Source organism: Streptomyces sp. NPDC043996, assembly GCF_056435225.1.
The window spans coordinates 167,678-223,872 of the sequence record NZ_JBWKEY010000007.1 but is presented as its reverse complement, the minus strand read 5'-3'; the positions used below and the strand labels follow the sequence as shown (position 1 = coordinate 223,872).

Here is a 56,195-nt window from a genome sequence, read left to right as displayed (position 1 = left end):
ACCACACTTGTGCGCCACGTCACTTTCGACTGTGCCAACGCCTATGAACTGGCCACCTTCTGGGCGGGCGTCCTCGGCGGAACGCTCGCCGACGACGACTTCCCCGGCGACCCCGAAGCCCTGGTGAGCACGCCCGAGGGGCCCACCCTGCTGTTCGTCACCGTGCCGGACACCAAGACCGTGAAGAACCGCGTCCACTTCGACCTCCAGCCGCAGGACCGCTCCCGCGACGAGGAGGTGGAGCGCCTGCTGAAGCTGGGCGCCACCCTGTTCGCCGACCACCGCAGGGCGGACGGGCGCGGCTGGGTGACCCTGGCCGACATCGAGGGCAACGAGTTCTGCGTGGAGCGCAGCGCCGCCGAGCGGGCCGCGACCAGCGGCTAGACCCGGCGCCCTCCGCCCGAACGTGCAAGGCTGACCCGATGCGCAAGCCCAAGCCCAAGCCCCGCACCGTGTTCATATCCCTGGCCGCCGTCATCGTCGTCTCGGCCGCCGCCACGGCGATCGTCGAGTCAACGGCCTTTCCCGGTCGGGACGATCCGAAGGTCGAGGAGGCGTACGACCAGGGGTACGCGTGGGTGAAAGCTCGTACCGAAGGAGATCCGGAAGCAGATTCGGAAGCAGATTCGGAAGTGGATCCGGAGCCGGATCGCGGGCCGACATCCTCTTCCCTGCCCATGGGGACCGGTGTTCCGAGGGACACGGCCAAGGTCGAGCTCAAGGCGACCGCGACCTCGACCGCCACGTCCAGCGAGGCCGGCTACCTGGAAGTCTGCGGCAGTTACGCCTCGACACCGGAGTACACCGGCGGCCTCCCGGCCGCGTACCAGGACGACTGGGCACGCGGGTGCCAGGCCGCCCTGAGGGCGGCGTCGGCCGGGAGCGGAACGCCTCACCCCTGACGTGCGGCCCGCCGCAGCTCCCCCTTCAGCACCTTCCCGCTCGCGTTGCGCGGCAGTTCGGTGACGAAGGTGACCTCTCTCGGCACCTTGTAGTTCGCCATCTCGCGCCGGGACCAGGCGATCACGTCATCGGCGGTGAGCACCGCCCCCGGGCGGCGCACCACGTACGCGTGGCCCACCTCGCCGAGGCGGGCGTCCGGTACGCCGATGACGGCGACGTCCGCCACGTCGGGGTGGACGCCGAGGAGCCGCTCGATCTCGGCGGGGTACGCGTTGAAGCCGCCGACGATGTACATGTCCTTGATGCGGTCCGTGACGCGCAGGTTCCCCTCGGCGTCCAGGACTCCCACGTCGCCCGTGCGCAGCCAGCCGTCCCCCGTCAGGACCTGCTCCGTCTCGGACGGGTCCTCGTAGTAGCCGGACATGACGTTGTGGCCCCGGACGAGGATCTCCCCCGGGGCACCGGGGGGCAGCGGCTCGCCGGTCGGCGAGACCACCCGTACCTCCGTGTCCGGGATCGCGCGCCCGGACGTCTCCGCGATGACGTCAGGCGCGTCCCCCCTGCGGCACATCGTGACGATGCCGCTGGCCTCGGAGAGGCCGTACGCGGTCAGGACGGTGGCGATGCGGAGTTCGGCGCGCAGCCGCTCCACGAGCCGCAGCGGGACGACGGCCGCGCCGGTGACGACCAGGCGCAGCGCGGACAGGTCGTGTCTGTCGCGGGCGGGGTGGTCCAGGAGCGACTGGTGCAGGGTGGGCGGCCCGGGCAGCACGGAGACGCGCTCGGCGGCGATGTTGGCGAGGACCGTGTCCACGTTGAAGACGGGCTGGGGGATCATCGTGGCGCCCCGCATGAGGCAGGCGATCACCCCGGCCTTGTAGCCGAAGGTGTGGAAGAACGGGTTCACGATCAAGTAGCGGTCGCCCTCGCGGAGTCCGGCGAGCTCGCTCCAGATCGCGTAGCAGCGCAGGGTCTGGGCGTGGGTGATGACGGCGCCCTTGGGGCGGCCTGTGGTGCCGGAGGTGTAGACGACGTCCGAGGGCCAGTCGCCGGTGACCGCGTCCGCCCGCGCCCGCACCGCGTCGCCCGGCACCGCGTCGCCACCCGCGAGGAAGTCCTTCCAGGTGCGGAAGGCGTCGGGCGCGTCGTCGGCGAGGACGACGGCCTCCTGGAGGTGCGGCAGGCCCGGCAGGGGCCCTTCGCCGGGCCCGTCCCCGGCGGCCCTGCGCAGCGAGGCCACGTACGAGGTGCCGAGGAAGGTGCCGGTGACGAAGAGCAGCCGGGCGCGCGAGCGGCGCAGCACGTCGGCGGCCTCCGCGCCCTTGAAGCGGGTGTTGAGGGGGACGAGGACCGCGCCCGCGCCGACCGCGCCGAGCGCGCACACGATCCAGTCGAGGGTGTTGGGGGCCCACACGGCGACGCGGTCGCCGGGGCGCACGCCGCGGGCCAGGCAGGCCGCCGAGGCCCGCTCCACGCGCGCGCCGAGCTCGCGGTAGGTGACGCGGACGCGCCCTTCGACGACCGCATCGCGGTCGGCGTACCGCCGTGCCGCCGCCCGGACCAGGCCCGGGACGCTGCCCCACTCCAGGTCGCCGCGCATCGCCACCCCTCCCGTCGCGGCGCCCGCCCAGGGCCGGTGCGGGCCGCGGGACGCCGTAGCTGACTAACCGTCAGATTAGCTGTAGCCTGACGCGCTGTCAGCAGCGAGGTGCGCCCCGGCCCACGTGGAGGTGCCATGGCTTCACTCAAGGACGCGACGGCGGTCGTCGGCATCGGACAGACCCCCTTCGCCCGAAAACTCCCCGAGAGCGAGAAGACGTTGGCGTGCCGGGCGATCGTCGAAGCCCTCGCGGACGCGGGCATCGCGCCGTCCGAGGTCGACGGCTTCGCCTCGTACACCATGGAGGAGACCGACGAGGTGGAGGTGGCCAAGGCCATCGGCGCCGGGGACGTCACCTTCTTCAGCAAGGCCGGTTACGGGGGCGGCGGTTCCTGCGCCACGCTCGCCCACCTCGCCGCCGCCATCGCCACCGGGCAGGCCACCGTGGGCGTCGCCTGGCGGTCCCGCAAGCGCGGCAGCGGGCCCCGCCCCTGGAAGAACACCACCGCCCAGCTGCCCACCCCCGCCCAGTGGACCCGCCCCTTCGGTCTCCTGCGCCCCGCCGACGAGATCGCGATGCTCGCGCGGCGCTATATGCACGAGTACGGCGCGAGCCGCGACCACTTCTTCAACGTCGCCCTCGCCTGCCGCAACCGCGCCAACCAGAACCCCGCCGCGGTCATGTACGAACGGCCGCTGACCCGGGACATGTATATGACCTCGCGGTGGATCAGCGAGCCGCTGTGCCTGTTCGACAACTGCCTGGAGACCGACGGGGCGCTGGCCTGCGTCCTGGTCTCCGCCGAGCGCGCCCGCGACTGCCGGCGGCGGCCGGTGTACGTGCACTCCGTCGCCCAGGGCCTGCCCGCGCAGACCCACGGCATGGTCAACTACTGGAACGACGACCCGCTCGCGGGGCCCTCCTGGACCGCGGCCCGACAGCTGTGGAAACAGGCCGACTTCGGCCCCGACGACGTCGACGTCGCCCAGATCTACGACGCGTTCACCCCGCTGATACCGCTGTCCCTGGAGGGCTACGGCTTCTGCGGGCGCGGCGAGGGCGGCGCCTTCACCGAGGGCGGCGCCCTGGAGATCGGCGGCCGACTGCCCCTGAACACGGCGGGCGGCGGCCTGAGCGAGGCCTACGTCCACGGCTTCAACCTGATCACCGAGGGCGTACGGCAACTGCGCGGCACCAGCACGGCACAGGTGCCGGGGGCCGCGACCTGCCTGGTGACGGCCGGTGAGGGCGTGCCCACCTCCGCGGTGCTCCTGCGGAACTGACAAGGCCTGAGAGCGCCTGAGAGGAGCTGTGATGACCGTGAACGATCTCCTGACGCCCGTCGTCGACGACGACGGCGCGCCGTTCTGGAGCTACGCCGCCCGCGGCGAGCTGCGCGTGCAGGCCTGCGCCGCCGAAGGCTGCGGCGAACTCCGCTTCCCGCCCCGCCCCTGCTGCCCGCACTGCCAGTCCTTCGCGACGACCTGGCGCCGGATGTCCGGCAAGGGCCGCGTCTGGTCGTACGTCGTCCCGCACCCGCCGCTGCTGCCCGCCTACGCCGACCTCGTGCCCTTCCACCCCGTCCTCGTCGAGCTCGCCGACGCCCCGCGCGTCCGCCTCGTCGGCGACCTCGTCGCACGGGCCGGGGCCCCGCTGGACTCCGTGGCCCCCGGGCGGCTCCGGATCGGGGCCCGGGTGCAGGTCGTCTTCGCCGACCAGTGCGGGACCGTGGTGCCGCGCTGGGTCCTGGAGCGGCCGTGACCGGGCTGCGCGTCGAGCGCGACGAGGACACCGGCGTCGCCGTCCTCACCCTGGACCGGCCCGAGCGGCACAACGCCATCGACCTCGCCCTGGCCGCCGAACTCACCGCCGCCTGGCGGGAGCTGCGCTTCGACGACGCCGTGCGGGCGGTGGTGGTCACCGGCGCGGGCGACCAGGCGTTCTGCACCGGCCTCGACCGGTCGGCGCACGTGCCGCAGCCCGGCTCGCCGTACTCCGTCGACGACCCCCTCCTCACCGTCGGCCCCAAGGCCAACGACCTGTGGAAACCGGTCGTCGCCGCCGTCAACGGCATGGCCTGCGGCGGCGCCTTCTACCTCATCGGCGAGGCCGAGTTCGTGATCGCCGCCGACCACGCCACGTTCTTCGACCCGCACACGTCGTACGGGATGGTCAGCGCGTACGAGACCGTCCTCATGGCGCAGCGGATGCCGTTCGGGGAGGTGGCGCGGATGGCACTCATGGGTACGGCCGAGCGGGTGTCCGCGCGGCGGGCGTACGAGACGGGGCTCGTGTCGGAGGTGACGCCCGCTGCCGGGCTGCTCTCCGCGGCTGTGCGGGCGGCCGGGGTGGTGGCCTCCTATCCCGCCTCGGCCGTGCAGGGCACCGTGCGGGCCGTTTGGGCGGCCAAGGAGGCGGCCCGCGCGCACGCGCTCGCCCTCGCGCCCCACCTGATCACCCTGGGGAACCTGCCCCCCGCCGACCAGGCCCGCCTGTTCACCCACCGCCCCCGCGACCACCGCACCCGCTAGCCCTCGCGGGGCGCCCCAGACCCGCCCCTTCCCACTCCGGGTGCGGCTGCCCCCGTTCCCCCGCTCAAAGCAATTGGCGCTCCGCGCCTCGTCCTCAAACGCCGGACGGGCTGGAATCTGCCGGTTTCAGCCCGTCCGGCGTTTGAGGACGAGCGCGTCAGCGCGATGGAGGGGCGGGCGGGTGGGGAAAAAAGCCCGTCCGGCGCTTGAGGACCAGGGGCCGGCGGCCGTCAGCGGGCCGTCGCTGTGCCTCGTTCCGCGTCCAACGCGTAGACGCAGCGGTCCTTGCTGCAGGCGTAGACCACCCCGTCCCGCACCACCGGCGTCCCGGTGATCTCACCGCCGGTGGCGAGCTTCCAGCGCAGGCGGCCGTCGTCGGCCTTGAGGGTGTACAGGAGGTGGTCGGTGGCGCCGAAGTGGATGCGGCGGTCGGCGACGACGGGCGAGCCGACGACCTCGCCGCCCGCCTGGAAGCGCCACTTGGGCGTGCCGGTGACGGCGTCGAGGGTGTAGAGGCCCTTGCCGCTGCCGACGTGGACGTGGCCGTCGGCGACCAGGACCGGATCGATGGCGGAGCGGGCCTCGGTGGCGATGCGCCAGCGGTCGCGGCCGTCGGTGGCGTCGAGGGCGTACACGGTGCCGAGGTAGTCGGCGAGGTACACGCCGCCGCCGGTGACGGCGGGCCCGGGGGCGAAGGCGGGCGGCGAGAGGAAGGCGGCCGGGGCCTCGAAGTGCCAGCGCACGTGCCCGGTGGCCACGTCCAGGGCCAGGACGCGGGTGCCCGCGGCCACGTAGACGAAGCCGTCGGGGGCCTGCGTCACCCGGACGGGGACGCCGCCGCAGGAGGCCGCGTCACCGATGGGGTACGACCAGCGCTCGATGCCGGTGCGGGCCTCGACGGCGCGAAGCCGGGCGTCCTTCCAGACGTACACCGTGCCGTCGCGGATGACCGGCGCGGCCTCCGGCGCCTCGAAGTCGGTCTGGCAGCCGGTGAGCTCCCAGAGCTTCTCGCCGTTGGCGGCCTCCCAGCCCTGGACGCCGCCGCCGCGCGTGGCGGTGACAACGGTGCCCCGGTCGGCCTGCAGGGCGTACACCCAGGCGTCGGTGGAGAGCCGCCACAGGTCGCCGCCGTCGGCGCCGTCGAGGGCGTAGAGGGTGGGGCCGTCGGACGCGTGGACGCGGCCGTCGGCCACCGCCATGGACCAGGCGACGTCGCGGGTCTTGAAGCTGCGCCGCCCGGTGCTGACGTCGAGGGCGTGGACCTCGAAGGAGGTGACGTAGACGAGGTTCCCGGCGACGGCGGGCGTGCCCCACACGTCGTTGGACATGCGGAAGCGCCAGGGCCGCCAGGAGCCGGGGGCCGCGGCGCCCGTGGGCACCCCCGAGGTGTGCGCGGGCGAGGCGGAGGCGTCGGTGCTCCCGGCGCGCGGGCGCTCGGGGGCGGCGGAGCGCGACCAGCTGCCCGCGAGGCCGGAGGCCGGGGGCGCGGCGGCGGCGCGGGCCTCGGCGACGCGCGGCCCGGGGCCGATGGGCACCGGGGCGCCCGCGAGCTGCACGGGCCCGGGGTCGGGCGCGCCCGGGTAGGGGCCGGACGGCGCGGGGTGCGGGGGCGCGTGGGACGGCGCGAGGGAGGGGGCGTGCGGGGGCATCACGGGCGCCTGGCGGGGCGGCGGGGGCACCGGCGCGGAGACCGGCGCGGCCGCGGCACCGGCCCGGCTGTTGCGGCCCGCGGAAGCGGCGGCGGACGCGGCGCGCGCGGGCGGGCGGCCGCCGCGGCGGGCCTCGATGAGGGCGACGGCCCGCTCGGGCAGCCAGGCGGAGGCGGTGCCGCTGTCGTCGCCGGAGCTCTCGGAGGCGAACAGGTGCGGGGCGAGCTGGGCCTGGAGGTCGGCGGGGCTGGGCCGGAGCGTGGCGTCCATCTGCATGCAGGACTCGATCAGGGGGCGCAGCTCGTCGGGCAGGCCCTCCAGGTCGGGGCCCTCGCGCAGGAGCATGAAGACGGTCTCGACGGGGTTGGCGCCGTGGAACGGCGCGTGCCCGGTGGCGGCGAAGACGAGGGTGGAGCCGAGCGAGAAGACATCGCTGGCGCCGGTGACGCTGCGGGAGTCCTTCGCCTGCTCGGGCGACATGTAGGCGGGGGTGCCGACGGCGACGTTCGTCATGGTCAGACGGGTGTTGGAGACACCGGACGCGATGCCGAAGTCGATGACGCGGGGGCCGTCCTCGACGACGAGGACGTTGGACGGCTTCAGGTCGCGGTGGACGAGCCCGGCGCCGTGGATGGACTCCAGGGCCTCGGCGACACCGGCGGCGAGCCAGCGCACGGCCTGGGCGGGCAGCGGCCCGTGCTCGTTCACTATCTCCTCGAGGGAGGGCGCGGGCACATAGGCCGTGGCGAGCCAGGGCACGGCGGCGCGCGGGTCGGCGTCCACCACGGCGGCCGTGTAGAAGCCGGACACCGCGCGCGCGGCCTCGACCTCACGCGTGAAGCGGACGCGGAACAGCTGGTCCTCGGCGAGTTCGGTCCTGACCGTCTTGATCGCCACGCGCCGCCCGGAGGCGGAGCGCGCGAGATAGACGAGTCCCATGCCGCCGGCGCCGAGCCGTCCCAGGACCTCGAACGGGCCGATCCGCCGCGGATCGTGCTGCGTCAGCTGGTCCACCACTTGCCTGCCACCTCCCCGTACGCGGCCGCTGTCTGCGAAGCGGCCCGTGCAGCGTCTCACCACCGAGCCGCTACGGCGGCACGCACCCTGATTCTTCCTGTCCGGGGCTATGGTTGCGAACCCGGGGCAACATCGGGATGTTTCGTGACAAAGGTGACAGAGCGGGGTCTACTGGTGGCCGACCCCGCTCTGGCCTGCGCTTTCTTTCCTTCTGTACGACGGCGGGGCGCGGCCCGTTCAGTCCTGGAGCACTCCGAACGCGGCCCCTTGGTTGTCGACGAGGACGGCCACGCGCCCGTACTGGATGTCGAAGGGCTCGGTCCGCACCCGGCCGCCGAGGCTCCGGGCGGCGGCGGCCGTCGCGTCGCAGTCGGCCACGGTGAAGTAGCTGAGGAAGTGCGGGGGCATCTCGGCGGGGAAGGAGCCCTCGCCCATCACGCAGCGCCCGCCGACCGCACTCTCGGGCCCGGCCTCGGCGCCCGCCGGCGACCAGGTGCGGAAGTCGTCGCCGCCGACCTCGACGTCGAAGCCCTCGTAGCCGAAGACGGACTCGTAGAACGGGTCGACGACGTCCTTGTCGCGCGCGTACACCTCGGTCCAGCAGAAGGCGCCGGGCTCCCGGAGCCTGCCGAAGCCCCTGTGCGTACCGGCCTGCCAGAGCCCGAAGACCGCGCCCTCGGGGTCGGCGGCCAGGGCCGTCGTGCCGGAGGGGCCGACCGGGACGGGGTCAGTGATGACCCGTCCGCCCGCGCCCTTCACCCGGGCGGCGGCAGCGGCGGCGTCCCGCGTCGCCAGGTACACCGTCCAGGCGGTCGGCATGCGGCCGTCCCGCTTGGGGGTGAGGGCGGCGACGTACGCGCCGTCCAGCGTCGCGTGGACGTAGTCCCCGCCCCCCGTGCCCCCGCCCGCGCCGAAGGTCCACCCGAAGAGCTCGCCGTAGAAGCGCTTGCCGCCCTCGACGTCGGGGAGCGCCGCGTCCACCCAGCAGGGGACGCCTTCCGTGAATTCCATGAGACCGGTTCCCCTCGGTCAACCAGAGGGCCTTCCTGTGGCCTCCGTCACAGTCAAGCTAACCGGCCGGGCGCGGGCCCGCAGCCCACCCGCTCCCCGTAAATAGAACGCTCGATCTATTCTTTTCGGACGGCGCACACCGTCGCCCCCGGGCGCCCTCCGGCGCACCCCGGACCCCCTCCAGCACGCCTGTGCCACCGGTCCAACCCCATTTGCACTCGGCCGAATCGCGCTCCGATCACCCCTCGGTAAGCTGACGGCATGACAGGACAGGTACGAACCGTCGACGGCCGAGTGGCCGGTCGGCGCGGTCAGGCGACACGTCAGAAACTGCTCGACTGCCTGGGCGAGATGCTCAGCACCTCGCCCTACCGCGACGTGAAGGTCATCGACGTCGCCCGGAAGGCGGGCACGTCGCCCGCGACGTTCTACCAGTACTTCCCGGACGTCGAGGGCGCGGTCCTGGAGATCGCCGAGCAAATGGCCGCCGAGGGCGCGGAGTTGACGCAGCTGCTCGAAGGGCGCTCCTGGGTCGGCAAGGCGGGCTGGCAGACGGCGCAGGAGCTCGTCGACGGCTTCCTCGACTTCTGGCGCAGGAACGACGCGATCCTCCGGGTGGTCGACCTCGGTGCCGCCGAGGGCGATAAGCGCTTCTACAAAATCCGGATGAAAATCCTCAACTCGGTCAACAACTCCCTGGCGGACACGGTCAAGGAGCTCCAGGCCAAGGGCAAGGTCGACAAGGACGTGAGCCCCGCCGCGGTGGCCGGTTCCCTCGTGGCGATGCTCGCCGCGGTCGCATCCCACCAGCGCGGGTTCCAGACGTGGGGCGTCAAGCAGGCCGAACTGAAGCCGAATCTGGCGCTGTTGGTGCACTTGGGCGTCACGGGCAAAAAGCCCACGAAGTAGTAAGGGGCGGCCCTTCGCGGTCCTGTCAGGCGCGGGGCCGCCTTGCCTGCCCCCTCCGCCCCCTCTTCTGGGGCTTCGCCCCTTTGCCCCCTTGTTGGCGCTTCGCGCCTTTGCCCTCAAACGCCGGGCAGGCTTGATATATCGGCGCTTCGCGCCTCGCCCTCAAACGCCGGGCGGGCTTGGTGTCAGGCTGAAGACTCGTATCTCTCGGTCCACTCTCGCCTGGTACGTCGCGTACGGGGGCCATAGCGTCAGGGCCTCTGCCCAGGCCCGCGACCGCTCTTCGCCCGTGAGCAGTCGGGCCCGTACCGGAATGTCGCGGCCGTGCCAGTTCACGTGGGCCTCTGGGTGGGCCAGTAGGTTCGCTGACCAGGCCGGGTGGCCGGGGCGGCCGAAGTTGGAGCCGATGAGCAGCCAACCGCCGTCCGCGCGCGGCACGCAGGCCAGTGGTGTGCGGCGGACGACGCCGGTGCGCGCACCCCGCGCCGAAAGCACGAGGCCGGGCAGCAGCCGCGCGCTGAGCAGCACCTTCCCCCGGGTGACCCGGTGCACCGCGCGGTCGAGGGCGGGCACGACGTGCGGGGCGACGCGGGCGAAGGTCCGGGTCGATGACACCTTCCGTACGAGCCGGACCCCGGGCCCGGCCATCAGCCGGTCACCCGAACGGCCGCACGCCCCACCGGCTCACCGGACGGCTCGCGCGCCCCGAACAACCCGGCGCGTTCGGCCGCGTGCGCCCGCAGCCGGTGCGCGGGGCCGAACAGGAGCTCGTCGCCGGATGCCCGTTTGAGGAACAGGTGCGCGTCGTGCTCCCAGGTGAAGCCGATGCCGCCGTGCAGCTGTACGGCCTCAGAGGCGGCGGTCCGCAGCGCGTCCAGGGCCCGCGCGAGCGCGAGCCCGCCCGCCGCCTCCGACGGTTCCGCCGCCTCGGCGCCGGTCGCGTCCGCGGCCCAGGCCGCGTAGTAGGCGGCCGACCGCGCCGCCTGCACCCCCACGTACACGTCCGCGAGGCGGTGCTTGACCGCCTGGAACGACCCGATGGCGCGCCCGAACTGCTCGCGCTCCTTGGCGTAGGCGACGGTGCGGGCGAGGGCCTCGTCGGCGGCGCCGACGGCCTCGGCCGCGAGCACGGCGGCGGCCCGCTCCCCCGTCTCCGCGAGCGCGGGCGGCACCGGGCGGTCCTCGTCGCCCAGCAACTCGGCGGCCACGTCCCTGAGTTCCACACGGGCCTGCGGCCGGGTCGCGTCCAGCGTGGTGAGCCGGGTGCGGACGAGCCCGGGGGCGTCGGCGCGCACGAGGAAGAGCAGCGGGCGCGGGCGGACGTAGCCGCCGGTGTGCGCGGCGACGAGCAGCAGGTCGGCGCTGTGCCCGTCGAGCACCTGGTCGGCCTGCCCGTACAGGCGCCAGCCCCCGTCGGGGCGCGTCGCCTGGACGCCGCCCGCGCGGCCGCCGCCCGCCCAGTCGCCGTCACCCGCGCCGGTGAGGCCGAGCGCGGTGGCCAGGGCGGCGCCGGGCACGGCGAGGGCGGCGGTCAGGGCGCCGGAGGCGAGGCGGGGCAGCAAGTCATCGCGCTGGCAGGGCGAGCCGATGCGGAGCAGGAGCGGCGCGGCGAGCGAGGCGGTGGCGAACAGCGGCGAGGGCGCGAGGGCGCGGCCCAGCTCCTCGGCGGCGAGGGCGAGTTCGAGGGTGCCGCAGCCGACGCCGCCGTACGCCTCGGGCAGGGCGAGCCCGGGAAGGCCGAGCCGCCCCGCGAGGGCCTCCCAGAGGGCCGGGTCGTGCCCGGCGGGGGTGCGCACGGCGGCCCTGACGCCCTCCAGGGCGCGGCGCTTGGCGACGACCTCGCGCACGGTGCGCCGGATCTCGTCCTGTTCCACGGTACGGGCGGCATCCATCGGCGGGCTCCTCCCCGGGCGGGCACCCGTCCCCGGCCGGGCGGCACCCATTTCTGACGTACCGTCACATGACGGCGGGGCGCCATGCTAGGACCGCCGCCGCCAGATGCCCAGGCCCGGGACGCCCTCCCGTAGACGAGCCGATCTGATGTACCGTCAGGTTCATGTCGAGCCCTGAGCTCCGCCCCGATCGCCGCCCTCAGAGCCGCCCGGGCCGCCGCGTCGCCGTCGCCGGTGTCGCCCTCGCCGACTGCGGCCGCGTCGACGACGCCACCCCGTACGCCCTGCACGCCCAGGCCGCCCGGCGCGCGCTCGCCGACGCCGGGCTCGGCCGGGGCGCCGTGGACGGCCTCGCGTCGGCGGGCCTCGGCACGCTCGCGCCCATCGAGGTCGCCGAGTACCTGGGCCTGCGCCCGCGCTGGGTGGACTCCACCTCGGTCGGCGGCGCGACCTGGGAGGTGATGGCGGCGCACGCGGCCGACGCGATCGCCGCCGGGCACGCGAACGCGGTGCTCCTCGTGTACGGCTCCACGGCCCGCGCCGACGTCAAGGCGGGGCGCCGCACGGGCGAGATGTCGTTCGGGGCGCGCGGCCCGCTCCAGTTCGAGGTCCCGTACGGGCACTCGCTGATCGCCAAGTACGCGATGGCGGCCCGCCGCCACATGCACGCCTACGGCACCACCCTGGAGCAGCTGGCGCAGGTGGCCGTGCAGACGCGGGCCAACGCGGCGACGAACCCCGAGGCGATGTTCCGCGCCCCGATCACCGTGGACGACGTGCTCGGCGGGCCCGTGATCGCCGACCCGTTCACCAAGCTGCACTGCTGTCTGCGCTCCGACGGCGGCTGCGCGGTCCTGCTCGTGGCCGAGGACCTGGTGCCCGACTGCGCGTCCGCCCATGTCTGGGTGCTCGGCTCCGGCGCGTACGTCTCGCACACGTCCATGGCGGGCTGGGACGACTTCACCGTCTCGCCCGCCGCCGTCAGCGGGCGGCTCGCCTTCGAGCGCGCCGGGGTGCGGCCCGCCGACATCGACGTGGCGCAGATCTACGACGCGTTCACCTATATGACGCTGGTGACACTGGAGGACCTCGGCTTCTGCGCCAAGGGCGAGGGGGGTTCGTTCATCGGCGAGGGCGAGAAGGGGCGGCTGCTGCGGGACGGGGAGCTGCCCACGAACACCGATGGGGGCGGGCTCTCCGCCCAGCACCCCGGGATGCGGGGCCTGTTCCTGATCGTGGAGGCCGTGCGGCAGCTGCGCGGGGACGCCGGGGAAGGCCGCCAGGTGCGCCGCCGCGACGGTTCGCCGCCCGAGCTCGCGGTGGCCTCGGGCACCGGCGGCTGGTTCTGCTCGTCGGGGACCGTGGTGCTCGGGCGCGGATAGGGAGCGCCGGGGGCACGGGCACGCGCGTGCGGGCGCACGGTTCGCGGCGCGGGCGCGACGCGTGAGCCCGTGCGGGAGCCCCGGGTGCCGTGTGGCGCACGACACGGGTAGGAGGCCGGGTGGTCAGGGCGCACAATCGACGCATGACGACGCCCGGTTTCCACGCCCTGCTCAGATCCCAGAAGGTGTGGGACACCGAGCTGCCCGCCTTCGACCCGGCGGCGGCGCCCGACGCCCCGGTGCCGCTCTTCCACCGCTGGTTCGCCGAGGCGGTGGCCGCGGGCCAGACCGAGCCGCACACCATGACCCTCGCCACGGCGGACGAGGCGGGGCACGCCGACGCGCGCACCGTCATGCTGCACGACGCCGACGCCGCGGGCTGGCACTTCGCCTCCCACGCCACCAGCCGCAAGGGCCGCCAGCTCGCCGCCCGGCCGCACGCGACCCTGCACTTCTACTGGCCCGCCCAGGCCCGCCAGATCCGGCTGCGCGGCCCCGTCACGACCGCCCCGCACACCGAGGCGCTCGCCGATCTGCACGCGCGCACCACGGGGGCGCTCGCCGCCGCCCTGGTCGGACACCAGAGCGAAGTGCTCCCCTCGTACGCCCAGTTGGAGCGGGCGTCGGACGCCGCCTGGGAGCGCGCCGCGGCGCAACCCGACGCCGACGCGCCGAGCTGGACGCTGTACGTACTGGCCCCCGATGAGGTGGAGTTCTTCCAGGGGGACGCCCGGCGGCGGCACGTACGCTTGCGCTATCGGGCGCTGGGACAACAGGGGGGCTGGCAGAGGGAGTTGCTGTGGCCGTGACCGGAGAGGAAAGCGGGCTCGCGTTGCGCCGGGCGCGCGCGGAGGACACGGCCGCGATCGCGCGGATCTGGCACGCGGGGTGGAGCGAGGGCCATCTGGGGCACGTCCCCGACGCGCTGCTCTCGGTCCGCACCCCGGAGTCCTTCGTCCTGCGCGCCCCGCGCCGCGTCGACGACACGGTGGTGGCGGTCGTCGGCGGCGAGGTGGCCGGGTTCGTGATGGTCGTCGACGACGAGGTGGAGCAGGTGTACGTGGCCGAGGGCCACCGCGGCACCGGCGTCGCGGCCACCCTGCTCACCGAGGCGGAGCGCGTCGTCGCCGCCAAGGGCCACCGGCGGGCCTGGCTCGCGGTCGTCGACGGCAACGCGCGCGCCCGCCGCTTCTACGAGCGCAACGGCTGGCGCGACGAGGGCCTGTTCGAGTACCTCGCCGCGAGCGACAGCGGCCCGATCCGGGTGGCCTGCCACCGGTATGTGAAGCCGGTGGGCCCGGCTGGTTAGCCGGTCCGCGCTCCCGCCGTCCGCGCTCCCGCCGTCAGCGCTCCCGCCGTCAGCGCTGCCGCGTGAACGTGAACTGGGCGTAGTCCCGCACCGGCCGGTAGCCGATCCGCTGGTACAGGCCGTTGCTGGTGGGGTTGGCGAGGTCGGTGAAGAGGAGCACTTCCCCGGCGCCCGCGGCGAGCGCGGCCCGGGTGACCTCGGCGGTGACGGCGCCCGCGTAGCCACGTGCGCGGTGCTCGGCGGGGGTGTAGACCGGGGCGACGCGGATCTGGCCCGCGACGGGCCTGGTCGCGCCCGCCATGGAGACGGGGGTGCCGTCGGGGGTCTCCCAGAGGGTGACGCCCCCGTACGCGAGCCGGGAGTCCGCCCACACGTACGGGTCCATCAGCGGGGACTCGCCGAGATCGGCCGTGAACTCCTGGTGCCAGCGCGCCAGCAGGTCCCGGTCGTCGCGCCCGGCGACGCGCGCGGCCCCTGGCGGCGCGGGCTCGGGCGGGGTCAGCGCGGCGAGCCGGTACAGGCGCTGGCGCAGGTTCTCGGCGGCGTCGTCCCCGGTGTGTTCGCGCCAGGCCCGCGCGAAGCCCTCGGCGGCGGCGCGGTCCGACATCACGCCGGGCAGCTCGGGCGCGAGCGCGGCCAGTTCCCTGGCCAGCGCGTCAAGGGCTCCCGGCGCGTCCGCCGTACGAGGACTGACGGCGACGCGATGCGGCGGGGTGCGCAGGAACGCCCCACGCACGCCGCCACCGCCACCGCCATCATCGCCATCACCGCTACTGCCCTCCAGCCAGCCGAAGAGGGGATCCCCCTCCCCGTACACATGCGGGCCGCGTGTGCGCAGGGTGTCGGCGACGGTGAGCAGCGCGGTGTTCAGCGCGGGCTCGGCGTGCAGATGAGTGCGGGCGCGGTCGAGGAACTCGGCGGGGTCAGCCGTCAGTCGCCAGCGGCCGGTGGGCGTCGTGGTCATGCGGCATGGTCCCATCACGCCCGCCCCGGGGCCCGAAGGCCGGCACCACAAGCCCCTCCGCCGCCCGCCGGAACCGCACCCGCAGCACCATCCCGACCCGCAGCGCTGACTCCGCGCAGTCCACCACCTCCGTCATCATCCGGGGCCCCTCGGCGAGGTCCACGACGGCGGCGGTGTACGGGACGCGGGTGCCGAACGGCGGCAGGTCATTGCGGTGCACCACCGACCAGGTGTAGAGCGTCGCGCGGCCGCTGGCCCGATCCCAGACGACGTCCTCGCTCCAGCAGTACGGGCAGAACTCGCGCGGGTAGTGGTGGGCGCGCCCGCAGCCGGGCGCGCGGCAGCGGCGGACGAGGAGCACGCCCTCGGCGGCGGCGTCCCAGTAGGGCCGGGTGAAGGCGTCGGGCTCGGGCAGGTCAAAGCGGACGGAGTCGGTCGAACCGGCCATCAAATCCCTCCCTGCGGTCGCTGGGGAACCGGATCACCCCCGCAAACTGACGGTACGTCAGTTCAGCGCACCGGTCACCCGATGCGCAAGAGGCCGTCGTACGTGATCAATTCGCAACCGGTTTCGGACTTGACCGTCACCCATCAAGTGACGACGTGGTTACTCTCCCGTCATGGCCGACTCGAACCTTCCGCTTCCGCCGAGAACCGACCGGCCCCGACCGGACCGGTCCGGACCCGACCGCCCCGTGTACGTCATCGGCGCGGGCCCCGGCGGCCTCGCCGTCGCCGCCGCCCTGCGCGCCCGCGGCGTACGCGCCGTCGTCCTGGAGAAGTCCGACCGCGTCGGCACCTCCTGGCGCGGCCACTACGACCGCCTCCACCTGCACACCACGCGCCGCCTCTCCGCGCTGCCCGGCCTTCCCATGCCGCGCTCCTTCGGCCGCTGGGTGGCACGGGACGACGTGGTGCGCTACCTGGAGAAGTACGCCGAGCACCACGACCTCGACGTCGTCACCGGCGTCGAGGTCACCCGCCTGGAGCGCGCGGGCGGCGAAGGGCCGGACGCGGGCTGGCTGCTGCGCGCCACCGGCGGCCGCGAGCTCACCGCCCGCGCGGTCGTCGTCGCCACCGGCTACAACCACACCCCGTACCTGCCCGACTGGCCGGGGCGCACGACCTACACCGGCGACCTGCGGCACGCCCGCGACTACCGCGCCCCCGCCCCCTACGCCGGCCAGGACGTCCTCGTCGTCGGCGTCGGCAACACCGGCGCCGAGATCGCCGTCGACCTGGCCGAGGGCGGCGCCGCGCGGGTGCGGCTCGCGGTGCGCACCGCCCCGCACCTCGTGCGCCGCAGCACGGCGGGCTGGCCCGCGCAGCGCTCGGGCATCCTGTGCCGCAGGCTGCCGGTGCCCGTGGTGGACGCGATCAGCCGGGCCATCGCCCGCCTCAGCGTGCCCGACCTGTCCGCGCACGGCCTGCCGCGCCCCGACACGGGCCTGTACTCCCGCGTCCGCGAGGGCGCCATCCCCGTCCAGGACGTGGGCCTGATCGACGCGGTGCGCGCGGGCCGGGTGGAGCCCGTGGCGGCCGTGGAGTCCTTCGAGGACGGCAAGGTCGTCCTCGCCGACGGCAGCCGCGTCGGCCCCGACGCCGTCATCGCCGCCACCGGCTACCGCCGCGCCCTGGAGCCGCTGCTCGGCCACCTCGACCTGCTCGACGCCCGCGGCCGCCCCCGGGTCCACGGCCCGCGCACCGCCCCGCACGCGCCCGGCCTGTACTTCACGGGGTTCACCACCCCGATCAGCGGGACGCTGCGCGAGCTCGCCAGGGACGCGGGGCGGATCGCACGGGCGGTGGCGGCGGCCCGCTGACGCCCGCCGCGCGCCGCCTGACGCCCGACGCGCACCGCCCGACACCCGACGCGCACCGCCCGACACCCGACGCGCACCGCCCGACACGCGACACCTGACACCTGACACCCGACACCCGACACCCGACACCCGTACGTAACCGGCCAGTTACCCCCGGCGCTCTTGGCAGCGGGCGGATTCTGCTGTTCCGTAGGCACGGCGGGCGCGCACCGGCCGCTTCGGCCGCCACAGCCTCAGGCGCCCCGCGCCCGATGCCTCAGGCGCCCCGCGCCCGACGGCCCCGGACTTTGCCCGCAGCCCCATTCCTGACATGCCGTCAGTTCAGTAATCTGACTATGCGTCAGTTATCGCAGTCGTCGTTGTCACACAGGAGCGGGCGGACCGATGCTTGGATCGACGTACGGCACCTTCACCTCCGACCCCCGCCGCGCACGCGCCGTCGCCTGCGGGGGCCTGCCCGCCGCCACCGTCCACGGCCGCGCCGCCACCGCCGGTGACCTGGACGTCAGCGGCAGGCCGCTGTACGCGGACGCGCCCGACCTGGACCGCCTGTTCCGCCCCGAGTCCCTCGCCGTCATCGGCGCCTCGGACACCGAGGGCCGCCCGAACACCGGTGTCACCCGGCAGCTGGTGGCCTGGGCGAAGCGGGTCGGCGCCCGGCTGCACCCCGTGCACCCCACGCGCCCGGCGGTCTTCGGCATCCCCTGCGCGCGGAGCGTGGCCGAGCTGCCCGAACCGGTCGACGTGGCCGTCCTCCTGGTCAGCGACCCGCTGCCCCTTGTGGAGGAACTCGCCGAGGCCAAGGCGAAGTTCGCGGTGGCCTTCGCCTCCGGCTTCGCCGAGACGGGCGCGGCGGGCGCCGCCGCGCAGGAGCGCCTGGCCGCCGCCGTGGGCCGCTCGGGCCTCAGGCTGCTCGGCCCCAACACCAACCTCAACGCCTTCGAGGAGTTCCGCGAGGACCTCCAGGGCCCGGCCATCGCCCTGATCACCCAGTCCGGCCACCAGGGCCGCCCGGTCTTCACGCTCCAGGAGCTCGGCGTGCGCCTGTCCCACTGGGCGCCCACCGGCAACGAGGCCGACCTGGAGACCGCCGACTTCATCGCGTACTTCGCCGAGCGCCCCGAGGTCGGCGCCATCGCCGCGTACGTCGAAGGCCTCAAGGACGGCCGGGCGTTCCTGCTCGCCGCCGACCGGGCCGCCCGGCGCGGCGTGCCCGTCGTCGCCGTCAAGGTCGGCCGCACCGAGACCGGCGCCCGCACGGCCGCGTCCCACACCGGCAAGCTGACGGGCGCGGACACCGTGGTGGACGCGGCGATGCGCCAGTTCGGCGTGATCCGCGTCGACGGCCTCGACGAACTCCAGGACACCAGCACCCTGCTGGCGCGGGCCCGCCCGCCCCGGGCGGACGGGGTGGCCGTCTACTCGATCTCCGGTGGCACCGGCGCGCACTTCGCGGACCTGGCGACGGCGGCGGGCCTGCGCCTGCCGCCCCTCTCCGAGGCCCGCCAGGACGAACTCCACCAGTGGATCCCCCACTACCTGAACGTCGCCAACCCCATCGACAACGGCGGCCACCCCGTAGGCGACTGGCGCGGCCGCAAAATCATCGACTCCCTCCTCTCCGACCCTTCCATCGGCGTCCTCATCTGCCCCATCACCGGCCCCTTCCCACCCCTGAGCGACAAACTGGCGCGGGACCTGGTGGCGGCCGCCGAGGAGACGGACAAACTGATCTGCGTCATCTGGGGCTCCCCCGTCGCCACCGAGGACGCCTACCGCACCACCCTCCTAGGCTCCTCCCGGGTAGCGACGTTCCGCACCTTCACCAACTGCATCAAGGCGGTCCGCGCCTACCTCGACCACCACCGCTTCACCGCCTCCTACCGCTCCCCTTTCGACGCGGCGCCCCGCACCGCCTCGCCCTCCTTCCGCAAGGCGCAGGCCCTGATGCGCCCCGGCCAGCAGCTCAGCGAGCACGCCGCCAAGCAGTTGCTGCGCGCGTACGGCATCCGCGTGCCCCGCGAACAGCTCGTCACCAGCGCCGCGGCCGCCGTGCGCGCCGCCGGTCTGGTCGGCTACCCCGTCGTGATGAAGGCCTCCGGCGCGCGCATCGCCCACAAGACCGAACTCGGCCTGGTCAAGGTCAGCCTCACCTCCGCCAGCCAGGTCCGCGACGCCTACCGCGACCTCACCGACACCGCCCGCTACGAGGACATCGACCTCGACGGCGTCCTCGTCTGCCAGATGGTGGAGCGCGGCGTCGAGATGGTCGTCGGCATCAGCCAGGACGACCTGTTCGGACCCACGGTCACGGTCGGTCTCGGCGGCGTCCTGGTGGAGGTCCTCCACGACACGTCCGTCCGCGTGCCGCCGTTCGGCGAGGACCAGGCCCGCACCATGCTCGACGAACTCCGCGGCCGCCCCCTCCTCTCCGGCGCCCGAGGCGCCCCACCCGCGGACCTGGACGCCTTGGTCGAGGTGATCCTCCGCGTCCAGCGCATGTCCCTGGAACTCACCGACCAGCTGTCGGAACTGGACATCAACCCCCTGATGGTCCTCCCCCAGGGCCAGGGAGCGGTGGCACTGGACGCGTTGGCCCACTGCGCGCCGGGGAAGTAGCCCGTCCGGCGTTTGAGGACGAGGCGCGAAGCGCCAATGCAGTTGAGCGGGGGCCCGGGGGCGGCAGCCCCCGGTTTCGGGAAGGGGCGGGCCTGGGGCGCCCCGCGAGGCCCCCCACCCGCACCCAGCCACCCAGCCACCCAGAGAACGGACCCCCATGCCCACCCCCACCCTCCTCCACACCACCACCCACCACACCACCTGGATCACCCTCAACCGCCCAGAAGCCATGAACGCCCTCACCCCACCCACCCGTGACCACCTCATCCAGCTCCTAGAGGAGGCCTCCGCCACCCCCACCACCCGGGCGGTGGTGATCACCGCCACCGGCAAGGCCTTCTGCGCAGGCGCCGACCTGCGGGCCGCACCCACCCCCACCGCCGCCCCAGCGGACCGCGTCCCCGGCGACATAGCCCGCACCATCCGCCAGGGCGCCCAACGCCTGATCGCCGCGGTGCTCGACTGCGAGAAGCCCGTCCTGGCCGCCGTGAACGGCACCGCCGCGGGCATCGGCGCCCATCTGGCCCTGGCCTGCGACCTGGTCATCGCCGCCGAATCGGCCACGTTCATCGAGGTGTTCGCCCGCAGGGCCCTGGTCCCGGACGGCGCCGGGGCCTATCTGCTGCCCCGCCTGATCGGCCCGCAGCGCGCCAAGGAGCTGATGTTCTTCGGCGACGCGCTCCCCGCCGCGGAGGCGGAACGCCTGGGCCTGGTCAACCGCGTCGTACCGAACGCGGAGCTGGAGAAGACGGCCCGCGCCTGGGCGGACCGCCTCGCCACAGGACCCACCCGGGCCCTGGCCCTCACCAAGCAGCTGGTGAACGCGTCCCTGGACGCGGACCGCGCCACCGCGTTCGCCGCGGAGGCGGCGGCACAGGAGATCAACATGACGACCCGCGACGCGAAGGAGGGCCTGGCCAGCTTCGCGGAACGCCGCACCCCGGCCTACGAGGGCCGCTGAACCGCACCTTTCCCTCTCCCGCCCCCACCTTCCGATCTGACGCCCCGTCAGCTTCAATGGACCCCATGATGGGACACGCAGGAATGGCGGCCACCGTCGTCCAGTACCTCAGGTCGGTCGGCGCCCCCACGGCCGCGCCAGGCCCCGCCGCCGACGCGCCCCCGCGCCCCCGGCTCCGCGCCGTGCGCGCGGACGAGCGGGCGCCGCTGGACGCGGCCGAGTTCCGGCGCGTCCTCGGGCAGTTCGCGACCGGCGTGACCGTGGTGACGGCCCCGCCCGCGCCGGGCGAGGACGGCCCCGCGGGCTTCGCCTGCCAGTCGTTCTCGTCGCTCTCCCTGGACCCGCCCCTGGTCTGCTTCATGGTGGGCCGTACGTCCACGACCTGGCCCCGCATCGCCCGCGCGGGCGTCTTCTGCGTGAACGTCCTGGCCGCGCACCACAAGGACCTCTGCCTGGCCTTCGCCCGCAGCGGCACCGACAAGTTCGCGGGCGTCCCCCACACCCCCGCGCCCGCCACCGGCTCCCCCCTCCTGTCCGGGGCCCCGGCCTGGATCGACTGCGCCGTCCACGCCGTCCACACGGGCGGCGACCACCTGATCGTGGTCGGCAGGGTCGAGGCCCTGGGCACCGCTCCCGAGGCGGACCAGACACCCCCGTTGCTGTTCCACCGCGGCCGCCTCGAAGATCCAGCCCGTCCGGCGCTTGAGGACGAGGCGCGGAGCGCCAATGGCAGTTGAGCGAAGCCCGGGGGCGGGGGCCGCGGCCCCGGTTCAGCTAAGGCCAGCCTCCGGGGCGCCCCCGCCCCTGCGCACCACAAGGGCCATCAGCGCCGCCGCCGCACACAGCGCCCCCGAGGCGTACCACACCACGTCGTACGTCCCGAAGGCGTCCCGCGCCACGCCGCCGAGGAACGCCACCACGGCCGCGCCCACCTGGTGCGAGGCGAGCACCCAGCCGAAGACGATCGCGCTGTCCGCGCCGAAGTGCTCCCGGCACAGCGCGAGCGTCGGCGGCACCGTGGCGACCCAGTCGAGCCCGTAGAAGACGATGAAGAAGATCATCGGCAGGTGCACGCTGGGAGCGAGGAGCATCGGCAGGAGCAGGAGCGAGACGCCGCGCAGGGCGTAGTAGACGGCAAGGAGCCGCCGCGCCTCGTAGCGGTCGGTGAGCCAGCCGGAGGCGATGGTGCCGACGACGTCGAAGACGCCGATGACGGCGAGCAGCGAGGCGGCCGCGGTCACGGGCATCCCGTGGTCGTGCGCGGAGGGCACGAAGTGGGTGCGGATGAGCCCGTTCGTGGACGCCCCGCAGATCGCGAACGTCCCCGCGAGCAGCCAGAACGTCCCGGTCCGCGCGGCGGCGAAGAGCACCCGCACGGCCCGCGTCGCGGCGCCCCGCGCGGGCTCGGGCCGGGGCGTGAACTCCCCGCCGTACGGGGCAAGACCGACGTCGGCCGGGTGGTCGCGCAGCAGCAGCCACACGAACGGCACGACGACGAGCGCGGCGAGCGCGACCGTCACGGACGCGGGCCGCCACCCGTGCTCGTCCACGATCCAGGCGCACAGCGGCAGGAACACCAGCTGCCCGGAGGCGCCCGCGGCGGTCAGGACGCCGGTGACGAGGCCGCGCCGCTTCACGAACCAGCGGTTGGTGACGGTCGCCGAGAACGCGAGGGCCATGGACCCCGTACCGAGCCCCACGAGCAGGCCCCAGTAGAGCATCAGCTGCCAGCTCGCGGTCATCCACACGCTGAGCAGCGCGCCGCCCGCGACCAGGCCGAGCGCGACCACCACGACCTTGCGGATGCCGAAGCGGTCCATGAGCGCGGCGGCGAACGGCGCGGTCAGGCCGTACAGCGCCATGTCGATCGAGACGGCGAAGCCGATCTCGCCGCGCGACCAGCCGAACTCGCTGTGCAGCGGGTCGATGAGCAGGCCGGGCAGGGAGTTGAAGGCGGCGCCGCCGATGATCGTCACGAAGGTGACGGCCGCGACGAACCAGGCGCGGTGGATACGGGGCGGGCGGCGCGCCGGGCCCTTCGCGGGCCGCGCGCCACCGGTCCGCGCGGAGGACTCGGTCGTCGCGGAGGACTCGGTTGTCTGGGTCACGTCACACAGCATCCGGTCCTGGATCATCCCGTTCGAGTGGCCCGAGGGACATGGTTCGCTACGATCGGGCCATGGCCTCAAGCGCGGCACGCGACGCTCGCCACCGGGTCGCCGTCCTCGTCATGGACGGCGTCATCCCCTTCGAGCTGGGCATCCCCCAGCGCGTCTTCGGCCGCGCCCGCGACGCCGGGGGCCGTCCGCTGTACGAGGTGGTGACCTGCTCGGTGCGGTCCCCGGGCCCGGTCCGCACGGACGCGGACTTCGCGGTCCTCGTCGAACGCGGGCCTGAGACCCTCGCCACCGCGGACACCGTCGTCGTCCCCGCCTCGCACGAGCTGGGCCCGGTGTACGAAGAGGGCGTCCTGACCCCCGAGCTCACCGCCGCCCTGGCCCATCTGCGGCCGGGCACGCGCCTAGTGTCGATCTGCACGGGCGGGTACGTGCTCGCCGCCGCCGGGTTTCTCAACGGCCGCCCCGCGACCACGCACTGGGCCCACGCGGACCACTTCCAGCGCCTTTTCCCCGAGGTCGCGGTCGACGCGGCCGTCCTCTTCGTCGACGACGGGGACGTCCTGACGTCCGCCGGTGTCGCGGCGGGCATCGACCTGTGCCTGCACCTGGTCCGCCGCGACCACGGCGCCGCCGTCGCCAACGAGGTCGCCCGCACCACCGTCGTCCCGCCGCACCGCGACGGCGGCCAGGCGCAGTACGTCAAACGCCCCGTGCCCGAGCCGGGCCTCGCGACCACGACCACCGCCCGGGCCTGGGCCCTCGGCCGCCTGCACGAGCCGATCCAGCTGCGCGACCTGGCCGAGCAGGAGTCGATGTCGGTCCGCACCCTGACCCGCCGCTTCCGCGAGGAGGTCGGCGTCAGCCCCGGCCAGTGGCTGACCCACCACCGCGTGGAACGGGCCCGCCACCTCCTGGAGTCCACCACCCTGTCCATGGACCAGATCGCCCGGGAGTCCGGCTTCGGCACGGCCCAGTCCCTGCGCCAGCACGTACAGGAGGCGCTAGGCGTGACCCCTACGACGTACCGAAGAACCTTCCGTGACTCAAGCCCGTCCGGCGTTTGAGGACGAGGCGCAAGGCGCCAACGCGGTTGAGCCGGGGCAGCCCCCGGTCACTGCTGAACGTGGTGGGCGCTATCCAGGGCGCGAAGCTGAGCAAGCCGCCGCTGATACAGGGGTCCGGCCACGTGCGCGGCTCGTGCCTCACTCGGCGCTGACTGCTCAATGAGGTGCTGGGCCACGGCCTTCAGGTGCGCTGCCCACGCCAACACGTGTTGCTGAGCGGTCCGCCCGCACTCCTGCGGCTCACCAGGGAGACACAGCGGGAGATCAGGACCGACCTTGTTCGCGGCGTGCCGAATGTACCCAGCGATGGTGGCCCATTCCTCTTCGCTCCGCTGCACGGCACCGTTGGAGGCTTCCGTGCCCCACTTGCTGAAGTCGTCGCCGTGGTCGTCCATTTGTGCGCTCCTGCGGTTCCGGAGGGTCAAGCGGGTGCGCCGATCGTAGTCGCCTCCGCTACGGCGTCAGCCGCCCTCGGATCGCAGTGCCCCACGGAGGGGACGCACGGGCCACACGGCCCGCACATGGGGAGGAACTGAGGCGGTGTGCACGACTGCGCGCCTTCTCCGTGCACGGCGGCGATCTCGGCCGCCACCGTGGTCATCTGTTCGCCACCCCAGATGTCGGCAAGCGGTGTTCGGAGCACGTTGCCGATGGTCAGGAACCGCCCCAGCACGCACGGCCACACGTTCCCGGCAGGACCGATGGCGCACTTCTCGTGGGCGCAGTGCCCGCAGAGGTCGGCGATGGTCGGCGTGACTCCGTTGCTGGCCCGGCCGAAGGCGCGCGTACGGTCACCGCCGACCGTTTCCACCCCCAGCGCCGCCAGGACCTGTCTGATAATTGATCTTGTGGTGGGTCGTGGTGAGCTGACGGATGCGGTGTGGGAGCGGATCTTTTAGCGCGTCGCCCGCACCAGCCCGCGGAATGGCCGGAACCATGGGCCGTCACCGCCGGGCTCGTTCTGGAACCCGGCAAGCACGAGGAGCTGCCGTCCGGCCTCGCCGATGTAGAAATACTCCGCCACTGCGACCGAGGACGCCGGGGCGGCGGGGGCGCGCCCGGCCAACTCATCGGCGAGCAATCGGGCCATCCCGTCGTCCTTGGTGTCGTGCCACGTTGCGGTGAAGTAGCGGGCGGCTCCATCGTGCCGCCGCGCGAAGTGGTATGGCACGTAACGGCCTGGCGGATCGGCCGAGTACAGCGCCTGGATGGCACTGCCAAGAGACTGCTGGTTGCGAGGGTTGGCTGCGAAGGCCCGGTGCGCTTCGGGACTCGTCCATTGGGCGAAGTTGAGGATGGTCCGGCCGTCGGACCCGGCCATACAGTGCCGCGCAAGATACGCCGCTGGCAGCCGGGCCTTCTCCCAGGCGTCCATGACGCCGGACATGACCTTCTGCTGTTGTTCAGGCCCTTCGGTGTGCCATAGGGACGCAAGGATGAGGCCCGCGTCCGGACGGGCAGGGTCGGGCAGTGCGACCGGCCGGAGGCCAGCAACGATGGCGGTCATGGCGCCAGTCTCCAACCTCAACCGCGGTTGAGGTCAAGTTCCGTGATCGACCAAGGCCGACGACCCGGACATGAAGAAGCGCCCTAAGGTCCCTGGTTGGGTTCGCGGAGCCAGAGGATGAGTGCGGCGAGGTGGACTCCGGCCTTGTAGCGGGCGGCGAGTTTGTCGAAGCGTGTGGCGATCGCCCGGAACTGCTTGAGACGGCCGAAGCAGCGCTCGACCATGGCACGTACGGAAGCCGTAACCAGCGTTCGACGGCTCAGGCCGGGGGCGGGGTCGTGGTGCAGCCTGCGCCCCACGTGCTTCTGGCAGAACTCGCCGTGCTGTCGCGTGTGCAGGATGAACGCGTGCAAGCCGAGGTCCACGTCGTCAGACGGGACCATGGGCACGCTCGCCGTCGCGGCGGTCGCGATGAACGCTAACGCCTGGTCGCCTTTCGTGTCCGCTCGTTCCATCGACTCTCCGCTGTGGGCGTGCACGAAGTGAGCGACGCTGCCGAACAGTTCGTCGTCGACGAGCGCACGTCCCGTCTTGAGTTCGGTCGCTGTTGCGGTCATTGCGTGTCCCTCTCTTGATGGAGTGGTGCACACGGGCCCGGTCCCAGGGGGGAACCTGTTGCGGAACCGGGCCCGTCGCTGACTCGGCAGCCCGCACGGGGACGGGCCTTAGGGCCGAGCCATCCCGCGCCCTCGGGGACCTGTGCCGGAGCGCGCGGGTCCCGCCTCCGTCGCGAGTCCGCAGGGTCTAGGCGGGTTCGCACGACGGGAGACGGAGTCTCTTACGCGGGCGCCATCTCTCCGGCCAGGAGCAAGGGCAGACGGATGCCGTTCTCAGACGCGCGCACCGCCATGCGAACCCGCGCCGCTTCGTCACAGCGCGCAGCATCGCCCAGGAGCGAGACGGGTACCCACCTCAAGCCGCTCAGGTCTCCCCGTGCGATGTCGTCGAGTCCGACCGCCGACGCATCCGCAGCGGAGAGGGTTCCGCCGTCGCACACAAAGCTGTAGCGCTCGGCGGCGAACCCTTCCTTGGGCATCTGGTCCATGCCGAGAAGGTGCGAGACAGGAAGGGCCAGCCCGGTCACTTCCTTGATCTCCCGGGCCGCAACGGCGGCAACCGTCTCGCCCGGCTCCGCCCACCGTTCCAACAATTGCCACCCGAGCCGTTCCCCACGGTGCCTGTACGTCGGCTTGACCATCAATACGTCCCCCTGGGGGTTCCGCACGAGGATCACCACGCCGATACGGCGAGGGTATGCCGCCGGATCAATGTCCGTGCCCATAGGAGATATCCCTTTACTCTGAGGGTCCCGACACCCCGGTCAGGGGCGTCCCGGCTTTGCGGTGGCGCTGCACTTGCGTGCGGGAATGCTCGGGCGCCCGTATCGGGGAGATCCCTCACTGCATCCGGCGCTTCCTTAAGCCAGTGAGCGTCAGGAACAGGGTCAAGGCCATCGGCGATGTGGTGTGCTTGCGCGCCCACCCAACGCATCACGATGCCGAGATACGGGGTCCGGAGGGATCCGAGCACGACACGTACGGACTCACAGCCCCTTTCCGCCGTGGGTCCCGTGCCGACCGCCTCGGCGTGGTACTCGCGGCGGATCGCCAGTCCAGGTTGCCCGATCGCGTTCACGGCTCCACTCCGATCACTGTTGATCTCCCCTGCCTCTACGCAACCGCACGGCCACGCTCAGCGGTACCGTGGAGGGGAAGCGGAAGCCCAAGAACGAGCGTCAAGGACGCGTGCACTTCAACGCGGTTCTAGCCCAACGACAGTTGCAGCATGGGCATCTGGACGCGGCGTGCGAGTCGTGGGGGCGATTCCTCGATGACTACGAACACATCTCCTCCGCCCGAGGGGACGAGCACTTCGAGACCATGCGGCTTCGCCTGAAGCCCCATGGACGCGCGCGGTCGGTCAAGGCGCTGTCCCCCCGAATCGCTGAAGTGGCAACGCTTAAGGGTTAGCCAATCCCGAAGGGGCGAGCCGGGGGGCACCCCGAGGGCACCCCCGGCCCTCCCTCAGAACACCACCACCCCCCGAGCCACCCGCCCCGCCTCCGCGTCCTCCCGTGCCCGCCCGAACTCCCCCACCCCATACGTCCGCGACACCAGCTCGTCCAGCATCAGCCGCCCCGCCAGATACAACTCCGCGTACAACGCGAAATCCCGCTGCGGCCGCGCCGACCCGTACCGGCAGCCCAGGATCGACTTGTCCAGGAACAGGGACGCCACCACGAACGACGCCTCGGCCCCTGCCCCGGGCATCCCGAGGAGCACCGCCTGCCCCCGCCGGCCGAGGACGTCGATGGCCTGGCGTACGAGATCGACGCGCCCCACGCACTCGAAGGCGTGGTCCGCGCCGTCGGGCAGGACCTCCGCGGCCTCCGCCACCGACCCCAGGAAGTGCGTGGCCCCGAACCGCCGCGCCAGCTCCTCCTTGCCGGGGTTGGCGTCGACGGCCACGACGGCCCGCGCCCCGGCGATCCGCGCGCCCTGCAGGACGTTGAGCCCGATGCCCCCGGCGCCGATGACGACGACGGAGTCGCCGTACCCGACCCTGGCCCGGTTGAGCACCGCGCCCACCCCGGTGACGACCGCGCAGCCGATGAGGGCCGCCGACGTCAGCGGGATCTCCTTGGGCACGCGCACGGCCTGTACGGCCTTGACGAGGGTCCGCTCGGCGAAGGTGGAGTTCGCCGCGAACTGGTACAGCGGCTCGCCGCGCCGCGTGAACGGCTGCCGCGGCATCCCGATGGCCTTGCGGCACATGGTGGGCCACCCCCGGTGACACGCGGCGCAGGCCCCGCAGTTGGCGATCGTCGACAGCGCCACATGGTCCCCGGCGGCCACATGTGTGACGCCGGGCCCCACCGCCTCCACCACGCCCGCGCCCTCGTGCCCGAGCACCACCGGCACCGGGAACGGGATCGTCCCGTCGAGCACCGACAGGTCGCTGTGGCACAGCCCGGCCGCGGCGACCGCCACGAGGACCTCCCCGGGACCCGGGTCCCGCACCTCCAGGTCATCGACGACCGCCACGTCCCGCCCGTCGAACACCACGCCCTTCATCGCGCACTCCCCCTCACGATCGCCCGCTCCCTCACGATCGCCCTCCCCCTCACCACGCACCCCGTCACCACGCACCCCGTCACCACGTATCCCGTCACCACGCACCCCGTCATCCCGCACCCCTCACCGAGACCCGCGGGCCTCTCTAGGCAGACCGAGCACGCGCTCGGCGATGATGTTCCGCTGGATCTCGTCGGAGCCGCCGTAGATCGTGTCGGCGCGCGAGAACAGGAACAGGCGCTGCGCCGCGTCGAGTTCGTACGCCGCGTCGGGCGTCCAGGCGCCGGGTCCCACCGCGCCGAGCGCCCCGCGCACGGCCACCGCGAGCTCCCCGAGCCGCCGGTGCCAGCCGCCCCACAGGAGCTTCGCCACGCTGGGCGCGCCCGGGTCGCCGCCGCCGAGGGTGCGCAGGGCGTTCCACCGCATGACGCGCAGCTCGGCCCACTGCGCGACCAGGCGCTCGCGAAGCACCGGGTCCGCGACGGCGCCGCCGCGCACCGCGTCCCCGACGACGTCCGCCAGCTCGGCGGCGAAGCCGATCTGCTGGGCGAGGGTGGACACGCCGCGTTCGAAGCCGAGCAGCCCCATGGCGACCCGCCAGCCGCCGCCCGCGCCGCCGACGACGTGCTCGGCGCGGGCGCGGGCCCCGTCGAAGAAGACCTCGTTGAACTCGGCGGTGCCCGTCAGCTGCCGGATCGGCCGCACCTCGATCCGGCCCGGCTGGTCCATCGGCACGAGCAGGAACGACAGGCCCTCGTGCCGCCGCGCCCCGGCGGGCGCGGTGCGCGCGAGCACGAAGCACCAGTCGGCGTCGTGCGCGAGGGACGTCCAGATCTTCTGGCCGGTGATGCGGTACGTGTCGCCGTCGCGCTCGGCGGCCGTACGGACGCCCGCGAGGTCGGAGCCCGCACCGGGCTCGCTGTAGCCCTGGCACCACAGCGCCTCGCCGCGCGCGATGGGCGGCAGGAACGTCTCCCGCTGCTCCGGCGTGCCGTACGCGAGCAGCGTGGGCGCCAGCAGCTTCTCGCCGATGTGCCCGCACCGCCCGGGGGCCCGCACGCGCGCGTACTCCTCGGCCCACACGACCTGCTGGGTGAGCGTGGCCGTCCGCTGGCCGTAGGCGCCCTCCGGGGCGTCCCAGCCGATGCCGATCCACCCGCCGCGCCCCAGCTCCCGCTCCCAGGCCCGGCGGACGTCCACCCGCTCGTGCTCGCCGCCGGGCCCGCCGCGCCCTGCGGCCGCCGCGAACGCGCCGGTCAGATGGTCGCCGAGCCACCGCTTCGCCCGCTGCCTGAAGGCCTCGTCCTCGGCCCCGAACGCGAAGTCCACGGCGGGGCCTAGGCGGTGGGGTGCCCGGCGGGCCCGCGCGGGGGCGGGGCGGCGGGCCCCGGCGGTGCCCCGGCCCCAGCCCCGGGCCCGGCCCCCGGCCCAGCCCCGGGCCCGGCGTTGGGCCGCTCCTTGGCGGCCGCCGCCTTCGCCATCGCCTCCACCTGCCCGAGCAGCGGCATCGGATCGGTGCCGACCGTTCCGGGCAGCCGCTCGGCGATCGTCTCGGGCGTCCACCCGCCGTCGGCGTACGCGGCCCGCAGCTCGCGCGGCTGCGCCCACACGGCGATCTTGGGCCCGGCGACGGTGTACACCTGCCCGGTGATGCCCTCGGCCCGCGCCCGGTCGCTCAGGAGGTACACGACGAACGCCGCGACGTCCTCCGGCTCCCCGATCTCCGTCAGCTCCATGGGGACGCCCGCGGACATCCGGGTGCGGGCGACGGGCGCCACGGCGTTGGCGGTCACGCCGTACTTGTGCAGGCCGAGCGCGGCGCTGCGCACGAGTGAGATGACGCCGCCCTTGGCCGCGCTGTAGTTGGCCTGCGCGACGGAGCCCTGGTGGTTGCCGCTGGTGAACCCGATCAGGGTGCCGGAGCGCTGCGCGCGCATCACGGCCGCCGCCGCCCTGAAGACGGTGAAGGTGCCCTTGAGGTGCGTGGCGATGACCGGGTCCCACTCGTGCTCGGACATGTTGAACAGCATGCGCTCGCGCAGGATTCCGGCGACGCACACGGCCCCGTCGAGGCGCCCGTACACGGCGAGCGCGGCGTCCACGACGCGCTGGCCGCCCGCCATGGCGGAGATGTCGTCGGCGACGGCGACGGCCTCGCCGCCGGCCGCCTCGATCTCCTTGACGACGGCCGCGGCTATCTCGCTCGCCGGTTCGCCGCCCTCGACCGAAACCCCGTAGTCGTTGACGACGACCTTGGCGCCCTCGACCGCGGCGGCCAGGGCGACCGCCCTGCCGATGCCCCGCCCGGCGCCCGTCACGGCGACCACTTTGCCTGCCAAGAAGTTCCCCACACCGGCCCCTTCCCGCGTTTTCTGACGGACCGTTAGATTCTATGACCCGTCAGATACGTGGAGACAAGACCCGGGAGGCCCCATGTCGGCGCCGCGCCCCACCTCGCCCCCCTCGCCCGCCCTGCCGCCCGAGTTCCTGGACGTCGCGGAGCGCGTCAACAACTGGGGCCGCTGGGGGGCCGACGACGAGATCGGCACCCTGAACCTGATCACCGACGAGGCCGTACGGAAGGCCGCCGCCACGGTGCGCACGGGCCGCCGCGTGCCGCTCGCGCTGCCGCTGCGGCAGGACGGCGTACAGTCCGGCCTGATCCCGGGCCGGGTGAACCCGCTGCACACGATGGTGTCCATCAACCAGCCGCTCTTCGGCCCGGACTCGGTCGCCACCAGCGACGACACCGTCACCATGGGCCTACAGGCGGCCACCCACTGGGACACGCTGCCGCACGTCTCGCACTCGGGCCTGCTCTACAACGGCCGCCCCGCCACCAGCATCACGGCCCACGACGGCGCCCGCTTCAGCGGCGCCGAGAAGATCCCGTACGTGGTCGCGCGCGGCGTCCTGCTCGACGTGGCCCGCGCCCGGGGCGTCGGCCGCCTGCCCGGCGACCACGCGGTCACCCCCGAAGACCTGGACCGCGCCGAGGAGTTCGGCGGCGTCACGGTGGGCGCGGGTGACGTCGTCCTCATCCGGACCGGCCAGATCCAGCACTACCTGTCCGGCGACAAGCACGCCTACGCCCTGCCGTCCCCCGGCCTCTCCTACCGCACGCCCCAGTGGTTCCACGCGCGGGACGTGGCGGCCGTCGCGAACGACACGCTCACCTTCGAGATCTTCCCGCCGGAGGTCGAGCACCTGTGGCTGCCGGTGCACGCCCTGCACCTGGTGGAGATGGGCATGATCCAGGGCCAGAACTGGAATCTCGAAGAGTTGTCCACAGCCTGTGGAGAAGAGCGCCGCCACGCCTTCCTCCTGGCGGCGATGCCCGAGCCGGTCACGGGTGCGACGGGCGCGCCGGTGGCGCCGGTGGCGGTGTTCTGACCCACCCGTCCGGAGTTCGGGTGGCGGCGCGTCGGCGCCCGCCCCGAGCGCTTGTGCACGCGCCGCCATCCGGCTCCGGCGTACGAGCCCCGCCCCCCTCTGCCCTGAAGGAGCGCGACGCCGAATCACGACCCGCACCTCGCCAAGGACCGGGCCAAAGGCACCACCGTCCCTCGACGTCCCCTCGCGGCGAATCGCTGCACTCAAGCGTGATCAGCCGAATACGTTACGTCAACACCCACCCGGCGATTTATGAATTATGCCGGTTTTGCAGCGCCAGCGCATGACCGCGCATCGGGGCACGACCCGGCGCACAGACCGACACGGCAGGGGCACGGAGGCGACAGTTTCAGCCCGTCCGGCGTTTGAGGACGAGGCGCGAAGCGCCAACTGCTTGTGGGGGCGGGGGAACGGGGGCGGCCAGCCCCCGGTTCGGGAAGGGGCGGGCCTGGGGCGCCACGCGAGGCCGAAGCTTCAGTGGACGCCCGGCACCAGCACCCCCCGCTCGAACACCCCGCCACGCCCCCCGCGGGCCACCGCCTCACACCGGTCGACCTCACACCAGATGCTCTTCCCGGCCCCGTCCGGCTCCCACCCCCACCGGTCGGCGAGCCCGTCCACCAGCTCGAGCCCCCGCCCGTTGGTCTCGTCACCCTCGGCATGCCGGGGCCGCGGCGGCCGCGCGCTCCGGTCGGCGACCTCGACCCGCACGGTCCCGGGCTCCCCGGCGGGCACGCCCGGCAGCAGCATGCGCAGCACGGCGGGGCACCCGGTGTGCACGACGGCGTTGGTGACAAGTTCCGAGATCAGCAGGATGAGCGTCTCGGCCAGCGGTTCATCGACCGCTATGCCCGACCCCGCGAGCCGCGACCTCGCCCATCTGCGGGCCCGGCCCACTTCCGCGGGGTCCGGGCCGACTTCGAGCTGAACTTGAAGCACCTGCACCGCTCACACCATCCGAACCGGCGGACACATCGCCTCGCGACTCCACAGGATCACGGAACGTGATCCCCTGAGGAGACAGCATGGTTGACGTACAGTCACCCCAACAAGCGCTTCGGGCATATTCCAGCGCGAAGGAGTACGCGTGCGGCATACTGTGCGACGCGCGCCGCAGGGGGTCGAACAGGCGGGCTCCCGGCCTCGTCCCGCCCGGCGAGCGGAGCGCGTTACCAGGCACGGAGTCACCTCAGGGGCAACACCGGCACGGTTCGGCCTCAGGACCACTCGCATCTCACACAAGGTACCGGAGCCGGGCGCCGACTCCTCGTCGCGACGAGTCACGCGTAGGACACAACCCGATATCGACGCTCAGTAGCCTTCCCGCCGTCCCGGGGTTCCACAAGTCGATCATCGCGTCGAACAGCACGGTGTGACCAATCAATCCCATTGAGTGACATATTGAGTAACGCTCGGTCGGCGCCCGGCGGCCACGCGGCTCACAGCGCGGCGGCGAGGTCCTCCTCCGCGCGGGCCGCCCCGCCCCCGAGCCCGGCCCGCACCCAGGCCCGCTTCAGGTGCAGATGGACATCGGACTCCCAGGTGAACCCCATGCCGCCGTGGACTTGGAGGCAGTCGCGGGCGTTGCGCACGGCGGCGTCGTCGGCGAGGAGTACAGCCCCTGCCGCCTCCAGCGGGTCGCCGGTGACGGCGGCGGCGTAGACGGCGGCGCGGGCGAGTTCGGTACGCACCAGCATCTCGGCGCACAGGTGCTTGACGGCCTGGAAGGCGCCGATGGGCCGACCGAACTGCTCGCGGCGGCGCGCGTGTTGGACGGCCAGGTCGCGGGTGCGGCAGGCGGAGCCGAGCTGTTCGGCGGCGCGCAGCAGCGTCCCGTCGGGGCCGCCCTCGCGCGGGTGCGGCAGCCGGTGCAGGGGCGTGAGCGGGTCGACGGACCGCAGGGCCACGGCCCCGGCGGCGTCGCCCCGTACGACGTCGGCGTCGTCCAGCCAGGGCACCAGGTCGCCGTCCACGGCGGTCACGACCGTCTCCCCGGACAGGGCCCCCTCGACGTCCCCGGCCGCGAGGAAGGTGGCCGCGTAGGGCCCTGGCAGCAGGGCCCGGCCCGCCTCCTCGAACACCAACACGGCCTCGGGCGCCCCGAGGCCGAGGCCGCCGCGCCCCGTGGGCACGCACAGCGCGAAGAGCCCCGCACCGGCGAGCTCCCGCCACAGCGCGCGGTCGAGCCGGGGCTCCGCCACGGCCGCCCGCAGCCGCTCCGGGCCGAAGCGGCCCCGCAGGATCTCGCGGAAGCCGCCTTGCAACGCCCGCTGTTCCGCGCTCAGTTGGAAGTCCACAGCCGCCTCCTGGCCCGTTCGCCGCGCACGGCCGGTCACCGCCCCTTCGGCAGGCCGAGCAGCCGCTCGGCCACGATGTTCCGCTGGATCTGCGAGGTGCCCGCGGCGATGGTGTACGACAGGGACGAGAGCCGCTCGGGCGTCCAGGGCCCGGCCAGGTCGAGGGCGCCGGAGCCGAGGACGTCGGCGGCCGCTTCGTACAGCTCCTGTCGCGCGTGCGAGTAGCGCAGCTTGAAGACGGACCCGCCGGCGCCGGGGCCCGAGCCGGTGCGCTGCGCCTCGCTGACGTTCCACTGCGTGAGCCGCCACAGGGCGGTGAACTCGGCGCTCAGCCGCCCGAGCCGACGGCGCAGGACCGGGTCGTCCCAGCGGCCGTTCGCGCGGGCCTCGCGCGCGAGTTCGCCAAGGACGCGGCGGCAGGCGACCACCTCCCCCACGAAGGCGGTGCCCCGCTCGTACGACAGCGTCACCATGGTCACGCGCCAGCCGTCGTCCTGCGCCCCCACGCGGTGGGCGAGCGGCACCCGCACCTCGTCGAGGAACACCTCGGCGAACTCGGTGGAGCCCGCGAGCGTCCGCAGCGGCCGCACCGTGACGCCGGGCGCGTCCATGCGCAGGGCGAGCCAGGTGATGCCCTGGTGCCGGGGCACGGCCTCGCTCACCGGGGTGGTGCGGACGAGGAGTTCGCACCAGTCGGCGACCTCCGCGTGCGAGGTCCAGATCTTCGATCCGCTGACCACGTAGTGGTCGCCGTCGCGCCGCGCGCGCGTGCGCAGCGAGGCGAGGTCGGAGCCCGCGTCCGGTTCGCTGAAGCCCTGGCACCACACCTCGTCGCCGCGCAGGATCGGCTCCAGCCAGCGCTCGCGCTGCTCCGGCGTGCCCTCGGCGGCGATGGTGGGCCCGGCGTGCAGCAGACCGACGAAGTTCGCGCCCACGTACGGCGCCCCGGCGCGCTCGCTCTCCTCCAGGAAGATCATCCGCAGTGTGGGGGACGCCTCCCAGTGGACCCCAGCGAACCCGGCGTCGTACAGCGCCCGCTGCCAGCCCGTGTCGTAGGCGCGCCGCCCCGGCCAGTCGAGCGGGTCGGGGCGCTCTGGCAGCTTCGGCAGCGCGTCGCCGAGCCAGGCCCGCAGCCGGGCCCGGAAGCCTTCCTCCTCCTCGGAGTACGAGAGGTCCACCGGGGTCACCCGCCTCCACCGTTTCTGATGGTCCGTCAGACGGCAGGCTAGCCCCGTGCCTCTGGACCGACAAGGCGTGGCGGCCTACGCTCTGCGCACGATCTGACGAAGCGTCAGCAACGGGCGCCGTCGGACCGTTCCGTCGTCCGGCCGTCCGAGGGGGCCTCCCGTGCACGACACCGCCCGCGCGCTCGCCGCGTCAGACACCCTGTGGGAACTCGTCGAGCGGCGCGCCGCGCTCACCCCCGACGCCCCGGCGCTCATCCAGGCCGCCGACGACCCCGCCGCCGACCGGACCCTCACCTTCGGCGGCCTGCGGGAGCGGAGCGAGCGGGTCGCGGCGGGCCTGTACGACAACGGCGTGCGCCCAGGGACCGTGGTCGCCTGGCAGCTGCCCACGCGGATCGAGACGGCCGTGCTCTCCTTCGCCCTGGCCCGCGTCGGCGCCGTGCAGTCCCCCGTGATCCCCTTCTACCGCGAGCGCGAGGTCGGCTTCGCGCTGCGCGCCTCGAAGGCGGAGTTCTTCGCCGTGCCCGGGGTGTGGCGGGGCTTCGACCACACCGGCCTGGCCCGGCGCCTCGGCGCGCGCGGCGTCTTCACCGCGTACGACGACCTGCCCGAGGGCGACCCGGCCGTACTGCCCGCCCCGCCCGCCGACGGCACGGCCGTGCGCTGGATCTACTGGACCTCGGGGACGACCTCCGACCCCAAGGGCGTGCTGCACACCGACCGCTCCCTGATCGCGGGCGGCGCCTGCCTCGCGCACGCCCTGCGGCCGACCCCGGAGGACGTCGGCTCGATGGCGTTCCCCTTCGCCCACATCGCGGGCCCCGACTACTCGGTGATGCTGCTCCTGTACGGCTTCCCCGCCGTGCTGTTCGAGCGGTTCGCGCTGCCGGACGCCCTCGACGGCTACCGGCGGCACGGGGTGACCATCGCGGGCGGCTCCACCGCGTTCTACTCGATGTTCCTCGCCGAGCGGCGCAAGAACCCGGCGCGGCCGCTGATCCCCACCTTGCGGCTGCTCGCGGGCGGAGGCGCCCCGAAGCCGCCCGAGCTCTACCACGCCGTCGTCCGCGAACTGGGCTGCCAGCTGACGCACGGCTACGGCATGACCGAGGTGCCCATGATCACCATGGGCTCCCCCGACGACACCCCCGAGCACCTCGCCACCACCGAGGGGCGCCCGCCCGACGGCATGGAGATCCGCGTCACCGACGCCGCCGGGAAGCAGGTGCCCACCGGCACCGACGGCGAGGTGCGGCTGCGCGGCGAGGCCGTCTGCCGGGGCTATCTGGACGCGGCGGCGACCCGCGAGGCCTTCGACGCGGACGGTTTCCTGCGCACCGGCGACCTCGGCCACCTCCGCGCGAGCGGGCACCTCGTGCTCACCGGACGCGCCAAGGACGTGATCATCCGCAAGGGCGAGAACATCTCCGCGAAGGAGATCGAGGACCTGCTGCACACCCACCCCGCGGTGGCCGACGTGGCGGTGATCGGCCTGCCCGACCCCGCCAGCGGCGAACGCGTCTGCGCCGTCGTGGAACGCGCCCCGGGCCACGGGGAGCTGACCCTGCCCGAGGCGACGGCGCACCTGCGACGGGCGGGCCTGGCCGTCCACAAGCTCCCCGAGCAACTGGAGACCGTGGCCGCGCTGCCCCGCAACGAGGCGCTGAGGAAGGTCCTCAAGTACAAGCTGCGGGAGCGCTACACGACCTGAGACCGCGCCTCGGGGAAGTGGCGGCCACTCGGGCACGACCCGGGAAACGCCTACTCGGGCACGGTGAAGTACGAGGCGAAGGCGGACACGACCTGATCCTCCGTCACGGGGCCGAGGCCCTGGGACGCCAGCGAGGCGATCTCGGCCTGCACGCCCAACGCGCGCAGCACCCGCTCCACTTCCGCGGCCGTCGCCGTGCCGTCCGCGTCGCCGTCCGCGAGGACGAGCACCGCGTGCAGGAACGGCCGCGCGATCTCCGCGAACCGCGTCGGGTTGTCCCGCAGCCGCTTCACGGCCCCGCCGACGAACTCGTCCCGGGTGATGCGCTGGTCCCCGTCCCGGTCCGCGATGCCCGCCATGCCCTGCCAGAACGCCTCCGCCCCGCTGTACAGGGCCTGGCCCTTCTCGGACCGCGCGGTCACCCCGAACTCCGCGAGCAGCGCCTGGGCCGCCGTGCTGAAGTCCTCACGGGAGATGTAGCCGTTGCCGTCCTGGTCGAAGGTGGCGAAACGGGCCGCGATCTTGCGTTCGTACTCGGCGCTGTCCATGGTCTTCGGGCCGCCTCACTTCTCATGCGGTGGGGGTACGTCCGGCGCGACCGCCGCTTCGGACGTCCTGCGGGTGTCTGTTGGCGAGCGTACGACGCCGTCGCCCGCCAGGAGGCAGAAAAGTGACGCTCGTGCCAAGACCGCGGGAATTCCGCGACAAAGGTGTGTCACGGGTGTGGCGGGACTGGCGGTCGCGCCGACGGTGGCATCCGCTCGGGAACGGTTGTATCAGGCGGACGATCTTGACAGGTACAGGGGGTTCCGCTTGGCCGTGAGCCCCACGGGCCTGGGGGTTCTTGGCACCTGGGGCCCTAGGCCGACAGCGGTTCCGCGCCCTCGTCCACGGCCCGGGCCGCGTCCGGGTACACGTCGAAGAGCCGTCGTACGCCGAGGGCCGCGAGGACGCGGTTCACATGCGAGCCCTCGACCGCGCCCCTGGCGGGCAGGATCAGCCGGAGGCGGCCGCGGCAGGAGCGCATCAGACGGCGCGTGGCGATCAGCACGCCGACGCCGCTGGAGTCACAGAACAGCACGTCGGACAGGTCGAGGACGAGGTCGCGGCGGCCGTCGGCCACCGCTTCGCGCACCCGCTGGCGCAGCACCGGCGACGTCAGGAGGTCCATCTCGCCCGACACCCGCAGCACGGCCCAGCCGTCCCGCTCGCCGACGGTCACCTTCAGCGTCACGCGCCACGCCTCCCGCCCACCGGAACCCTTCCCTCAGTCGCGGCTTCCCCACCGCTGTCCCATGAAACACCAGCACCGCACGCATCCGGCAAAGGGGGCGTCCCGGAGGGCCCGTTCAATATCATCCGCGGCCGCGCGGGACCCCGCGTTGCCGCAAAGAGCGAGAAAGCGCGGGGAAAGAGAGGTGCGCTGTCAGCGACGCCGACTACATTCGATGCATCGGTGAAGGTGAGGACGGCGAGCGCACGAGGGGGCCGCATGCCGAAGGACGCGCCGCGTCGTTGGGACCGCCGCATGCAGCAACGCCTCGCGCACGGCGAGGCGGCGGCGCTCGGAGAGCTGTACGACCGCTTCGCCTCGCTCGTGCACGGCCTCGCGCACCGCGTCCTCGGCGACGTCGCGGCGGCCGACCGCATCACCCGGGACGTCTTCACCCACATCTGGGAGAACCCCGAGGCGTACGACCCCAAGCAGGGCCCGCTGCGCTCCTGGATCGCCACGCTCGCCCACCAGCAGGCCGTGCGCAGGCTGCGCCAGACGGAGTCCGCCGCGCTCGCCCAGGGCGGCGAGGGCAGCACCGAGGAGCTGGAGCGCAAGGTGCGCCGCGCCTCCGCCGCCGCCCGCGCGGACTACATCGTCACGGCCATGCCCGCCCCGCTGCGCGCCGCCCTGGAGCTGGCCTATTTCCAGCGGCGCGACTACCGCCAGACCGCGGCGGACCTCGGCGTCACCGAGGACGAGGCCCGGCGCAGGCTCCGCCTCGGCCTCCAGCTCCTGGCCACCGCCCACGACACCACCGCACTCGACGAGGACCCAGCCGGTCCGGCGTACGGCGCGCACGGCTACGGGAGAGCGCTGTGACAAGCCCCGGACAGCCGGACCCCCGCGAAGGCGGGGACGAGTTCCCGACCGCCCCCGGCCCCGAGGGCACCGGGCCGCGGATACCAGCGCCGCGCGCCTCCATAGAGGACACCGGCGAGCCGCTGCCCGCGCCCACGGCCGCGCCGCCGGACCCCGAGCCGCCCGCGCTCGACCACCCGGTCCTGAAGTCCCTGCTCGGCGCGTGGGCGCTGGCCGCCTGCTCGACGGCGGAGGCGCGGGCCGTGGAGGAGCACCTGGGCACGTGCGGCCCCTGCGCCGAGGAGGCCCTGCGGCTGCGGGACGCGGTCGGCCTGCTGCACCCCGAGGAGAGCCTCGACCTCGACCCGGGGCTGCGCACCCGCGTCCTGGAGAGCTGCCTCGGCCGCCGCCCGCCGCGCGTCCCGCTGCCGGAGTGGGCCGCTCCGTACGACGCGGAGACCGCCCGGCTCGACGCGCTGCTCCAGGACATCGGGGATTCCGAGTGGCACGCGCCGGTGCGCCTCCGCTGGTTCGACGACGACCACCCGGTGAGCCGCAAGACGACGGTCGCCGGGGTGATCGCCCACCTCCTCGCCGTCGACGGCCTGGTGGGCACCGCCCTCGGCCTCGACGATCCGCTCGGCCTCGCCGCCCCGCCGAGCCCCGACCCGGCCGCGCGCACGGAGGCGTACTGGCGCGCCTCGCAGTTCCCGCCCACCCGCGCGGTACGGACGCCGTGGCGGGACCAGACGCACGAGCTGATCCGGACCGTGTCGTTCGCGGGCGGCGGCTCCGGGCGGCTCGCCGTGACGTACGGCATCGTGCCGGGCCCGCCCGGCGCGGAGGCCCTGCGCGTCGAGCTGCCCCTGCGCGACTCCATGCTGGAGCGCGCCTTCGAGTGCTGGATCCACGCCGAGGACATCGCGCGAGCCGTGGACTATCCGTACGAGCCGCCCGCGCCCCGGCATCTGCACCGCATGATCGACCTGGCGGCGCGGCTGCTGCCCGCGACGCTCGCCGAGCGGCGCCGGGCCGGGCGTGCGGCGCCCCCGCGCGAGCTGGTCGCGGCCGGGCGCCCCGGCCGCAGCCTGCGCCTGGAGGTCGAGGGCGTGGGCGGCGGCGAGTGGCTCATCCCCCTGGACTCCCCCGGCGCCAGCGGCTCCGCCGACTTCGAGGTGGCACACGTGGCCCTGGACGGCGTCGAGTTCTGCCGCCTGGCCGCGGGCCACGTGTCCCCCGAGGAGGCGGCAGCGGGCCAGGTGGGCGACCGCGAGGCGATCAGGGACGTACTGTTCGCGGCGGCGTCGCTGAGCAGGATGTGACCGGAGCACGGAGGTAGCCGACGCGCGGAGGTAACCGACGCGCGGCGGAAGCCGCGTGGCACCCAACCCACCCACCCGCGGCGCCACGCGTCAAGGCCCCGCGACGGAGCCGCGGAGTGCACGGGCGGGCGGGTGGGAAGCATCCGCCGCGCAGCGGCGGCGTAGAGACCCGCGCCCGTCAGGCGAAGACCACGGTGCGCTGGCCGTTCAAGAGAATCCTCCGCTCCGCATGCCACTTGACGGCCCGCGCCAGCGCCTGGCACTCCACGTCGCGCCCGACCGCCACCAGCTGCTCCGGCGTCACCTCGTGCCCCACCCGCTCGACCTCCTGCTCGATGATGGGGCCCTCGTCGAGGTCGGCGGTCACATAGTGCGCGGTGGCACCGATCAGCTTCACCCCGCGCACATGCGCCTGGTGGTACGGCCGCGCGCCCTTGAAGCTCGGCAGGAACGAGTGGTGGATGTTGATGATCCGGCCGCTCAGCGCCTTGCACAGGTCGTCCGAGAGGACCTGCATATAGCGGGCGAGCACGACCAGCTCGACGTCCTCGGCGCGCACCAGGTCCAGGAGCCGCGCCTCGGCCTCGGCCTTGGTGTCCTTCGTGACCGGGATGTGGTGGAAGGGGACGCCGTAGGAGGCGGAGAGCTCGGCGAACTCGGTGTGGTTGGAGACGACGGCCGCGATCTCCACCGGCAGCGCGCCGATCCGGGAGCGGAACAGCAGGTCGTTCAGGCAGTGCCCGAACTTGGACACCATCAGGACGATCCGCATGCGGTCGTCCGCCCGGTGGATCTGCCAGTCCATGTGGAACGCGTCGCCGATGGCGGCGAAGCTCGCCCGCAGCTTGTCCAGGGCCACCGGCGGCTCCGCCGAGAAGTGGACCCGCATGAAGAACAGTCCGGTGTCGTGGTCGCCGAACTGCTGGCTGTCCTCGATGTTGCACCCGGTCATGAAGAGGTAGCTCGACACGGCGTGCACGATGCCCTGTTTGTCCGGGCAGGAGAGCGTGAGGACGTACTGGTCAGCGCGGTCGGTGCGCTGGTCACTTGCGGCGGCGGACTGCTCGTTCATCCGCCAAGGGTCCCATATCCGAGAGGGCCTCCCCGGCCCCGTCCAGCCGGACCGGTCAGCCGAACCGATCACCCGGACGGTCAGCCGGACCGGGTCAGGATGCGGAGCACCTCGAGGGTCCGCGGCGCGCTGTCGGGGTCATCGCCGTCACCGGTCGCGAGCATGACGTGCGCGTCCCGCGCCGCCCGCACCGCGTCCGGCCAGCCGGGGTGGTCCAGATACACGGCGACCGCCGCGTCCGGGCCCACCTCGTGCATGATCCGCAGGACCCGGAGCACGGCCCCGTCGACCAGCGCCGCCTCCTGGGAGTCCCGGAAGATGGTCCCGACGTATTTCTCCGCGGACCAGTTGTCCAGCCACGTGTCCTCGACCAGGCGGTACACGGCGTCCGTCACGTCCCCGTACTCCTCGCGCCCGGCCAGCCAGCACTCCCGCTGGAACTCCGGGTCGGAGAGCATGTGCAGCGCCGAGCGCACGTTGCTGCGCCAGCGCCACCACGGCATGTCGTTCGTTGGCATGGCGCCTATGGTCCTTGACCGACGGCCGCGACGGGAAGACTTCTCCGAACCTTGCACGGTCATCGATCGTACGTTCCCACATCACCCCCCTCTCCCGGGCCCCACCCGTTCACGTGTTCGTCACCATCCGTTGAGAGAGCGTCACTCCCCGGTTGGCCCCTCCACGGAATCGTGCGGGTCCATGAGCGCCTTGCGACGCGTCTTCCTCCCCCGCCCTGCCGAGACCGCGCCCCGAGCGCGCAGAGTCGCGCACGCCGCGGCAGCGGTGGCGGCGTGCGCGGCGCTGGCGGTCGGCTGTGGGGTCATCCCCGGTACCACGGGGGGTTCCGGGGATGACCCCGTGACGGTCATGACGTGGGCCCCGGAGGGCACCCGCGCCACCAACAAGCCCGGCATGCCCGCGATGGCCAAGGCCATAGCGCGCTGGATCAACGCCACCGGCGGCCTCGACGGCCACGAGCTCAGGGTCATCACCTGCAACGACCGCAACGACCCGGTGGAGGCGGCGGGCTGCGCCCGCGAGGCCGTCAAGGAGAACGTGGTCGCGGTCGTCGGCTCGTACAGCCAGCACGGCCGGGCCTTCCTGGCGCCGCTGGAGAGCGCGGGCATCCCGTACATCGGCGGCTACGGCCTCACCGACGAGGAGTTCTCAAGCCCGCTCTCCTACCCCGTGAACGGCGGGCAGCCCGCGCTGCTCGCGGGCAACGGCCGCCAGCTCGCCGGCGTCTGCGACCGCGTCTCCCTGGTCCGGCCCGACACCGTCACCGGCGACAACCTCTCCAAGCTCCTCGACTCCGGCCTCGCCCAGGGCCACCGCCGGGCGTCCGCCGACATCCGCGCGCCCGAGGACGGCACGGACTACACCGCGCAGGCCGAGCAGGCGCTCGCCCGCGCGTCCGGCGCGGGCGCCAAGAAGGGGTGCGTGGCGGCGGCGCTCGGCACGCGCACGGACACGTTCTTCGACTCCTTCCGGCGCACCGAGGAGGACTACCCGGCGGTGCGCACGGCCTCCGTGCTCGGCAGCGTCGACCAGTCCCTCATCGACCGCAGCGGCGGCGCCGAGGGACCGTACGAAGGCGCGTACGTCACCGGCTGGTACCCCGCCGAGGGCGACAAGCGCTGGGAGCCGATGCGCGAGGTGATCCGCGCGCACGCCTTCGACGACACCCGCGTGGACGCCGCCGACGCGGGGGTGCAGACCACGTGGATCGCGTACACCGTCCTGAAGCAGGCCGTCGAGTCGCTCAACGGCGGCAAGGTGACCGCCCGCTCCCTGAGCAAGACCCTCGACCGGGGCCTGCGCGTGGACACCGGCGGCCTCACCCCCATGCTGAGCTGGCGCTTCGACGACATGCTCGCGGCGGGCGAGTACCCGCGCCTGGTGAACGCGGCCGTCACCTTCCAGGTGGTGCGGGGCGGGCGTCTGACGGTGGCGCGCGAGTCGTTCGTGAACGTGGAGAAGACCCTGGAGTCCGTCCGCTGACCACGCGCCGCCGTAGGGCCCGTCCACCAGAAGGGCCCTAGAGCTGCGTCGGGATGCGCTTGGTCAGGCCGTGCTTCTGGGCGATCGCGTTCCACAGGGCGGCCGCCTGCTGCTTGGCCTTCGTCGCCTCGCCGCTCGCGCGGTTGCCCGCGGCCGTGTGCGCGGTGTTGCGGGCGTGGCCCTTGCGGCAGCCCTTCTTGCCCCCGACCTGGTCGGCCCACGCGGCGTAGTGGTTGTCGGCCGACGCGGACGCCTTCCAGGCGCGGTTGAGCGCGGCGGTCAGCCGGGCGTGCGCGGGCAGCTTGTCGACGGTGAGCCCGGACAGGCGGCCGACGAGGCCGTTGCGCTGCTTGGCCGCGTCCCGCAGGTCGGTGGCGGACTGCCGCAGGTTCTGGCACTTGCCCACGTTGCGCACAGCGCTGATCACGGACTCGCGGCTGTCGTTGCTGTCCGCGAGGAGCTTGTCCAGGGCGACGGCCTGCCGCTTGGCGGGGTCCGCCGACGGCGACGGCGACGGCTTCGCGCCGTCCTTGTCCTTGTCGTCGTCCGCGCCCGAGTCCGGCGATGACGCGGCCAGCGGCTGCTTGTCCTCCGCCTTCGCGTCCCCGCCGCCCCCGGCGAGCATCGCGCCCGCGCCGACGCCGACCACGGCGATGGCCACGCCGACGCCGATAAGCAGCGGCGTCTTGGACCCGGTGCGGCCCCGGCGGCGCGGCGCGGGCTCGGGGTCCCCCGCCGGCGCGGGCGCGGACACCCGGGGCATCTGCTGGGTGGAGGAGGGGGCGCCGTCGGGCTCCGGCGCCCTGCGGAAGAGGTTGTCGAACTCCGCGGGCGGCTGCCGTTCGCCGTGCCCCGCCGCGGCGGCGGGCGGCGCGCCCTGCCCGCTGTCGGTCACCGGCGCGATGAACTGGGTGGGCGCGTTGTCCCCCGCGTAGGCGGTTTCTTCGGGTACGACGTCGGCGGCCTGCCCCAGGAACTGGGTGGCGTCGGCGCGGCCGAGGAACTGCGTGGCGTCCGGCGCGTCCGGCGCGGCTATCTCGGGCGGCAGGGCGCCCGGGGCGACGGGGGCTATGTACTGGGTGGCCTCGGCGTCCGGGCCCTGTGCCAGCCCATGTCCCGGTCCCTGTCCCGGTCCCTGTCCCGGCCCCGGTCCCTGTGCCAGCGGCTGTCCCGGCGACGGGAGCGGCCCGCCGGGCGGTCCGGGGGCGATGGGCGGCAGCACCTGGGTGTGGTCGGCGGCGGGCAGGGGCTGGCCGTAGCCCGCGTGAGGGGTGTGGCCGGTGTGGCCCTGGTAGCCCGTGTGGCCCGCTTGCCCCGCGTGACCCGGCTGCTCCGCGTATCCCGCGTATCCCGGATATCCACCGTGCCCGGTGTGCCCGGTATGCCCGGTGTGCCCCGGGTGCGCGCCGTGATCCATGGGACCCGCGTGACCGCTGGGCGGAGGCAGGGGCTGGCTCACGGGCGGCAGGCCGTGGGCCTCCGGCGGCAGGCCGTGAGCCTCCGGCGGCAGGCCGTGGCTCTCCGGCGGCAGCGCGTGCGCCTGAGGCGGCAGCGCGTGGTTCTCCGGCGGCAGGCCATGACCGTGGGCCTCCGGCGGCAGCGGCGTCCCGAACTGCCCGGAGGCGCCCGCTCCGGTCTCGTACGGCATCGCCGGTGGCATCGCGGGAGGCAGCGGGGTGCCCTCGGGGGGCAGCGGCATGCCACCCGTCACGGGAGCGGCCTGGCCCGGCTGCCCCGGAGCGCCCCAGGCCTCGCCCGCCCCCGGCGACGGCGCCGACGGTTCCGGACCCCACGGCTGGCCCCAGGGGCTGCCGACGGGCGGGGCCGCCTGGTGGCCGCCGGGCATCAGGGGCTCGCCGCCGTCCGCGGGCAGCACGATGCCCTCGTGGGCGTGCCGCTCCGCGGGCTGCCGCGGGTCGGGGGAAGCGGCGCCCTGCCCGCTCTGCTGCGTCACCGGGACTCCTACTTATGGGGGACCTTCGGAACGTCGGCTCACGCTACCGGGTCTCCACGGCCCTTAGCCACGCAGCTCAGAGCACACCACTGACGCCCTTGTCACAGACGCCACGGATGTAACGGAAGTTGCGCGGGAGACGCTGTGCATGGGTGTTCACGCGGCGCCCCACGGCGCCCGCAGCCCGCGCCTCCCGCTCCGCCTCACGCCGCCTGCAGCTCGATGCGCGCCCCGAACTCCCTGACCACCGGCTCCTCCCGGTACGGCTCCAGGCGCTGCTGGAAGTCGTCCAGGTACTCCGCGCCGCGGTTGGACCGCAGCGTGCCGAGGAGTTCGACGGCCTTCAGGCCCGTGTGGCAGCCCTGCTCCACCTCGCGCCGCTGGACCTGCGCCGTGGCGAGAAGGACCAGGTCGATCGCGCGCCGCCGCGCCCGGGTCTCGGGGTGCCCGGCGAGGGCCTCCTCCGCCCGCCGCGCCGCCGCGTCCGCCTGCCCCAGGTCCCGGTGGCAGTGGGCCAGTTCGTCCGCCAGATACGCGTGGTCGAAGTGGCGGATCCACACCGGGTCGTCACCGGACTGCTCCTCGCCGGTGGCCCGCTCCATCGCCTCCACCGCGCGGCCCGCGACGGCCTGCGTGGACCGCGCGTCCCCGAGCAGGGCGTGCCCGCGCGCCTCGGCGGCGTAGAACATGGACTCCGCGCGCGGTGTGACCCGCCCGCGCGCCCCCTCCTGCGCCGCCCGCGCCAGCTGTGCGATCTCGCGGGGGTTGCCGAGCTGCGCCGCGAGGTGGCTCATCGACGCGGCGAGGACGTACCCGCCGTAGCCGCGGTCGCCCGCGGCCTGGGCCAGGCGCAGGGCCTGGATGTAGTACCGCTGGGCGAGGCCGGGCTGGCCGGTGTCCACCGCCATGTACCCGGCGAGTTCCGTCAACTTGGCGACCGCGGCGAACAGTTCGCGGCCCACCGCCTCCCGGTACGAGCCCGCGAGCAGCCCGGAGACGACGGAGTTCAGATAGTGCACGACCACTGGTCGCACGTGTCCACTGCCGTACTGGTGATCCAGTTGCGTCAGCGCCTCCGTCATGGCCTTCACCGCCGCCACGTCCGACAGGCCGACGCGCGGCCCCGCCGTCCGGCTGACCTGCGCGTCCGGAGACGAGATCAGCCAGTCGCGGCTCGGCTCGACGAGCGCGGACGCGGCGACGGAGGAGCCGGACAGGAAGTCCCTGCGCCCCACGTCGCTGCGCCACAGCTCGCAGACCTGCTCGATCGCGCCGAGAACGGTGGGGGAGAACTGAAGGCCCACGCCGGAGGCGAGGTTCTTGCCGTTCGCCATGCCGATCTCGTCGATCGTGACCGTGCGCCCCAGCTTGCGGCCGAGCGCCTCCGCGATGATGCCCGGGGCACGACCGCGCGGCTGCTGCCCGCGCAGCCAGCGCGCCACCGACGTCTTGTCGTATCGAAGATCGAGACCGTGCTCCGCCCCGCACATGTTGACGCGGCGGGCCAGACCGGCGTTCGAGCAGCCGGCCTCCTGGATGAGTGCTTGCAGCCGTTCGTTCGGCTGCCGCGCGACGAGTGGCCTGGCGGCCATGGCGTACCCCCTGTGTGCACCGTGGACCATCTGGTGATTCGGATGGGATTCCGGGTCGAGTGGCGAACGCGGAACGGTCCGGGCCGGTTCGCCCGTACCGCCCAGATGATCAATGCCCGGGAAACAAGCGGAAGATGCACCACAAACACCCCACAAACGCATCACACCTGGTCACAACGCATCGCAATACATCGCAACTGGCATAGCGCTGCACACATCAGCGAGCCGGGTGAACTCGGGTGAACTCCGACTGCTCCTGCACGTGGCTACCCGCGCCCGGCCCTCCTTGCCCATGCGCGCCCCCACCCGTGCACCCGTGCGCCCCACGACGGGAAGAATGCTCCTCCCCCGCGCACATGACATGCCGTAACCGGAGCTGACGGCGGGAGTTGAGACATTCGTGGAAGAGACCATGGGAGTCACGTCAGCCGCGCAGATCCCGAAGCAGCGCGGAGAGGCCCTGCAGGATTCGGCCGTACGGTACGCGGAGGAACGGCACTGGGACGTCTTCCCCGGCGCCTGGCTGGAGTCCGTCGACGGCACATGGCGCTGCTCGTGCGGCGACACCGCGTGCGCCGTGCCCGGCGCCCATCCCGTGCGCGACGACTGGCCCACGCAGGCCACGGGCAGTGCGACCGTCGCCAGGCGCCTCTGGTCGAAGCAGCCGAACGCCTCGATCCTGCTGCCCACGGGCCGCACGTTCGACGCCATCGACGTCCCCGAGACCGCCGGATTCCTCGCCCTCGCCCGCATGGAGCGCATGGAGCTCACGCTCGGCCCGGTCACCTGCACGCCCGACCGGCGCATGCAGTTCTTCGTCCTGCCGGGCGCCACGGCCAAGGTCCCCGACCTCGTCCGCAAGCTGGGCTGGCCGCCCGCCGCCCTCGACCTCATCACGCTCGGTGAGGGCGCCTACGTCGCCGCGCCGCCCACCCGTTTCGGCGCCTCCGGCGCGGTGCAGTGGGCCTGCCGCCCCACGGCCGCCAACCGCTGGCTCCCGGACGCGGAGGAAATCATCTCCCCCTTGTCCTACGCCTGCGGCAGGGAAGCCCGCCGGAGGTAGACCCCGCCAGGCCCGCGCCGCCGTCGTATCGTGCACCCACAGGCGACGGCGACGGCGAAAAGGGGCAACGGTGGCCACGGAGACGCCCGCGGCAGCGGTGCAGGTGACCAACCTGTGGAAGGCCTTCGGCCCACAACTCGCCGTGGCGGGAGTCGACCTCACCCTGCCGGCGGGGAAGTTCGTCGGCCTCGTCGGCCCCAACGGCGCGGGCAAGACCACCACCCTCTCCATGGTCACCGGGCTGCTCCGCCCCGACCAGGGCACCGTCGAGGTCGTCGGCCACGACGTGTGGCGCGACCCCGCCGAGGTCAAGGCCCGCATCGGCGTCCTGCCCGAGGGCCTGCGCCTGTTCGAGCGGCTCTCGGGGCGCGAACTCCTCGCCTACACCGGGCGGCTGCGCGGCCTGCCCGGTGCCGAGGTCGACAAACGGGCCACCCAGCTGCTCGACGTCCTCGACCTCTCGGGCGCCCAGCACAAGCTCGTCGTCGACTACTCCACCGGCATGCGCAAGAAGATCGGCCTGGCCACGGCGCTCCTGCACAACCCGGAAGTCCTCTTCCTCGACGAGCCGTTCGAGGGCGTCGACCCGGTCTCCGCGCAGACCATCCGCGGCGTCCTCGAACGCTTCACCGGATCCGGCGCGACCGTCGTCTTCTCCAGCCACGTCATGGAGCTCGTCGAGTCCCTGTGCGACTGGGTCGCCGTCATGGCGGCGGGCCGCATCCGCGCGCAGGGCCCGCTCGCCGAGGTCCGCGGCGATGCCCCCTCGCTCCAGCAGGCCTTCCTCGAACTCGTCGGCGCGAACGGCCGCGACCCGGGCACCGACCTCGACTGGCTCGGCGGCGGCGCCCGGTGACCGCGCCCGTCAGCACGGGCCTGACCCCCGTCTTCGTACGCCTGAAGCTGTCCCTGCTGCGCAACGGCCTGCGCCAGTCCAGCGGACGGCGCGCCGCGTACGCGGCCTCCGCGGTGCTCACCCTGCTGTTCGCCGCGCTCCAGTTCCTCGGCCTCGTCCTGCTGCGCGGCGACCCGCACGCCGCCACGGTCGCCGTCCTGCTCACCGCGGTCCTCGGGCTGGGCTGGGCGGTGCTTCCGCTGTTCTTCCCCAGCGGTGACGAGACCCTCGACCCCACCCGCCTGGTGATGCTGCCGCTGCGCCCGCGCCCCCTGGTGCGCGCACTGCTCGTCGCCTCGCTGGTGGGCATCGGGCCCCTGTTCACGCTGTGCCTCGCGCTCGGCGGCGTGATCGCCGTCGCACAGGGCGGCGCGGCCGTCGCGGTGGGCGTGGTGGCGGTGCCGCTGGTGCTCCTGGTGTGCGTGGCGCTCGCCCGCGCCGTCGCCGCCGCCAACGTCCGCCTCCTCACCAGCCGCAAGGGCCGCGACCTCGCCGTCCTCAGCGGCCTGGTCATCGCCGTCGGGGCGCAGCTGGTCAACTTCGGGGTCCAGCGCATCGGTTCGTCATCGGAGGGCCTCGGCGAGCTCGACCCGGCGGCGGACGTCGTCGGCTGGATCCCCCCGGCGTCCGCCCTCTCGGCGGTGCACCGCGCGGGCGAGGGGCGCTACGCCATCGCGGCGGCCCAACTCACCCTGTCCGCCCTGGCCCTGCTGCTCCTCCTCGGCGCGTGGCGGCGCAGCCTGACCCGGCTGATGACCGCGCCGGACGGCTCCACCCTCGCGGCGGCCGAGCCGGCCAAGACCCGGCGCGGCGGCGGCCTCGCGGGCCTGCTGCCGGGCGGGCGCACCGGGCCCGTCATGGAGCGCACCCTGCGCTATGTGTGGCGCGATCCGAAGACCAAGGCCTCCTGGGTCACCTCCCTGGCCATCGGCGTGATCGTGCCGGTGTTCAACGCCCTGCAGGGCACCGGCTCGGTGTACTTCGCCTGCTTCGCCGCGGCCATGCTCGGCGTCCAGATGTACAACCAGTTCGGCCAGGACACCTCCGCGTTCTGGATGGTCGCGATGACCATCTCCTCGCCCCGGGACGCGTACGACGAACTGCGCGCCCGCGCGCTCGCGCTGCTGGTGGTGACCCTGCCGTACACGGCGCTCGTGACCGTCTTGACCACGGCCATGCTCGGCGCCTGGCGGTCCCTGCCCGAGGCGCTCGGCCTGTCCTTCGCGCTCCTCGGCGCCATGCTCGCCACCGGAGCCTGGTCCTCCGCCCGCTATCCGTACTCCATCCCGGAGGCGGGCTACAAGAACGCGGCCCCCGGCCAGGCGGGCCTGGCCTGGCTCTCCATCCTCGGCGGAGTGCTGTGCGCCGCCGCGCTGTGCGCGCCCGTCCTCGCCCTCACCATCTGGCTCCACACCTCGGGGCGGGACTCCTGGACGTGGCTGCTGCTGCCGCTCGGCACGGTCTACGGCGCCGCCGTCACCGTCCTCGGCCTCCGGCTCGCGGCGCCCCGCGTCGCCCGGCGGCTGCCGGAGATCCTGACGGCGGTGAGCAAGGGGTGAGCGCGGGCCCCGGGGGCGAGCGGCCCCGGATACGCAGCAACCCGCGAGCCTGGGTCCTCCCTGCCTGGGAGGGCGGGAGGAGCCGGCCGGACGTACCGGCGGCTCGCGGGTCGGGTGACTGCTGTGGGTTTCGGCCGGCTGCGCGCCTGTCTCACGCGCTGGTCCGGCACCGCACTGAGATGTGGTGGCGGGCCGCTAGCCCGCAGCCACCTCTTCCGTCCGGTTTCCATACATCTGCCGAACCACCTCCTCTCCGAAGTACCACCCACCCTAGGAACCCGGCGCGGGCCGTTCAACTGTTTTTCCGCGCGCCCCGTCTCACAACGATTTGCCTCAACTTCCGGGAACTTACTGTGGGCTGGGTCACGTTCGAGTTGAATGATCTGACGTGCGGTACAGCCAGCTCATGAGGAAGACGACGCGGCCTGCAGGGGGTTCCAGGTGAGTGCTTCCCGAAGGAGCGGAACGACCGACGAACTAGGGCCCGAGGAGCCGGGCCCCGGCGGCGCCGAACTGCTCGCGGCGCTCCTCGACGGGATGGACGCCGCCCTGTGCGCCTTCGACTCCGACGGGGTGGTGACGCACTGGAACCGCGAGGCGCAGCGCATCCTCGGCTGGTCGGCCGCGGAGGCCGTCGGGCGGCGCGGCTTCGCCGGGTGGGCCGTGCGGCCCGCCGATGCCGAAGAGGTCGAGGAGCGCCTCCTGGCCGCCATGCACGCCCACGGCCGCCAGGTGCACGAGTTCGCCCTCCTCACCAAGGGCGGCGGCCGGGTGCTCGTCCGCACGCAGTCGGCCACCGTGCGCGGCGGCGACGGCAAGCCCGCCGGGGTCTACTGCGCCTTCAGCGAGGTGCACGCGCAGATCGACCTGGAGCGGTCCATCGCCCTGAGCGAGGCCCTCTTCGAGGACGCCTCCTGGGGCGTCGTCCTCGTCGACGCCGACCTCAGGCCCGCCGTGGTCAACGAACACGCGGCCCGCCTCCTCGGCCTCGGCCGCGCGGCGCTCCTCGGGCGGCCCCTCGGCGAGGTCCTCGTCCAGGGCGTCGAGGAGCTGGAGAGCGCCCTCGCGCACGTGCTCGCGGAAGGGGCGCCGCCCGCGCCCGCCGAGATGTGGGTGGTGGTGCGCGCGGAGGGCGGCGCGGCGGAGCGCCGGTGCTGGCGCAGCGGCTTCCTGCGGCTCGGCTCGCCGCTCGCGGAGGAGCCGGTGCCGCTCGGCGTCGCCTGGCTCTTCCGGGACGTCACCCGGGCCAAGCAGGCCGAGCAGGAGGCCGCGCAGCTGCGGTTCCGCTCCCAGCAGCTGCACCGCTCCGCGCGGGCCGCCGCCGAGTGCGAGGACCCGATGGAGGCGGCCACCGTGCAGCTGGACTTCGCGCTCGCCGGGTTCGCCGACCACGCCCTGATCGACCTGCTGGTGAGCGAGGAGCCGGAGGTCCGCCTGGTGCGGGCCGCGGCCAGCCCCGCCGGGTCCCCGGGGCCCTGTCTGTCCGCGGGCAGGTCCGGGCTTCCGGTGCGCTACCCCGAGGGGCATCCGGCGACGCAGTGCGTGGAGCGGGCGGGGTCGGTGCGGGCCAGCGCCGGGCTCGCGTCGGTGGAGCGGGCCCGGGAGTGGGCCGCCGTGCGGCAGTGGCCCGAGTCGTCCGTGCACGCCCTGTGCGCCGTGCTGCGCAGCCGGGGCCGCACGCTCGGCGTGGTGACGTTCCTGCGCGGCGGCGCCCGCACCCAGTTCGAGCGCGCGGACGCGACGTACGCGGAGAGCGTGGCGGCGCGGGTCGCGGCGGCGCTCGACCTGGCGGAGGCGCTCGGCGGCTGAGCGGCGCCGGACTGACGACGTACGTGTACGTGCGTGTACGTGCGTGTACGTGCGTGTACGCGAGGTGCCCCGCGTCAAGCCGCCGTGTGCCCTACCGGGTGAACGCGCCCTAATGCCGGTAGAAGATCCGGTCGCCGTAGTCCTGGAACACCCGGCCGTTCCAGTCGTGGCCGCCGTCGACGTTCCCCGAACGGAGCAGCGGCGGCTCGATGCCGCGCTCCGCGAGGCCCGCGGCCGCCGTGGCCATCATGGCCTGCATCAACGCGCTGGCGACCATCGTGGACGCGGGGCCGAAGGGTGCCTCCACGGAGTCGAGGGTGAGCTCCGCGTCACCAATGGCGATCTTCGAATCCAGGACGACGTCGCAGTGGTCCTTCAAAAACGTGCCGGACACATGCCGGGACTTCGTGTCCTTCGCGTACGCCACGGACGTCACGCCGATCACCTTCAGACCCAGCGCGCGGGCGTTCATCGCCATTTCCACGGGAAGTGAATTCCGCCCCGACAGGGAAATGATCACGAGGACGTCCCCGGCCCGCACCGGGCTCGAGTCCAGGACGGCGCCCGCGAGCCCGTCCACGCGCTCCAGGGCGGAGCCGAGCGTCGCGGGCATCACGTCCACGCCGACCACGCCCGGCACGGAGAGGAGGTTCATCAGGGCGAGCCCGCCCGCGCGGTAGACGACGTCCTGCGCGGCCAGCGAGGAGTGGCCCGCGCCGAAGGCGAAGAGCCGCCCGTCGGCGGCGACGGCGTCGGCGATCAGCTCCGCGGCGGCCGTGATCGCCCCGGTCTCCTCGTCGCGTACGCGCCGCAGCAGGCCGATCGCGGCGTCCAGATAGCGGTCGGCGACCGGGCCATCGCCGGTGCCCCGCACTCCGCCGTCACGCGTGCCGTTGGTCATCCGCGAAACCCCTTCGTCCCGCCCCGTCCCGTCGTGTCGCGGATCACGGTGCGGTCTGAACCAGTGCCCTGTCAATACGGCCCGGCGCCGCCTGTTTCGACGGCGCAACCCGGTTGTCAGTGGTATGCGTCAGAATTGAGGGCAGGGCCAGCGCACGAGCGAAAATCTGAGGGGCACCCATGTCGGGGCTTATTGACACCACTGAGATGTATTTGCGCACCATCCTCGAGCTGGAGGAGGAGGGTGTCGTCCCCATGCGGGCCAGGATCGCCGAGCGGCTCGACCAGAGCGGTCCGACGGTCAGCCAGACGGTGGCACGCATGGAGCGCGACGGCCTGGTGGCCGTCGCCAGCGACCGGCACCTGGAGCTGACCGAGGAGGGCCGCCGCCTGGCCACGCGCGTCATGCGCAAGCACCGCCTCGCCGAATGCCTCCTGGTCGACGTGATCGGCCTGGAGTGGGAGCAGGTGCACGCCGAGGCCTGCCGCTGGGAGCACGTGATGAGCGAGGCCGTGGAGCGCCGCGTCCTGGAGCTCCTGCGCCACCCCACCGAGTCGCCGTACGGCAACCCGATCCCGGGCCTGGAAGAGCTCGGCGAGAAGGACGGCGCGGACCCGTTCCTGGACGAGGGCATGGTGTCCCTCATCGACCTGGACCCGGGCACGGACGGCAAGACGGTCGTGGTGCGCCGCATCGGCGAGCCGATCCAGACGGACGCGCAGCTGATGTACACCCTGCGGCGCGCGGGCGTGCAGCCCGGCTCCGTGGTGAGCGTGACGGAGTCCGCGGGCGGCGTGCTCGTCGGCTCCAGCGGCGAGGCCGCCGAGCTCGCGGCGGACGTCGCCTCGCACGTGTTCGTCGCCAAGCGCTGAAGCACCGGAGCCGCTGGCTCCGCGACGTCTCGACACGGGCGTCAACAGCCGTTATCACAGGGGCTGTTGGCGCGCGTCCGAGACGCGCCGAAGTCCAAGATTCAGTGTGCCGAAGCGCAGCGCCGCGGCGATTTGCGTGCGAGGCTGTCGCGAGAGGCATATGACCTGAGGGCTCTTGACCGCGTCGGCACCGGGACCTGGCCGGGTGGCCACCGGGCCCGGCCGCACCGGCGCAGGCCCGGCCGGAGAAGGGGACGGACGATGTGCCCGCCTTGTGAGCAGCGGCGCGCGCGGCGCGGCCTCCGAGCAGAGGGCCCCGGCGCCTCGCGGCGCCGGGGCCTGTCCTCCCCCGGACTGACCCGGAGCCCCGAGCTCCCAGGGTCACCCCCCTCGGACCGATCTCCCCGAGCGGCCCGTCTCCCGATGAAGATCTCCCCTCGGCGGCGGCGGTCAATCCTTGAGCATGGTCACCCGAACGAGCGGTGTTGGCGGCAAGACGGCCGTTCTCGAATGAGAGTTCGATAGCGTGCCGGGGTGCGTGACCGAAGAACCCGAGCGGAACCAAGGGGGGTGCCTGGGACCATGGTGCGACGCATCGACGTGACCGGCGCGGGCGGCGTGAGCCTCGCCGCCTGGGAGTACGCCGACCCTCCCAAGAGCGGAGAGGCCGGGCCCTCCCGGGGCGGCGTGCTGTTACTGCACGGCCTGATGGGCCGCGCCTCACACTGGGCGGGCACCGCCCGCTGGCTCTCCGAGCGGCACCGGGCGGTCGCCATCGACCAGCGGGGCCACGGCCAGAGCGACAAGCCCGCCGAAGGCCCCTACGACCGTGAGGCGTACGTGGATGACGCCGAGGCCGCCCTGGAGCAGCTCGGCCTCGCCCCCGCCGTCCTCATCGGGCACTCCATGGGCGCCCTCACCGCCTGGCAGCTGGCCGCCCGCCGCCCTGACCTGGTCCGCGGCCTGGTCATCTGCGATATGCGGGCTTCCGCCCTCGGCGCCGCGTCGCAGCGGGAGTGGGAGTCCTGGTTCAAGTCCTGGCCGGTGCCGTTCGCGACGCTCGCGGACGTCCGCAAGTGGTTTGGCGAGGACGACCCGTGGGTGGAGCGGCCCAACCCCTCCCGGGGCGCGTTCTTCGCCGAGGGCATGGCCGAGGGCCCCGACGGCTGGCGGCCCGTCTTCGACCCCGCGCAGATGCTGAAGTCCCGCGAGACATGGGTGTACGACGCGCACTGGGAGGAGCTCGTCCAGGTCCGCTGCCCCGCCCTCGTCGTCCGCGGCCTCGACGGGGAGCTCGGCCGCGCCGAGGCCCAGGAAATGGTCCGCGTCCTGCCTCACGGGGCGTACGCGGAGGTCGCCGACGCCGGTCACCTCGTGCACTACGACCAGCCGGAGGGCTGGCGCGAAGCGATCGAGCCGTTTCTGGACGGGGTCCTGGCGGGGTTCTAGGCCCGCCGCTGGCGCGGCGGGGGCCTGTGCCACCCGGCGGTGGTGGGGTGCCGCCTGTGCGCGTGGCGCCTCGGGTGGGTTCTTTGGGTTTCCGCCGCTACCGCGGCGGGGGTTTCCCACCCGCCCGCCCGAGCACCCTGCGGTGTCAACGGTGAGGTAGGCGCGTAGCGCTGCGGGTGAGTGGGTGGGGGGGGGGTGAGTGGGGGTGCCGGCCGTCGTTCAGGCTTCGGTTTCCACGGCGGTCCGTGTGCGTGGTGTGGTCAGGGGCTCAGGCGGGTCAGGTGCCACGTCCCGGCGGCGGCGGTGGTGTCGGCGTCTCGTTCGTAGCGCAGGCGGTCGTGGAGGCGGTTGTTGCGGCCCTGCCAGAACTCGACGGTCTCGGGTACGACCCGGAATCCGCCCCAGTGCGGCGGCGCGGGGACCTGCTCGCCCTCGGGGTAGCGCGCCGCCAACTCCGCGTACGACGCGTCCAGTTCGGCCCGTGACGCGATCACCTTCGACTGGGCGCTGGCCCACGCGCCAAGCTGGGAGCCGTGCGGGCGGCTGCGGAAGTAGCGGACCGTCTCCTCGCGGCCGGTGCGCTCCGCCGTTCCGGACACGATCACCTGGCGGGCCATCGGATGCCAGGGGAACAGGAGCGACACGCGGGGGTTCGCGGCGATGTCCCGGGCCTTGCGGGACTCGTAGTTGGTGAAGAAGACGAAGCCG

General features: G+C 73.6%; 52 protein-coding genes (2 of these 52 running past the window's edge). 25 read left to right on the top strand and 27 right to left on the bottom strand.

Annotation, left to right across the window (positions count from 1 at the left end; all coding sequences use genetic code 11):
- Both AC07A4_RS20285 and AC07A4_RS20280 read left to right on the top strand, forming a co-directional pair.
- Positions 1-384: the 3' portion of a VOC family protein gene (locus AC07A4_RS20285; protein ID WP_478600422.1), read on the top strand. 3 nt of this gene lie to the left of the window's left edge; 384 of the gene's 387 nt are visible here — the last part of the coding sequence; the start codon falls outside the window, past its left edge; its stop codon occupies positions 382-384.
- A 38-nt stretch (positions 385-422) separates the two neighbouring features.
- Entirely contained in the window at positions 423-902 is a 480-nt protein-coding gene (locus tag AC07A4_RS20280) for a hypothetical protein (protein ID WP_478600420.1), read from the top strand.
- Here the strand turns inward: AC07A4_RS20280 and AC07A4_RS20275 are convergent.
- Positions 893-2,503 (bottom strand): FadD3 family acyl-CoA ligase, encoded by a 1,611-nt coding sequence (locus AC07A4_RS20275; protein WP_478600418.1) that lies wholly within the window; start codon positions 2,501-2,503, stop codon positions 893-895. The two genes, AC07A4_RS20280 and AC07A4_RS20275, sit on opposite strands and share 10 nt — an antisense overlap.
- A 135-nt stretch (positions 2,504-2,638) precedes the next feature.
- On the opposite strand from AC07A4_RS20275, the gene AC07A4_RS20270 reads away from it, so the two are divergent.
- From AC07A4_RS20270 to AC07A4_RS20260, 3 genes are read left to right on the top strand one after another with little or no spacing between them, the layout of a single operon-like run.
- Positions 2,639-3,787: a lipid-transfer protein gene (locus tag AC07A4_RS20270; RefSeq protein WP_478600416.1), complete on the top strand. Its 1,149-nt coding sequence runs from the start codon at positions 2,639-2,641 to the stop codon at positions 3,785-3,787.
- A 31-nt stretch (positions 3,788-3,818) separates the two neighbouring features.
- Complete coding sequence (locus AC07A4_RS20265) at positions 3,819-4,265, top strand: Zn-ribbon domain-containing OB-fold protein (protein ID WP_478600413.1); 447 nt, start codon at positions 3,819-3,821, stop codon at positions 4,263-4,265.
- On the top strand, positions 4,262-5,035 hold the full coding sequence (locus tag AC07A4_RS20260; RefSeq protein WP_478600410.1) for an enoyl-CoA hydratase/isomerase family protein: 774 nt from the start codon (positions 4,262-4,264) through the stop codon (positions 5,033-5,035). The genes AC07A4_RS20265 and AC07A4_RS20260 overlap by 4 nt, the downstream gene beginning before the upstream one ends.
- Positions 5,036-5,265: 230 nt before the next feature.
- On the opposite strand, the gene afsK is transcribed toward AC07A4_RS20260, so the two are convergent.
- Both afsK and kbpA read right to left on the bottom strand, forming a co-directional pair.
- Positions 5,266-7,701: a protein serine/threonine kinase AfsK gene (gene afsK / locus AC07A4_RS20255; protein ID WP_478600407.1), complete on the bottom strand. Its 2,436-nt coding sequence runs from the start codon at positions 7,699-7,701 to the stop codon at positions 5,266-5,268.
- Between the two features lie 237 nt (positions 7,702-7,938).
- Complete coding sequence (gene kbpA / locus AC07A4_RS20250; protein ID WP_478600404.1) at positions 7,939-8,712, bottom strand: AfsK-binding protein KbpA; 774 nt, start codon at positions 8,710-8,712, stop codon at positions 7,939-7,941.
- Between the two features lie 261 nt (positions 8,713-8,973).
- Here kbpA and AC07A4_RS20245 point away from each other — a divergent pair, with 261 nt between their 5' ends.
- Positions 8,974-9,621: a TetR family transcriptional regulator gene (locus AC07A4_RS20245; protein WP_478600401.1), complete on the top strand. Its 648-nt coding sequence runs from the start codon at positions 8,974-8,976 to the stop codon at positions 9,619-9,621.
- Between the two features lie 162 nt (positions 9,622-9,783).
- Here AC07A4_RS20245 and AC07A4_RS20240 read toward each other — a convergent pair whose 3' ends face one another.
- Both AC07A4_RS20240 and AC07A4_RS20235 read right to left on the bottom strand, forming a co-directional pair.
- The gene (locus AC07A4_RS20240; protein ID WP_478600400.1) at positions 9,784-10,269 is read right to left on the bottom strand and encodes a nitroreductase family deazaflavin-dependent oxidoreductase; all 486 of its coding nucleotides are present in this window, start codon (positions 10,267-10,269) and stop codon (positions 9,784-9,786) included.
- The gene (locus AC07A4_RS20235; protein ID WP_478600397.1) at positions 10,269-11,513 is read right to left on the bottom strand and encodes an acyl-CoA dehydrogenase family protein; all 1,245 of its coding nucleotides are present in this window, start codon (positions 11,511-11,513) and stop codon (positions 10,269-10,271) included. Before AC07A4_RS20235 ends, AC07A4_RS20240 begins: the two co-directional genes overlap by 1 nt.
- A gap of 164 nt (positions 11,514-11,677) precedes the next feature.
- Here AC07A4_RS20235 and AC07A4_RS20230 point away from each other — a divergent pair, with 164 nt between their 5' ends.
- From AC07A4_RS20230 to AC07A4_RS20220, 3 genes are all read left to right on the top strand, one after another.
- Positions 11,678-12,895 (top strand): thiolase C-terminal domain-containing protein, encoded by a 1,218-nt coding sequence (locus tag AC07A4_RS20230; protein WP_478600395.1) that lies wholly within the window; start codon positions 11,678-11,680, stop codon positions 12,893-12,895.
- 143 nt (positions 12,896-13,038) lie between these two features.
- Positions 13,039-13,704, top strand: coding sequence for a pyridoxine/pyridoxamine 5'-phosphate oxidase (locus tag AC07A4_RS20225; RefSeq protein ID WP_478600393.1), 666 nt, complete (start codon positions 13,039-13,041; stop codon positions 13,702-13,704).
- Entirely contained in the window at positions 13,701-14,204 is a 504-nt protein-coding gene (locus tag AC07A4_RS20220) for a GNAT family N-acetyltransferase (protein ID WP_478600390.1), read from the top strand. Before AC07A4_RS20225 ends, AC07A4_RS20220 begins: the two co-directional genes overlap by 4 nt.
- Positions 14,205-14,253: 49 nt before the next feature.
- Here AC07A4_RS20220 and AC07A4_RS20215 read toward each other — a convergent pair whose 3' ends face one another.
- Together AC07A4_RS20215 and AC07A4_RS20210 are read right to left on the bottom strand one after the other, a co-directional pair.
- Entirely contained in the window at positions 14,254-15,168 is a 915-nt protein-coding gene (locus AC07A4_RS20215) for a GNAT family N-acetyltransferase (RefSeq protein WP_478600388.1), read from the bottom strand.
- On the bottom strand, positions 15,128-15,616 hold the full coding sequence (locus AC07A4_RS20210; protein ID WP_478600386.1) for a Zn-ribbon domain-containing OB-fold protein: 489 nt from the start codon (positions 15,614-15,616) through the stop codon (positions 15,128-15,130). Before AC07A4_RS20210 ends, AC07A4_RS20215 begins: the two co-directional genes overlap by 41 nt.
- Before the next feature lie 172 nt (positions 15,617-15,788).
- Between AC07A4_RS20210 and AC07A4_RS20205 the strand changes: the two genes are divergently transcribed.
- The 4 genes from AC07A4_RS20205 to AC07A4_RS20190 all read left to right on the top strand — a co-directional run bounded on the left by AC07A4_RS20205 (position 15,789) and on the right by AC07A4_RS20190 (position 21,308).
- Positions 15,789-16,991: a flavin-containing monooxygenase gene (locus AC07A4_RS20205; protein WP_478600383.1), complete on the top strand. Its 1,203-nt coding sequence runs from the start codon at positions 15,789-15,791 to the stop codon at positions 16,989-16,991.
- Positions 16,992-17,375: 384 nt separating this feature from the next.
- Positions 17,376-19,610: an acetate--CoA ligase family protein gene (locus AC07A4_RS20200; protein ID WP_478600380.1), complete on the top strand. Its 2,235-nt coding sequence runs from the start codon at positions 17,376-17,378 to the stop codon at positions 19,608-19,610.
- A gap of 157 nt (positions 19,611-19,767) precedes the next feature.
- Entirely contained in the window at positions 19,768-20,571 is an 804-nt protein-coding gene (locus AC07A4_RS20195) for an enoyl-CoA hydratase/isomerase family protein (protein ID WP_478600378.1), read from the top strand.
- A gap of 65 nt (positions 20,572-20,636) precedes the next feature.
- Positions 20,637-21,308, top strand: coding sequence for a flavin reductase family protein (locus AC07A4_RS20190; protein WP_478600375.1), 672 nt, complete (start codon positions 20,637-20,639; stop codon positions 21,306-21,308).
- Between the two features lie 33 nt (positions 21,309-21,341).
- Here AC07A4_RS20190 and AC07A4_RS20185 read toward each other — a convergent pair whose 3' ends face one another.
- The gene (locus AC07A4_RS20185) at positions 21,342-22,691 is read right to left on the bottom strand and encodes an MFS transporter (protein ID WP_478601047.1); all 1,350 of its coding nucleotides are present in this window, start codon (positions 22,689-22,691) and stop codon (positions 21,342-21,344) included.
- A 59-nt stretch (positions 22,692-22,750) separates the two neighbouring features.
- Here AC07A4_RS20185 and AC07A4_RS20180 point away from each other — a divergent pair, with 59 nt between their 5' ends.
- Positions 22,751-23,755: a GlxA family transcriptional regulator gene (locus AC07A4_RS20180; protein ID WP_478600372.1), complete on the top strand. Its 1,005-nt coding sequence runs from the start codon at positions 22,751-22,753 to the stop codon at positions 23,753-23,755.
- Positions 23,756-23,802: 47 nt separating this feature from the next.
- Here the strand turns inward: AC07A4_RS20180 and AC07A4_RS20175 are convergent, their stop codons facing one another.
- The 8 genes from AC07A4_RS20175 to AC07A4_RS20140 all read right to left on the bottom strand — a co-directional run bounded on the left by AC07A4_RS20175 (position 23,803) and on the right by AC07A4_RS20140 (position 30,687).
- Complete coding sequence (locus AC07A4_RS20175) at positions 23,803-24,150, bottom strand: hypothetical protein (RefSeq protein WP_478600369.1); 348 nt, start codon at positions 24,148-24,150, stop codon at positions 23,803-23,805.
- A 26-nt stretch (positions 24,151-24,176) separates the two neighbouring features.
- A complete protein-coding gene (locus tag AC07A4_RS20170) occupies positions 24,177-24,566 on the bottom strand; it encodes an SPASM domain-containing protein (protein ID WP_478600366.1) in 390 nt (129 codons plus the stop codon).
- An 84-nt stretch (positions 24,567-24,650) separates the two neighbouring features.
- On the bottom strand, positions 24,651-25,262 hold the full coding sequence (locus AC07A4_RS20165; RefSeq protein WP_478600363.1) for a hypothetical protein: 612 nt from the start codon (positions 25,260-25,262) through the stop codon (positions 24,651-24,653).
- 83 nt (positions 25,263-25,345) lie between these two features.
- Positions 25,346-25,645 carry a transposase gene (locus AC07A4_RS20160; RefSeq protein WP_478601046.1) on the bottom strand — a complete coding sequence of 100 codons (300 nt, stop codon included), beginning with the start codon at positions 25,643-25,645 and terminating at the stop codon, positions 25,346-25,348.
- Positions 25,646-26,040: 395 nt separating this feature from the next.
- Positions 26,041-26,544, bottom strand: coding sequence for an NUDIX domain-containing protein (locus AC07A4_RS20155; RefSeq protein ID WP_478600360.1), 504 nt, complete (start codon positions 26,542-26,544; stop codon positions 26,041-26,043).
- A 742-nt stretch (positions 26,545-27,286) separates the two neighbouring features.
- Positions 27,287-28,336 (bottom strand): Zn-dependent alcohol dehydrogenase, encoded by a 1,050-nt coding sequence (locus AC07A4_RS20150; RefSeq protein WP_478600357.1) that lies wholly within the window; start codon positions 28,334-28,336, stop codon positions 27,287-27,289.
- A 123-nt stretch (positions 28,337-28,459) separates the two neighbouring features.
- Positions 28,460-29,665, bottom strand: coding sequence for an acyl-CoA dehydrogenase family protein (locus AC07A4_RS20145; protein WP_478600354.1), 1,206 nt, complete (start codon positions 29,663-29,665; stop codon positions 28,460-28,462).
- An 8-nt stretch (positions 29,666-29,673) separates the two neighbouring features.
- Positions 29,674-30,687, bottom strand: coding sequence for an SDR family NAD(P)-dependent oxidoreductase (locus AC07A4_RS20140; protein ID WP_478600351.1), 1,014 nt, complete (start codon positions 30,685-30,687; stop codon positions 29,674-29,676).
- Positions 30,688-30,769: 82 nt separating this feature from the next.
- Between AC07A4_RS20140 and AC07A4_RS20135 the strand changes: the two genes are divergently transcribed.
- Complete coding sequence (locus AC07A4_RS20135; RefSeq protein ID WP_478600348.1) at positions 30,770-31,729, top strand: cyclase family protein; 960 nt, start codon at positions 30,770-30,772, stop codon at positions 31,727-31,729.
- Between the two features lie 474 nt (positions 31,730-32,203).
- Here AC07A4_RS20135 and AC07A4_RS20130 read toward each other — a convergent pair whose 3' ends face one another.
- From AC07A4_RS20130 to AC07A4_RS20120, 3 genes are all read right to left on the bottom strand, one after another.
- A complete protein-coding gene (locus AC07A4_RS20130; protein ID WP_478600345.1) occupies positions 32,204-32,674 on the bottom strand; it encodes an ATP-binding protein in 471 nt (156 codons plus the stop codon).
- Positions 32,675-33,168: 494 nt separating this feature from the next.
- Positions 33,169-34,026 (bottom strand): acyl-CoA dehydrogenase family protein, encoded by an 858-nt coding sequence (locus AC07A4_RS20125; protein ID WP_478600342.1) that lies wholly within the window; start codon positions 34,024-34,026, stop codon positions 33,169-33,171.
- 35 nt (positions 34,027-34,061) lie between these two features.
- Complete coding sequence (locus tag AC07A4_RS20120; protein WP_478601044.1) at positions 34,062-35,204, bottom strand: acyl-CoA dehydrogenase family protein; 1,143 nt, start codon at positions 35,202-35,204, stop codon at positions 34,062-34,064.
- Between the two features lie 169 nt (positions 35,205-35,373).
- Between AC07A4_RS20120 and AC07A4_RS20115 the strand changes: the two genes are divergently transcribed.
- Positions 35,374-36,924: a class I adenylate-forming enzyme family protein gene (locus AC07A4_RS20115; RefSeq protein ID WP_478600340.1), complete on the top strand. Its 1,551-nt coding sequence runs from the start codon at positions 35,374-35,376 to the stop codon at positions 36,922-36,924.
- 50 nt (positions 36,925-36,974) lie between these two features.
- Here AC07A4_RS20115 and AC07A4_RS20110 read toward each other — a convergent pair whose 3' ends face one another.
- Together AC07A4_RS20110 and AC07A4_RS20105 are read right to left on the bottom strand one after the other, a co-directional pair.
- Entirely contained in the window at positions 36,975-37,472 is a 498-nt protein-coding gene (locus AC07A4_RS20110) for an EF-hand domain-containing protein (protein ID WP_478600337.1), read from the bottom strand.
- A 311-nt stretch (positions 37,473-37,783) separates the two neighbouring features.
- On the bottom strand, positions 37,784-38,158 hold the full coding sequence (locus AC07A4_RS20105) for an STAS domain-containing protein (RefSeq protein ID WP_478600335.1): 375 nt from the start codon (positions 38,156-38,158) through the stop codon (positions 37,784-37,786).
- 258 nt (positions 38,159-38,416) lie between these two features.
- Here AC07A4_RS20105 and AC07A4_RS20100 point away from each other — a divergent pair, with 258 nt between their 5' ends.
- Positions 38,417-39,019, top strand: a complete 603-nt coding sequence (locus AC07A4_RS20100; RefSeq protein WP_478600332.1) for a sigma-70 family RNA polymerase sigma factor — start codon at positions 38,417-38,419, stop codon at positions 39,017-39,019.
- An 80-nt stretch (positions 39,020-39,099) separates the two neighbouring features.
- Positions 39,100-40,320: a zf-HC2 domain-containing protein gene (locus tag AC07A4_RS20095; protein ID WP_478601042.1), complete on the top strand. Its 1,221-nt coding sequence runs from the start codon at positions 39,100-39,102 to the stop codon at positions 40,318-40,320.
- A 178-nt stretch (positions 40,321-40,498) separates the two neighbouring features.
- On the opposite strand, the gene purU is transcribed toward AC07A4_RS20095, so the two are convergent.
- Both purU and AC07A4_RS20085 read right to left on the bottom strand, forming a co-directional pair.
- Complete coding sequence (purU, locus tag AC07A4_RS20090; protein WP_478600329.1) at positions 40,499-41,392, bottom strand: formyltetrahydrofolate deformylase; 894 nt, start codon at positions 41,390-41,392, stop codon at positions 40,499-40,501.
- Positions 41,393-41,472: 80 nt separating this feature from the next.
- Positions 41,473-41,973: an SCO4402 family protein gene (locus AC07A4_RS20085; RefSeq protein WP_478600326.1), complete on the bottom strand. Its 501-nt coding sequence runs from the start codon at positions 41,971-41,973 to the stop codon at positions 41,473-41,475.
- A 118-nt stretch (positions 41,974-42,091) separates the two neighbouring features.
- Between AC07A4_RS20085 and AC07A4_RS20080 the strand changes: the two genes are divergently transcribed.
- Positions 42,092-43,393, top strand: coding sequence for an ABC transporter substrate-binding protein (locus AC07A4_RS20080; protein ID WP_478600323.1), 1,302 nt, complete (start codon positions 42,092-42,094; stop codon positions 43,391-43,393).
- 37 nt (positions 43,394-43,430) lie between these two features.
- On the opposite strand, the gene AC07A4_RS20075 is transcribed toward AC07A4_RS20080, so the two are convergent.
- Together AC07A4_RS20075 and AC07A4_RS20070 are read right to left on the bottom strand one after the other, a co-directional pair.
- Positions 43,431-45,347, bottom strand: a complete 1,917-nt coding sequence (locus AC07A4_RS20075) for a hypothetical protein (RefSeq protein ID WP_478600320.1) — start codon at positions 45,345-45,347, stop codon at positions 43,431-43,433.
- Positions 45,348-45,550: 203 nt separating this feature from the next.
- Positions 45,551-46,939 carry a transcriptional regulator gene (locus tag AC07A4_RS20070; RefSeq protein WP_478600317.1) on the bottom strand — a complete coding sequence of 463 codons (1,389 nt, stop codon included), beginning with the start codon at positions 46,937-46,939 and terminating at the stop codon, positions 45,551-45,553.
- Between the two features lie 412 nt (positions 46,940-47,351).
- On the opposite strand from AC07A4_RS20070, the gene AC07A4_RS20065 reads away from it, so the two are divergent.
- From AC07A4_RS20065 to AC07A4_RS20050, 4 genes are all read left to right on the top strand, one after another.
- Positions 47,352-48,002, top strand: a complete 651-nt coding sequence (locus tag AC07A4_RS20065) for a bifunctional DNA primase/polymerase (protein ID WP_478600314.1) — start codon at positions 47,352-47,354, stop codon at positions 48,000-48,002.
- A gap of 70 nt (positions 48,003-48,072) precedes the next feature.
- Positions 48,073-48,858, top strand: coding sequence for an ABC transporter ATP-binding protein (locus tag AC07A4_RS20060; RefSeq protein WP_478600311.1), 786 nt, complete (start codon positions 48,073-48,075; stop codon positions 48,856-48,858).
- A complete protein-coding gene (locus AC07A4_RS20055; RefSeq protein WP_478600308.1) occupies positions 48,855-50,456 on the top strand; it encodes a transporter in 1,602 nt (533 codons plus the stop codon). Before AC07A4_RS20060 ends, AC07A4_RS20055 begins: the two co-directional genes overlap by 4 nt.
- 441 nt (positions 50,457-50,897) lie before the next feature.
- Positions 50,898-52,265 (top strand): PAS domain-containing protein, encoded by a 1,368-nt coding sequence (locus tag AC07A4_RS20050; protein ID WP_478600305.1) that lies wholly within the window; start codon positions 50,898-50,900, stop codon positions 52,263-52,265.
- 109 nt (positions 52,266-52,374) lie between these two features.
- On the opposite strand, the gene AC07A4_RS20045 is transcribed toward AC07A4_RS20050, so the two are convergent.
- Positions 52,375-53,166, bottom strand: a complete 792-nt coding sequence (locus AC07A4_RS20045; RefSeq protein ID WP_478600302.1) for an SIS domain-containing protein — start codon at positions 53,164-53,166, stop codon at positions 52,375-52,377.
- A 179-nt stretch (positions 53,167-53,345) separates the two neighbouring features.
- On the opposite strand from AC07A4_RS20045, the gene AC07A4_RS20040 reads away from it, so the two are divergent.
- Entirely contained in the window at positions 53,346-54,038 is a 693-nt protein-coding gene (locus AC07A4_RS20040; RefSeq protein ID WP_030361523.1) for an iron-dependent transcriptional repressor DtxR, read from the top strand.
- A 582-nt stretch (positions 54,039-54,620) separates the two neighbouring features.
- Positions 54,621-55,487: an alpha/beta fold hydrolase gene (locus AC07A4_RS20035; RefSeq protein WP_478600299.1), complete on the top strand. Its 867-nt coding sequence runs from the start codon at positions 54,621-54,623 to the stop codon at positions 55,485-55,487.
- 260 nt (positions 55,488-55,747) lie between these two features.
- Here the strand turns inward: AC07A4_RS20035 and pdxH are convergent, their stop codons facing one another.
- Positions 55,748-56,195, bottom strand: partial view of a pyridoxamine 5'-phosphate oxidase gene (gene pdxH, locus AC07A4_RS20030; protein WP_478601040.1) — the 3' portion only. 287 nt of this gene lie beyond the right edge of the window; the window shows 448 of its 735 coding nt (coding positions 288-735); its start codon lies beyond the right edge, outside the window; the stop codon is at positions 55,748-55,750.

What these genes read in the sequence shown, in the direction of transcription:
- AC07A4_RS20280 (WP_478600420.1), top strand. Translation starts at nt 423, where the DNA reads ATGCGCAAGCCCAAGCCCAAGCCCCGCACCGTGTTCATATCCCTGGCC.
- AC07A4_RS20275 (WP_478600418.1), bottom strand. Translation starts at nt 2,503, where the DNA reads ATGCGCGGCGACCTGGAGTGGGGCAGCGTCCCGGGCCTGGTCCGGGCG.
- AC07A4_RS20270 (WP_478600416.1), top strand. Translation starts at nt 2,639, where the DNA reads ATGGCTTCACTCAAGGACGCGACGGCGGTCGTCGGCATCGGACAGACC.
- AC07A4_RS20265 (WP_478600413.1), top strand. Translation starts at nt 3,819, where the DNA reads ATGACCGTGAACGATCTCCTGACGCCCGTCGTCGACGACGACGGCGCG.
- kbpA (WP_478600404.1), bottom strand. Translation starts at nt 8,712, where the DNA reads ATGGAATTCACGGAAGGCGTCCCCTGCTGGGTGGACGCGGCGCTCCCC.
- AC07A4_RS20245 (WP_478600401.1), top strand. Translation starts at nt 8,974, where the DNA reads ATGACAGGACAGGTACGAACCGTCGACGGCCGAGTGGCCGGTCGGCGC.
- AC07A4_RS20240 (WP_478600400.1), bottom strand. Translation starts at nt 10,269, where the DNA reads ATGGCCGGGCCCGGGGTCCGGCTCGTACGGAAGGTGTCATCGACCCGG.
- AC07A4_RS20235 (WP_478600397.1), bottom strand. Translation starts at nt 11,513, where the DNA reads ATGGATGCCGCCCGTACCGTGGAACAGGACGAGATCCGGCGCACCGTG.
- AC07A4_RS20230 (WP_478600395.1), top strand. Translation starts at nt 11,678, where the DNA reads ATGTCGAGCCCTGAGCTCCGCCCCGATCGCCGCCCTCAGAGCCGCCCG.
- AC07A4_RS20225 (WP_478600393.1), top strand. Translation starts at nt 13,039, where the DNA reads ATGACGACGCCCGGTTTCCACGCCCTGCTCAGATCCCAGAAGGTGTGG.
- AC07A4_RS20215 (WP_478600388.1), bottom strand. Translation starts at nt 15,168, where the DNA reads ATGACCACGACGCCCACCGGCCGCTGGCGACTGACGGCTGACCCCGCC.
- AC07A4_RS20210 (WP_478600386.1), bottom strand. Translation starts at nt 15,616, where the DNA reads ATGGCCGGTTCGACCGACTCCGTCCGCTTTGACCTGCCCGAGCCCGAC.
- AC07A4_RS20205 (WP_478600383.1), top strand. Translation starts at nt 15,789, where the DNA reads ATGGCCGACTCGAACCTTCCGCTTCCGCCGAGAACCGACCGGCCCCGA.
- AC07A4_RS20200 (WP_478600380.1), top strand. Translation starts at nt 17,376, where the DNA reads ATGCTTGGATCGACGTACGGCACCTTCACCTCCGACCCCCGCCGCGCA.
- AC07A4_RS20195 (WP_478600378.1), top strand. Translation starts at nt 19,768, where the DNA reads ATGCCCACCCCCACCCTCCTCCACACCACCACCCACCACACCACCTGG.
- AC07A4_RS20190 (WP_478600375.1), top strand. Translation starts at nt 20,637, where the DNA reads ATGATGGGACACGCAGGAATGGCGGCCACCGTCGTCCAGTACCTCAGG.
- AC07A4_RS20185 (WP_478601047.1), bottom strand. Translation starts at nt 22,691, where the DNA reads ATGCTGTGTGACGTGACCCAGACAACCGAGTCCTCCGCGACGACCGAG.
- AC07A4_RS20180 (WP_478600372.1), top strand. Translation starts at nt 22,751, where the DNA reads ATGGCCTCAAGCGCGGCACGCGACGCTCGCCACCGGGTCGCCGTCCTC.
- AC07A4_RS20175 (WP_478600369.1), bottom strand. Translation starts at nt 24,150, where the DNA reads ATGGACGACCACGGCGACGACTTCAGCAAGTGGGGCACGGAAGCCTCC.
- AC07A4_RS20165 (WP_478600363.1), bottom strand. Translation starts at nt 25,262, where the DNA reads ATGACCGCCATCGTTGCTGGCCTCCGGCCGGTCGCACTGCCCGACCCT.
- AC07A4_RS20160 (WP_478601046.1), bottom strand. Translation starts at nt 25,645, where the DNA reads ATGGTCCCGTCTGACGACGTGGACCTCGGCTTGCACGCGTTCATCCTG.
- AC07A4_RS20155 (WP_478600360.1), bottom strand. Translation starts at nt 26,544, where the DNA reads ATGGGCACGGACATTGATCCGGCGGCATACCCTCGCCGTATCGGCGTG.
- AC07A4_RS20150 (WP_478600357.1), bottom strand. Translation starts at nt 28,336, where the DNA reads ATGAAGGGCGTGGTGTTCGACGGGCGGGACGTGGCGGTCGTCGATGAC.
- AC07A4_RS20135 (WP_478600348.1), top strand. Translation starts at nt 30,770, where the DNA reads ATGTCGGCGCCGCGCCCCACCTCGCCCCCCTCGCCCGCCCTGCCGCCC.
- AC07A4_RS20110 (WP_478600337.1), bottom strand. Translation starts at nt 37,472, where the DNA reads ATGGACAGCGCCGAGTACGAACGCAAGATCGCGGCCCGTTTCGCCACC.
- AC07A4_RS20100 (WP_478600332.1), top strand. Translation starts at nt 38,417, where the DNA reads ATGCCGAAGGACGCGCCGCGTCGTTGGGACCGCCGCATGCAGCAACGC.
- purU (WP_478600329.1), bottom strand. Translation starts at nt 41,392, where the DNA reads ATGAACGAGCAGTCCGCCGCCGCAAGTGACCAGCGCACCGACCGCGCT.
- AC07A4_RS20085 (WP_478600326.1), bottom strand. Translation starts at nt 41,973, where the DNA reads ATGACCGTGCAAGGTTCGGAGAAGTCTTCCCGTCGCGGCCGTCGGTCA.
- AC07A4_RS20080 (WP_478600323.1), top strand. Translation starts at nt 42,092, where the DNA reads ATGAGCGCCTTGCGACGCGTCTTCCTCCCCCGCCCTGCCGAGACCGCG.
- AC07A4_RS20070 (WP_478600317.1), bottom strand. Translation starts at nt 46,939, where the DNA reads ATGGCCGCCAGGCCACTCGTCGCGCGGCAGCCGAACGAACGGCTGCAA.
- AC07A4_RS20065 (WP_478600314.1), top strand. Translation starts at nt 47,352, where the DNA reads ATGGGAGTCACGTCAGCCGCGCAGATCCCGAAGCAGCGCGGAGAGGCC.
- AC07A4_RS20045 (WP_478600302.1), bottom strand. Translation starts at nt 53,166, where the DNA reads ATGACCAACGGCACGCGTGACGGCGGAGTGCGGGGCACCGGCGATGGC.
- AC07A4_RS20040 (WP_030361523.1), top strand. Translation starts at nt 53,346, where the DNA reads ATGTCGGGGCTTATTGACACCACTGAGATGTATTTGCGCACCATCCTC.
- AC07A4_RS20035 (WP_478600299.1), top strand. Translation starts at nt 54,621, where the DNA reads ATGGTGCGACGCATCGACGTGACCGGCGCGGGCGGCGTGAGCCTCGCC.